The 54,675-nt window shown below is 69.7% G+C and carries 54 protein-coding genes and 4 pseudogenes (2 of these 58 cut by a window edge); 26 read left to right on the top strand and 32 right to left on the bottom strand.

Annotated features, from left to right (window positions below; translation table 11 throughout):
- The 4 genes from IE124_RS11995 to IE124_RS11980 form a co-directional block, all read right to left on the bottom strand.
- Positions 1-561, bottom strand: partial view of a DUF2071 domain-containing protein gene (locus IE124_RS11995; protein WP_189507671.1) — the 5' portion only. It extends 165 nt beyond the left edge of the window; the window shows 561 of its 726 coding nt (coding positions 1-561); the start codon lies at positions 559-561; its stop codon lies beyond the left edge, outside the window.
- Positions 558-890: a metalloregulator ArsR/SmtB family transcription factor gene (locus IE124_RS11990; RefSeq protein ID WP_189507669.1), complete on the bottom strand. Its 333-nt coding sequence runs from the start codon at positions 888-890 to the stop codon at positions 558-560. The genes IE124_RS11995 and IE124_RS11990 overlap by 4 nt, the downstream gene beginning before the upstream one ends.
- Positions 891-1,155: 265 nt before the next feature.
- Complete coding sequence (locus IE124_RS11985; RefSeq protein ID WP_189507667.1) at positions 1,156-1,842, bottom strand: hypothetical protein; 687 nt, start codon at positions 1,840-1,842, stop codon at positions 1,156-1,158.
- On the bottom strand, positions 1,839-2,306 hold the full coding sequence (locus tag IE124_RS11980) for a MerR family transcriptional regulator (protein ID WP_189507665.1): 468 nt from the start codon (positions 2,304-2,306) through the stop codon (positions 1,839-1,841). Before IE124_RS11980 ends, IE124_RS11985 begins: the two co-directional genes overlap by 4 nt.
- A 486-nt stretch (positions 2,307-2,792) precedes the next feature.
- On the opposite strand from IE124_RS11980, the gene IE124_RS11975 reads away from it, so the two are divergent.
- Positions 2,793-4,670 (top strand): AMP-dependent synthetase/ligase, encoded by a 1,878-nt coding sequence (locus IE124_RS11975; RefSeq protein ID WP_189507663.1) that lies wholly within the window; start codon positions 2,793-2,795, stop codon positions 4,668-4,670.
- 165 nt (positions 4,671-4,835) lie between these two features.
- Here the strand turns inward: IE124_RS11975 and IE124_RS11970 are convergent, their stop codons facing one another.
- Positions 4,836-5,510 (bottom strand): LamG domain-containing protein, encoded by a 675-nt coding sequence (locus IE124_RS11970; protein WP_189507661.1) that lies wholly within the window; start codon positions 5,508-5,510, stop codon positions 4,836-4,838.
- A 266-nt stretch (positions 5,511-5,776) separates the two neighbouring features.
- Between IE124_RS11970 and IE124_RS11965 the strand changes: the two genes are divergently transcribed.
- Positions 5,777-6,370 (top strand): DinB family protein, encoded by a 594-nt coding sequence (locus IE124_RS11965; RefSeq protein WP_189507659.1) that lies wholly within the window; start codon positions 5,777-5,779, stop codon positions 6,368-6,370.
- A gap of 190 nt (positions 6,371-6,560) precedes the next feature.
- Here the strand turns inward: IE124_RS11965 and IE124_RS11960 are convergent, their stop codons facing one another.
- Positions 6,561-7,088, bottom strand: coding sequence for a hypothetical protein (locus tag IE124_RS11960; protein ID WP_189507645.1), 528 nt, complete (start codon positions 7,086-7,088; stop codon positions 6,561-6,563).
- 179 nt (positions 7,089-7,267) lie between these two features.
- Between IE124_RS11960 and IE124_RS11955 the strand changes: the two genes are divergently transcribed.
- Complete coding sequence (locus IE124_RS11955; RefSeq protein ID WP_189507643.1) at positions 7,268-7,702, top strand: DUF6892 domain-containing protein; 435 nt, start codon at positions 7,268-7,270, stop codon at positions 7,700-7,702.
- Positions 7,703-7,905: 203 nt separating this feature from the next.
- Here IE124_RS11955 and IE124_RS11950 read toward each other — a convergent pair whose 3' ends face one another.
- On the bottom strand, positions 7,906-9,300 hold the full coding sequence (locus tag IE124_RS11950) for a DUF5685 family protein (RefSeq protein ID WP_189507641.1): 1,395 nt from the start codon (positions 9,298-9,300) through the stop codon (positions 7,906-7,908).
- A 222-nt stretch (positions 9,301-9,522) separates the two neighbouring features.
- Here IE124_RS11950 and IE124_RS11945 point away from each other — a divergent pair, with 222 nt between their 5' ends.
- On the top strand, positions 9,523-10,461 hold the full coding sequence (locus IE124_RS11945; protein ID WP_189507639.1) for a MerR family transcriptional regulator: 939 nt from the start codon (positions 9,523-9,525) through the stop codon (positions 10,459-10,461).
- 71 nt (positions 10,462-10,532) lie between these two features.
- Positions 10,533-11,081 (top strand): GNAT family N-acetyltransferase, encoded by a 549-nt coding sequence (locus IE124_RS11940; RefSeq protein ID WP_268246719.1) that lies wholly within the window; start codon positions 10,533-10,535, stop codon positions 11,079-11,081.
- Here IE124_RS11940 and IE124_RS11935 read toward each other — a convergent pair.
- A pseudogene (locus tag IE124_RS11935) lies at positions 11,051-11,297 on the bottom strand (IS256 family transposase); the annotation flags it as partial. The gene IE124_RS11940 and the pseudogene IE124_RS11935 overlap by 31 nt on opposite strands.
- A 283-nt stretch (positions 11,298-11,580) precedes the next feature.
- Positions 11,581-13,095: a DHA2 family efflux MFS transporter permease subunit gene (locus IE124_RS11930; RefSeq protein ID WP_229832388.1), complete on the bottom strand. Its 1,515-nt coding sequence runs from the start codon at positions 13,093-13,095 to the stop codon at positions 11,581-11,583.
- A gap of 226 nt (positions 13,096-13,321) precedes the next feature.
- On the opposite strand from IE124_RS11930, the gene IE124_RS11925 reads away from it, so the two are divergent.
- Both IE124_RS11925 and IE124_RS11920 read left to right on the top strand, forming a co-directional pair.
- On the top strand, positions 13,322-14,245 hold the full coding sequence (locus tag IE124_RS11925; protein ID WP_189507637.1) for a serine hydrolase: 924 nt from the start codon (positions 13,322-13,324) through the stop codon (positions 14,243-14,245).
- 437 nt (positions 14,246-14,682) lie between these two features.
- Positions 14,683-15,438 (top strand): ricin-type beta-trefoil lectin domain protein, encoded by a 756-nt coding sequence (locus IE124_RS11920; RefSeq protein WP_189507636.1) that lies wholly within the window; start codon positions 14,683-14,685, stop codon positions 15,436-15,438.
- Positions 15,439-15,646: 208 nt separating this feature from the next.
- On the opposite strand, the gene IE124_RS11915 is transcribed toward IE124_RS11920, so the two are convergent.
- Entirely contained in the window at positions 15,647-16,588 is a 942-nt protein-coding gene (locus IE124_RS11915; protein ID WP_229832387.1) for a glutaminyl-peptide cyclotransferase, read from the bottom strand.
- 668 nt (positions 16,589-17,256) lie between these two features.
- Between IE124_RS11915 and IE124_RS11910 the strand changes: the two genes are divergently transcribed.
- The gene (locus IE124_RS11910; RefSeq protein ID WP_189507635.1) at positions 17,257-18,150 is read left to right on the top strand and encodes an alpha/beta fold hydrolase; all 894 of its coding nucleotides are present in this window, start codon (positions 17,257-17,259) and stop codon (positions 18,148-18,150) included.
- Here the strand turns inward: IE124_RS11910 and IE124_RS11905 are convergent.
- Together IE124_RS11905 and IE124_RS11900 are read right to left on the bottom strand one after the other, a co-directional pair.
- Positions 18,132-18,773, bottom strand: coding sequence for a hypothetical protein (locus IE124_RS11905; RefSeq protein ID WP_229832386.1), 642 nt, complete (start codon positions 18,771-18,773; stop codon positions 18,132-18,134). The two genes, IE124_RS11910 and IE124_RS11905, sit on opposite strands and share 19 nt — an antisense overlap.
- 397 nt (positions 18,774-19,170) lie before the next feature.
- Positions 19,171-20,619: an erythromycin esterase family protein gene (locus IE124_RS11900; protein ID WP_189507633.1), complete on the bottom strand. Its 1,449-nt coding sequence runs from the start codon at positions 20,617-20,619 to the stop codon at positions 19,171-19,173.
- Between the two features lie 661 nt (positions 20,620-21,280).
- Here IE124_RS11900 and IE124_RS11895 point away from each other — a divergent pair.
- Both IE124_RS11895 and IE124_RS11890 read left to right on the top strand, forming a co-directional pair.
- Positions 21,281-21,838: a hypothetical protein gene (locus tag IE124_RS11895; RefSeq protein ID WP_189507632.1), complete on the top strand. Its 558-nt coding sequence runs from the start codon at positions 21,281-21,283 to the stop codon at positions 21,836-21,838.
- A gap of 214 nt (positions 21,839-22,052) precedes the next feature.
- Positions 22,053-22,484 carry a hypothetical protein gene (locus IE124_RS11890; RefSeq protein ID WP_229832385.1) on the top strand — a complete coding sequence of 144 codons (432 nt, stop codon included), beginning with the start codon at positions 22,053-22,055 and terminating at the stop codon, positions 22,482-22,484.
- A gap of 124 nt (positions 22,485-22,608) precedes the next feature.
- Here the strand turns inward: IE124_RS11890 and IE124_RS11885 are convergent, their stop codons facing one another.
- Together IE124_RS11885 and IE124_RS11880 are read right to left on the bottom strand one after the other, a co-directional pair.
- A complete protein-coding gene (locus tag IE124_RS11885) occupies positions 22,609-22,929 on the bottom strand; it encodes a hypothetical protein (RefSeq protein WP_189507631.1) in 321 nt (106 codons plus the stop codon).
- Between the two features lie 284 nt (positions 22,930-23,213).
- Entirely contained in the window at positions 23,214-23,804 is a 591-nt protein-coding gene (locus IE124_RS11880; protein WP_229832384.1) for a TetR/AcrR family transcriptional regulator, read from the bottom strand.
- A gap of 186 nt (positions 23,805-23,990) precedes the next feature.
- Between IE124_RS11880 and IE124_RS11875 the strand changes: the two genes are divergently transcribed.
- Complete coding sequence (locus tag IE124_RS11875; protein ID WP_189507629.1) at positions 23,991-24,848, top strand: haloalkane dehalogenase; 858 nt, start codon at positions 23,991-23,993, stop codon at positions 24,846-24,848.
- 222 nt (positions 24,849-25,070) lie between these two features.
- On the opposite strand, the gene IE124_RS11870 is transcribed toward IE124_RS11875, so the two are convergent.
- Both IE124_RS11870 and IE124_RS11865 read right to left on the bottom strand, forming a co-directional pair.
- Positions 25,071-25,853 (bottom strand): DUF4232 domain-containing protein, encoded by a 783-nt coding sequence (locus IE124_RS11870; RefSeq protein ID WP_189507628.1) that lies wholly within the window; start codon positions 25,851-25,853, stop codon positions 25,071-25,073.
- Positions 25,854-26,089: 236 nt separating this feature from the next.
- The gene (locus IE124_RS11865) at positions 26,090-26,839 is read right to left on the bottom strand and encodes an MBL fold metallo-hydrolase (RefSeq protein WP_189507627.1); all 750 of its coding nucleotides are present in this window, start codon (positions 26,837-26,839) and stop codon (positions 26,090-26,092) included.
- An 87-nt stretch (positions 26,840-26,926) separates the two neighbouring features.
- Between IE124_RS11865 and IE124_RS11860 the strand changes: the two genes are divergently transcribed.
- The gene (locus IE124_RS11860) at positions 26,927-27,544 is read left to right on the top strand and encodes a CGNR zinc finger domain-containing protein (protein WP_229832383.1); all 618 of its coding nucleotides are present in this window, start codon (positions 26,927-26,929) and stop codon (positions 27,542-27,544) included.
- A gap of 94 nt (positions 27,545-27,638) precedes the next feature.
- On the opposite strand, the gene IE124_RS11855 is transcribed toward IE124_RS11860, so the two are convergent.
- Both IE124_RS11855 and IE124_RS11850 read right to left on the bottom strand, forming a co-directional pair.
- Positions 27,639-28,451: a cyclase family protein gene (locus IE124_RS11855; RefSeq protein WP_189507625.1), complete on the bottom strand. Its 813-nt coding sequence runs from the start codon at positions 28,449-28,451 to the stop codon at positions 27,639-27,641.
- Between the two features lie 140 nt (positions 28,452-28,591).
- Positions 28,592-29,530 (bottom strand): LysR family transcriptional regulator, encoded by a 939-nt coding sequence (locus IE124_RS11850; RefSeq protein WP_189507624.1) that lies wholly within the window; start codon positions 29,528-29,530, stop codon positions 28,592-28,594.
- Positions 29,531-29,713: 183 nt separating this feature from the next.
- Between IE124_RS11850 and IE124_RS11845 the strand changes: the two genes are divergently transcribed.
- The 4 genes from IE124_RS11845 to IE124_RS11830 all read left to right on the top strand — a co-directional run bounded on the left by IE124_RS11845 (position 29,714) and on the right by IE124_RS11830 (position 32,225).
- Positions 29,714-29,854: a hypothetical protein gene (locus IE124_RS11845; RefSeq protein ID WP_189507623.1), complete on the top strand. Its 141-nt coding sequence runs from the start codon at positions 29,714-29,716 to the stop codon at positions 29,852-29,854.
- On the top strand, positions 29,848-30,717 hold the full coding sequence (locus tag IE124_RS11840; RefSeq protein WP_189507622.1) for an alpha/beta fold hydrolase: 870 nt from the start codon (positions 29,848-29,850) through the stop codon (positions 30,715-30,717). Before IE124_RS11845 ends, IE124_RS11840 begins: the two co-directional genes overlap by 7 nt.
- Positions 30,718-30,719: 2 nt before the next feature.
- Positions 30,720-31,319, top strand: coding sequence for a flavodoxin family protein (locus IE124_RS11835; protein WP_189507621.1), 600 nt, complete (start codon positions 30,720-30,722; stop codon positions 31,317-31,319).
- 420 nt (positions 31,320-31,739) lie between these two features.
- Positions 31,740-32,225, top strand: a complete 486-nt coding sequence (locus IE124_RS11830) for a hypothetical protein (RefSeq protein ID WP_189507619.1) — start codon at positions 31,740-31,742, stop codon at positions 32,223-32,225.
- A gap of 316 nt (positions 32,226-32,541) precedes the next feature.
- Here IE124_RS11830 and IE124_RS11825 read toward each other — a convergent pair.
- From IE124_RS11825 to IE124_RS11815, 3 genes and pseudogenes are all read right to left on the bottom strand, one after another.
- Positions 32,542-33,372 (bottom strand): annotated as a pseudogene (locus IE124_RS11825) (IS5 family transposase); the annotation flags it as partial.
- 109 nt (positions 33,373-33,481) lie between these two features.
- A complete protein-coding gene (locus IE124_RS11820; protein ID WP_229832382.1) occupies positions 33,482-34,417 on the bottom strand; it encodes a transposase family protein in 936 nt (311 codons plus the stop codon).
- A 119-nt stretch (positions 34,418-34,536) separates the two neighbouring features.
- Positions 34,537-35,226 (bottom strand): annotated as a pseudogene (locus tag IE124_RS11815) (transposase family protein); the annotation flags it as partial.
- A 624-nt stretch (positions 35,227-35,850) separates the two neighbouring features.
- Here IE124_RS11815 and IE124_RS11810 point away from each other — a divergent pair.
- Positions 35,851-36,135 carry a hypothetical protein gene (locus IE124_RS11810; RefSeq protein ID WP_189507612.1) on the top strand — a complete coding sequence of 95 codons (285 nt, stop codon included), beginning with the start codon at positions 35,851-35,853 and terminating at the stop codon, positions 36,133-36,135.
- Between the two features lie 58 nt (positions 36,136-36,193).
- Complete coding sequence (locus IE124_RS11805) at positions 36,194-36,409, top strand: hypothetical protein (RefSeq protein ID WP_189507610.1); 216 nt, start codon at positions 36,194-36,196, stop codon at positions 36,407-36,409.
- A gap of 167 nt (positions 36,410-36,576) precedes the next feature.
- Here IE124_RS11805 and IE124_RS11800 read toward each other — a convergent pair whose 3' ends face one another.
- From IE124_RS11800 to IE124_RS11790, 3 genes are all read right to left on the bottom strand, one after another.
- Complete coding sequence (locus IE124_RS11800; protein ID WP_189507608.1) at positions 36,577-37,317, bottom strand: class I SAM-dependent DNA methyltransferase; 741 nt, start codon at positions 37,315-37,317, stop codon at positions 36,577-36,579.
- A 333-nt stretch (positions 37,318-37,650) separates the two neighbouring features.
- A complete protein-coding gene (locus IE124_RS11795; protein WP_189507606.1) occupies positions 37,651-40,137 on the bottom strand; it encodes a DUF6185 family protein in 2,487 nt (828 codons plus the stop codon).
- A 910-nt stretch (positions 40,138-41,047) separates the two neighbouring features.
- The gene (locus IE124_RS11790; protein WP_189507604.1) at positions 41,048-41,212 is read right to left on the bottom strand and encodes a hypothetical protein; all 165 of its coding nucleotides are present in this window, start codon (positions 41,210-41,212) and stop codon (positions 41,048-41,050) included.
- A gap of 127 nt (positions 41,213-41,339) precedes the next feature.
- Between IE124_RS11790 and IE124_RS11785 the strand changes: the two genes are divergently transcribed.
- Positions 41,340-42,635 (top strand): UDP-glucose dehydrogenase family protein, encoded by a 1,296-nt coding sequence (locus IE124_RS11785; protein WP_189507602.1) that lies wholly within the window; start codon positions 41,340-41,342, stop codon positions 42,633-42,635.
- 178 nt (positions 42,636-42,813) lie between these two features.
- On the opposite strand, the gene IE124_RS11780 is transcribed toward IE124_RS11785, so the two are convergent.
- Positions 42,814-43,932 (bottom strand): serine hydrolase domain-containing protein, encoded by a 1,119-nt coding sequence (locus IE124_RS11780; protein WP_229832381.1) that lies wholly within the window; start codon positions 43,930-43,932, stop codon positions 42,814-42,816.
- Between the two features lie 164 nt (positions 43,933-44,096).
- Here IE124_RS11780 and IE124_RS11775 point away from each other — a divergent pair, with 164 nt between their 5' ends.
- The 3 genes and pseudogenes from IE124_RS11775 to IE124_RS11765 all read left to right on the top strand — a co-directional run.
- On the top strand, positions 44,097-44,843 hold the full coding sequence (locus tag IE124_RS11775; RefSeq protein WP_189507597.1) for a TetR/AcrR family transcriptional regulator: 747 nt from the start codon (positions 44,097-44,099) through the stop codon (positions 44,841-44,843).
- 9 nt (positions 44,844-44,852) lie between these two features.
- Positions 44,853-45,641: an alpha/beta fold hydrolase gene (locus tag IE124_RS11770; protein ID WP_189507595.1), complete on the top strand. Its 789-nt coding sequence runs from the start codon at positions 44,853-44,855 to the stop codon at positions 45,639-45,641.
- Between the two features lie 42 nt (positions 45,642-45,683).
- Positions 45,684-45,776, top strand: a pseudogene (locus IE124_RS11765) (IS5/IS1182 family transposase); the annotation flags it as partial.
- Positions 45,777-45,856: 80 nt separating this feature from the next.
- Here IE124_RS11765 and IE124_RS11760 read toward each other — a convergent pair.
- Positions 45,857-46,288 (bottom strand): VOC family protein, encoded by a 432-nt coding sequence (locus IE124_RS11760; RefSeq protein WP_189507593.1) that lies wholly within the window; start codon positions 46,286-46,288, stop codon positions 45,857-45,859.
- Positions 46,289-46,422: 134 nt separating this feature from the next.
- Between IE124_RS11760 and IE124_RS35345 the strand changes: the two genes are divergently transcribed.
- The gene (locus IE124_RS35345; RefSeq protein WP_268246715.1) at positions 46,423-46,557 is read left to right on the top strand and encodes a hypothetical protein; all 135 of its coding nucleotides are present in this window, start codon (positions 46,423-46,425) and stop codon (positions 46,555-46,557) included.
- Between the two features lie 143 nt (positions 46,558-46,700).
- Here the strand turns inward: IE124_RS35345 and IE124_RS11755 are convergent, their stop codons facing one another.
- Positions 46,701-47,915, bottom strand: coding sequence for an alpha/beta hydrolase family protein (locus IE124_RS11755; protein WP_189507591.1), 1,215 nt, complete (start codon positions 47,913-47,915; stop codon positions 46,701-46,703).
- A 352-nt stretch (positions 47,916-48,267) separates the two neighbouring features.
- Here IE124_RS11755 and IE124_RS11750 point away from each other — a divergent pair, with 352 nt between their 5' ends.
- On the top strand, positions 48,268-49,038 hold the full coding sequence (locus tag IE124_RS11750; protein WP_189507589.1) for a hypothetical protein: 771 nt from the start codon (positions 48,268-48,270) through the stop codon (positions 49,036-49,038).
- Between the two features lie 203 nt (positions 49,039-49,241).
- Entirely contained in the window at positions 49,242-50,000 is a 759-nt protein-coding gene (locus tag IE124_RS11745; RefSeq protein ID WP_189507587.1) for a MerR family transcriptional regulator, read from the top strand.
- Positions 50,001-50,165: 165 nt separating this feature from the next.
- Here the strand turns inward: IE124_RS11745 and IE124_RS11740 are convergent, their stop codons facing one another.
- Genes IE124_RS11740 through IE124_RS11725 form a run of 4 tightly spaced genes read right to left on the bottom strand, consistent with a single transcriptional unit; the run spans position 50,166 to position 52,761 of the window.
- Positions 50,166-50,696 carry a dihydrofolate reductase family protein gene (locus IE124_RS11740; RefSeq protein WP_189507585.1) on the bottom strand — a complete coding sequence of 177 codons (531 nt, stop codon included), beginning with the start codon at positions 50,694-50,696 and terminating at the stop codon, positions 50,166-50,168.
- Positions 50,693-51,274, bottom strand: coding sequence for a TetR/AcrR family transcriptional regulator (locus tag IE124_RS11735; protein ID WP_189507583.1), 582 nt, complete (start codon positions 51,272-51,274; stop codon positions 50,693-50,695). The genes IE124_RS11740 and IE124_RS11735 overlap by 4 nt, the downstream gene beginning before the upstream one ends.
- Before the next feature lie 46 nt (positions 51,275-51,320).
- Positions 51,321-51,731, bottom strand: a complete 411-nt coding sequence (locus IE124_RS11730) for a hypothetical protein (protein ID WP_189507581.1) — start codon at positions 51,729-51,731, stop codon at positions 51,321-51,323.
- Positions 51,732-51,774: 43 nt separating this feature from the next.
- Positions 51,775-52,761, bottom strand: a complete 987-nt coding sequence (locus IE124_RS11725) for a helix-turn-helix domain-containing protein (protein ID WP_189507579.1) — start codon at positions 52,759-52,761, stop codon at positions 51,775-51,777.
- 145 nt (positions 52,762-52,906) lie between these two features.
- On the opposite strand from IE124_RS11725, the gene IE124_RS11720 reads away from it, so the two are divergent.
- Complete coding sequence (locus IE124_RS11720) at positions 52,907-54,190, top strand: PP2C family protein-serine/threonine phosphatase (RefSeq protein ID WP_189507576.1); 1,284 nt, start codon at positions 52,907-52,909, stop codon at positions 54,188-54,190.
- 66 nt (positions 54,191-54,256) lie between these two features.
- On the opposite strand, the gene IE124_RS11715 is transcribed toward IE124_RS11720, so the two are convergent.
- Positions 54,257-54,675 carry the 3' portion of a hypothetical protein gene (locus tag IE124_RS11715; RefSeq protein WP_189507574.1) on the bottom strand. It continues 1,792 nt past the right edge of the window, so 419 of the gene's 2,211 nt are visible here — the last part of the coding sequence; the start codon falls outside the window, past its right edge; the stop codon is at positions 54,257-54,259.

The raw sequence follows: 54,675 nt of genomic DNA, 5'->3' as shown, positions 1-54,675 counted from the left end.
GGACAGTTCCATGCCATCCAGGTGGCAGCCGGAATTGGTGGCCGAGAAGCCCTTTGCCCCGCGTCGGAAGAATCGGGAAGCCTCGGCAAGATCGGCGAAGAGCTCGCTGTCCCGCAGCTCGTCGGACACCTCGACGGTGACATCCACTCGGGTGTCGCCATCCCGCGTCGCCAGTGCGACGCGTACCTGATCGGGCGTCTCGTGCACCTCGAAGTCGGCCCGGCCGTGTTCGCCGGGGAAGAGGCGGCCTCCGGCCCAGACGTTGAGCCGCGAGGCGGTGTCGCGTCGTGGAATGTAGACGCCGGTCTCGACGCCGCCGGGTCCGTCCCACTCGACGGCGATGCGATGTGCCGCGTTCTCGCTCCTCAGGCCGAACGCCTTGGGTGCCCAGTCCGGCCGGACACTTCCCAGGCGCAGCAGGCAGATGCCCGCAACCGCGTAGCCGTGCACCAGTTGCGGGCGCAGGGGGCCGGGGAGCAGGCGTGCTGCCGTATCCGGGGCGACTCGATAGTTCACCAGGAGTCGTCGTTCGATGACGCTGGACAGTCTCGGCTGTCTCATGATCCCTCGCTCTGCGCCCCGGGGCGCCATTTGGTGTGGCGGAGCACGATCTGCTCGGGGCAGACGGCACTGAGGAACCGGCCGATGCTGGTGGCCAGGCGGTCCTCGGCCAGCGTGTAGAGGATCCGGTTGCCCTCCCGGCGCTCGGTGACCAGTCCGGCTCCCTTGAGCACGGCGAGATGTCGTGAGATGGAGGGCGCGCTGATCGCGAACCTGGCCGCGATCTCGCCGGCCGCGAGCTCGCCGCCTCTGAGGTCCTCGAGGATCTGGCGTCTCGTCGGATCGGCGAGGGCGCGGAAGGCTCCCGCCTCATCCTGAGCTTCTGTCATACGCCATATTTAGCATCTTAGCTAAGTACCTAACAAGAAAGATTGGACAGCTGAGTTCGAGGGCTTGGCCGACAGTCCCCGGCGGTGCGGTTGCCTGCCCGGAGCTGGTCGGAGAGCTCCATGACGTCCTGGAGGTACAGCGCGCTCCCTGAGCGCTGGTGACATCGGTGAGACCGGCGCCCCCGCCGCTGGCGCGCGGCCACAGCCGTGGGGCCAGTCGTCGTGCCCGTTCAAGGCGCTGCGTGCAGTGCGCGCGGGAGCCTGTTCAGACGGTCTGCGGCGATGGAGCGACGCCTGAACCCGTACCGCGCAGGCGCGCGCGGAAGGTGGCCAAGAGGAGGATGGTCAGGACTGCGATCGGCAGGGGCTCCGCGGGACCCAGGGCGGGGAACGCTGTTCCGGCTGCGTTGATCAGGACGAACGCGGCCGCTGCGAGGGCCATGGCACGGTACCCCCGGGTCGTCGTCGGGAGCGCGAGGGCGAGGAAGCCGGCTGCGGTCATCGCGGCTGCGGTCTTGAGGGCAGCGACGACATACAGGGCTGTCACGGGTATGCCGTTGGCGGGAGCGCCGGTGCTCGACTGGGCCGCGAAGGTCACGAGCAGCGAGTTCTCGAGGGCGTCGAGCGCTCCGGCGGTGAGGATCGCGCCGAGGCTGACGGCCGCGAGCGTTGGAGCGCGGGTGAGGCGGAGGGCGCCCACGAACATGGCGATGTAGCCGAGGACGAAGAGGAAGTCGAAGGCCATCCAGAGCATCATCGCGCGCGGCTCGCGCGTGAGAGGCCGCAGGAAGTCGCCCGTGGACAGGGGCAGGTCCGTTGGCTGGAGGTGGACGTCCGGGTGGGTGAGGGTCAGCACCTGGAAGGCGATGGCGCAGCCCAGCGTCACGGCCGCGCCGATGAGGCCGGCGCGGTCGTAGGCGCGGGCGTGTGTCAATGCGTCAGGCGTGATCATCGGTTCGGATCCTTCGTCGCGGCGCGGCGGGGTGCCTGCGGCGGTCGTGGGGGTTCGTCGAGGAGCGTGGTGATGTCGCCGCTGTGCGTCTCGATCCGGCTGACGGCGAGCATCAGCCGTCCGCGCAGAGATGTCATCTGTCCGATCTGCTCGTCGACCTCGGCGATGCGCTGACGAAGGACGCGCTCGGCGGTGCCCACCGGGCAGTCTGCGGTGTCGTCGCAGGCGTCGAGGAGTTGCTTGATCTCGTCCAGACGCAGGCCGAGCCGCTGACCCACCCGGATGAACGTGAGGCGCTCCAGGGCCTGCGGGGTGTAGCGGCGGTGGTCTCCGCTGGTTCTGACAGGCGGGGGTAGGAGTCCAATGCGCTCATAGTGGCGCAGGGTGTCGACCGTGAGGCCGGCAGATCGGGCGAGATTGCCGCTGCTCAGCAGGGACGGTTCGGTCTGTTGCGTGGTGGGCATGGGCAGAGGCTAGAACCTGGTGTCAGGTCCGGGTTCAAGCCCGTCGCGCATGACCTGTGTCACCTCGCCCCCGCCTTGCCCCCCCGTACACCCCGCACCTCATGCCTTGGCCGGATCCGGAATTGCGGGTTCTTTCGCGGACGTCTCGGTTCGCCGGTGCGCATTCCTTTCGGGCGCATCATTGATCCTCACGGGCAGACCGCCGAAATTCACTGGAGATGGAGGTGGAGACAGAGATGGAGGTGCGGGTGGCTGTGGGGGTGGGGGCGGGGGTGGGGGTGAAGATGGACGTGGATGCGGGTTCGGGTGGCGTCTTCACACCTGGTTTTCAAGTCCTGGTGTGGTCGCAGTACCGAAAGGCCGGGAAGTAAATTCGTGACTCAAGTCCTCTACACAGCCTGGGGTTTGACCTCTAGCCTCAGCACTGCCCGCAAGTTACTTGCCGGTCAACCAATGTGATGAATGCCCTCGGGCTCGGAGGCCGCCATGAGTTCCGCGCAGTACCCGCTCGAAAGCCGCCCGCACTCCGTGGCGCACCTGTTCCTGTCCCGGGTCGAGGCCACGCCTGGCCGGGAGGCGTATCGGTATCCCGCAGCGGTCGACGGCGGCGGTGAGGCATGGCGTTCGCTGACGTGGGCACAGACGGCGCAGCGGGTGAAGGCGATCGCGGCCGGCCTGCTCGCCCTGGGGCTGCAATCCGAGGAGCGGGTGGCGATCTCGTCGTCGACGCGGATCGAGTGGATCCTCGCCGACATGGGTGTGATGTGTGCGGGCGCGGCGGCGACGGCCGTCTACCCCAGCACCAACGGGGAGGAGACGGCGTACATCCTGGCCGACTCCGGCAGCCGTGCGATCTTCGTGGAGAACGGCGAGCAGTTGGCCAAGGTCGCCGCGCACAGGGGCGAGCTGCCGGACCTCCGGTACGTGGTCCTCTTCGACCCCGCGCCGGACGCGGCGGGGGCCGAGGGGCTGGAGGTGCTCACCCTCGCTGAGCTGGAGCAGCGCGGCATCGAGCACCTCACCAAGAACCCCGATGCCGTCGAGTCGACGGTCCAGTGCATCGGACGGGAACAGCTCGCCACGCTGATCTACACCTCCGGAACGACGGGCCGCCCCAAGGGTGTGCGACTGGTGCACGACTGCTGGTCGTATCAGGGGGTCGCCCAGGAGTCTACGGGCCTCGTGCTTGCCGACGACGTGCAGTTCCTGTGGCTTCCGCTGTCCCACGTGTTCGGCAAGGCGCTGATAGCCGGGCAGGTGCTGTCGGGCCACGTCATGGCGGTGGACGGCCGGGTCGACCGCATCATCACCAACCTGCCGGTCGTCCGGCCCACCATCATGGCGTCCGCGCCGCGGGTCTTCGAAAAGGTCTACAACGGCATCGCCGCCCGGGCCCGCGCCGAGGGCGGCGTCAAGTACAAGATCTTCAAGTGGGCGGCGAAGGTCGCCCGTGACTACGCCAGGACCGGCCAGGAACATATGGTCTCCACCGGTCGGCGCACGGTCCCCCTGTCCCTCAGGGTCCAGCACGCCATCGCCGACAAGCTGGTCTACGGCAAGATCCGTGCCGCTTTCGGCGGTTCGCTGCGCGGCAGCGCGTCGGGCAGTGCCGCCCTGGCCCCCGACATCGGCTACTTCTTCGCCGGCGCCGGAGTCAACGTCCTGGAGGGCTACGGCCTTACGGAGACGAGCGCGGCCTGCACCGTCAACCCGGCCGACGACAGCCGGGTGGGCACGGTCGGCAAGCCCCTGCCCGGGACCGAGGTCCGCATCGCCGAGGACGGCGAGATCCTCTTGCGCGGACCGGGGATCATGCGCGGCTATCACAACCTCCCCGACAAGACGGCCGAAGTCCTGGAGAGCGACGGCTGGTTCCGTACGGGGGACATCGGGGAGATCGACAAGGACGGCTACGTCCGGATCACCGACCGCAAGAAGGACCTGTTCAAGACCTCCGGCGGCAAGTACGTGGCCCCCACCGAGATAGAAGGCCGCTTCAAGGCCGTCTGCCCCTTCGCCAGCAACATCCTGGTCATCGGCAACGACCGCAACTACTGCACCGCCCTGGTCACCCTCGACGAGACCGTGATCATGCCCTGGGCCGGCGCGAACGGCCTCGCCGGCCGCACCTACGCCGAGGTCGTCACCTCCCCAGAGGTCCACACCCTCATCAACGGCTTCGTCCAGGATCTCAACAGCGGCCTCCAACGCTGGCAGACGCTCAAGAAGTTCGCCGTCCTGCCCCGCGACCTCGACATCGAGCACGGCGAGCTCACCCCGAGCCTGAAGGTGAAGCGCCCCGTCGTCGAACGCGAGTACGCCGACCTCATCGAGTCCATGTACGAAGGCGCCCGCGAAGCCTGACACCCATCCGCGCCGCCCGCGCCCGGTCCCTGCATCCACGCAACAGGTCACCCATTCCTGTCGGGGCCGGCGCCCGCGGAGCGAACAATGCCCATGCCGAACACGGCAGTTCAAGGCGGGCGATGTCGCACCCTCCAGGGGGCACTCAGATCAGCCCCTCCCGGCTCACCCGGTCGGTCGGAACACTCGCAGGTCGCGGACCTCGTACGACATCTCGTCGGTGTCCGCGTCCGGCGCCGGGTGGTAACGCCCCGCACATACCGAGAGGTTGACGATCAGATAGGCGTGCCAGCTGCGGCCCACGCCGCGCCCGTCGGCGAACACTCTCACGTCATCAAGCCACCACACGACCGAGCGCGCGCCGAACTCTGTCCGCAGCTTCACCCAGCCGCCGGGGCTCACCGAGGGAGAACGGTGGTAGCGATGAGTGCCACGTACGCGGTTGGACAGTTCAAGCAGGTCCGGGTTGTCGGGGTGGTATTCGAAGACGTCGATCTCCTGTCCTCCGTCGCGCCAGGTCCAGATCGCGGGCCAGGCCCCGGTCTCCTCGGGGAGGCGCACCCGCGCCTCCAGCGAGTCCCCGGCGCGCACCTGGAACCCCTGGGGACTCCCCTCGGTGGTCAGCAGACCGGCGTCCCACAGGCCGTCACGCCTACGGGTCGCCCGGAAGACCCCTGATCTGCTGTAGGCGGGATCCTCTACCAGGTGGTCCAGTTTGTTGTCCCCCGGATTGACCGGGCCGCCGTCGGGATACGCCCACGAGCGCCCGGCGACCCACTGCTCCGGTGAACTGAAGTCCGCGGTGAAGATCGGCTCGGAGGCAGGAGACGAGGATGGCATGGAAGGCTCCCCAGGTAGGACGGTCGTGCCACCTGCGTTCTGCCCTCAGCGGCTGCCACTATGCGGAGCGCCTCACTCCATGTCGAGAACTCGTCACAAGGAGGAGTCGACGACACCCGGGCAGGGGAACCGTCCGAGTGTCCGCCGCGTCAGGACTCCCGGAAGGGCCGGTTCGCCTGCCTCGACGGCGCAGGCGTCGCGTGATGCATCCTGGGAGCAGGCAAACTCACGGGACCGCTGTCGGTGGGTGATGCGAGACTCGACCCATGAAGCCCAATGATCCCAAAGACGACCTGCACCGCTACCTCAAGGCAGCCCGCGAAGCCATCGTCTGGAAGATGGACGGATTGTCCGAGTACGACATCCGCCGCCCCCTGACTCCGACCGGCACCAACCTTCTTGGCCTCGTCAAGCACCTCGCCAGCGTCGAACTCGGGTACTTCGGGCCGACCTTCGGCCGCCCCCACAACGAGTCCCTCCCCTGGCACGAGGAGAGCGCCGAGCCCAACTCGGACATGTGGGCACCCGCCGACGAGTCGCGCGAAGCTGTTCTGAGCCTCTACCACCGCGCCTGGGCTCACGCGGATGCGACGATCGAGGCACTGTCGCTCGACGCGATGGGGCACGTCGCGTGGTGGGGCGACAACGGAGACGTGACGCTGCAGCGGATCATGCTGCACATGACGGCCGAGACGAACCGGCACGCCGGCCACGCCGACATCGTCCGCGAGCTGATCGACGGCAAGGTTGGGATGCGGGAGGCAAACAGCAACATGGACGGCGGTGACGAGTCCTGGTACCAGGACTACTGGAACCGACTGGAGGCGTCCGCCCAGGAGGCTCAGGCCAAGCAGAGCTGAAGTCACTCTTGCGCCAAGAGCGGTGTGAGCTTTTGGCGTTGGCGGTACAGCCCGCCGGCACGGCCTACCGGCACGACCTGCCGGCACGGCCTACTGGAACGGCCTGCCAGCACTACCTGCCGGGACCGCCTACCGGAACGGCCTGCCAGCACTACCTGCCGGGACGGACCCCTCAGAACCAGTGACAGACCTACTCGGCTCCGACCTTCTCCAGCTCGGTGAGCCGGGCAAGGATACGTTTGGGGAGTTCGGCAGCCGTCAGCCGGAACGGACTCCAGCGATCCTTGGAGCCCGGCTTCATCGACGCCGAGAACCGGAAGCGCCCCTTGCTGTTGGGCTCGGTCACCATCTCTCCGAACGTCCCGCTCGGTATCAACCAGCCCATCATGATCGCCCCCCGCTCCACATCCACGGCGACGAACAGCATGTCCAGGTCGGTCCGCGGCTGGAACGTCTGCGACCGCACGAAGGCCATCAGCCTGCCCTGCTGAATTTGCGTTCCAGTGGACATCCGGGCTTTCACCTGCACGGCCAGTGTCGCGGAACTCCCGCGCCGGTGGAAGACGAGGTCCACTCCCTCGTCGTCCACGAGCGAGGTGGAGACGTTCAACTCACCACCCGTAGCCAGGATGCACGAGGCTGCGACGAGATACTCGGCTGCCTTCCCCATCCGTGCGGCGGCTGGGCTCTTGTCCAGGTAGTCCTCGTCATCACTCATGGCGGGAATCTATCGACTGCCCACCGACGGTGGGCATCAAATCCGGACAGGGCCGAGCTGGGTACTCATCGCACGATGCGGGTGCCTGCCAGCGGAGAGACATCTCTTCGGTGATCAATCGGTGCTTGCCGGGGCCGGCGGAGAGGGCCCGTGTCGTAGCTCCGTGATACTCATGCCCCATGAGCCAGTTCCGCGACTTCAACCTCAAGCTGCTCGTCATCGAGGAGCTCATGTACGGCCCCGAGCCGCTCCTTCCGGTCTACGATCTGCCCTCGAGGCTGGCCTCGCGGGGGATCGGCGACCCCGCGTCCTATGTCCTGGGGAACGGCCTCCACGCGGAAGTGCTGCCGGAGTCCCAGGCCCATTTCGAGGCCCTGGAGATCCCGACCGAACTGCTCGCCCGCGTCGAGGAGCTGTGCTTCGATGCCGGGGCGGACGTCTTCCGGCACTGCGCCCCCGCCTGGGACGGCGACGACGACCTGTTCGACGTCCGCTCGCTCGACGACCTCGCTCTGCTGCCCAACCTGCGGGAGGTCACCTTCGTGGAGGACGGAGTCCTGGCCGTGCCGAACGCGGCGGAGGTCTTCGCCGCGCGCGGCATCGACACGGACTGAGCCCCTGCACCCGTTCGTCGGTCCGGCGCCCCGGCGGGGTCCTCAGAGGCCCCGCCTGGCGTTGTCGACGCACGAAGCTGCCCCACGGAAACCTTGGTGAACCACCAACGTGTCACCGTCCGCCCCGCGGCCGTCGTCGCGCGCAGTGGCGAGAGGGTCCCTTGCCCGGTTCCTCCCTCGGGGCCCTTAGGTTCGTCTGCCGTTCAGTCGCAGCAGTCGCAGCAGCACTTGCAGGGGTTGCAGCAGCCCCCGCCACAGCCGTCACCCGAGCCCCCGCCGGAGCCACCAGAGCCACCGGAGCCGCCAGGGCCCCCCGGCCCGTGGCCTCCGCCTGAACCGCCGGAGGAGCCTCCCGAGTTACCGCCGCCGTGTCCGCCGAACCAGCCGTCGCCTCCGGCACCGTCCCTGCCGGAAGCGTCCCGGCCGCCCGAGCCACCCCCGCGGTTGCCGTCGCCGAACTGCCAGGACTCCCCCTCACCCGAATCCGCGTCGTCGTCGCAGCGGCAGCAGTCGTAGCAGAGCCTGCAGTCGCCACACAGCCGGCCCTGCCGGTGACACCGCCGGCACTCCCCCTCCGGCGGTCGGCCCGATGCCGTAGGCGCACCCCCTGGACCCACGAGTGCTCCGACGCCGCATGCCTCGCCCGTGCCCGACTGCAAGGGCTCCTCCGTCGCCGTACGGCGCCCCAGCCAAGGCAGTATGCGCAGGCCACGCGCCTGGCTGCTGTGCCGGTGCCGGCGATGCCGGGGGTCGAAGGCCCGATCCACGGCACGCTCCAACTCGCCGCCCAGAAGCACCTGTACCAGCCGCCCGTCGACGAACCTGGCATCGGACAGGGAGAGCCGGATTCCGTGGACGGCGTCGTCGCAGAGCCTGCGCACCTCGGCGCGGTCCGCGCCGGTCACGGCGATCGGGTTCCAGGCTCCCGACGCCTCGTCCGCGTCCAGGTCCTCCACTGCGTCCAGCAGATGAGCCAGTCGTCCGAAGAGACGGCCGGCTTCCGCCAGCGGTTCGGCATTGTCCGGGCGGTTCGTGAGTACGGCGGTGTACGCGAATGCGGCGGCGGTCGCCGTTTCCGTCGGCTCCGTGACCGTCAGGAGCGAGCCGCCCCGGCCGGTCGACCGCTCGATCTCCGGCTGGCGCTCGACGGCCTCGAGCAGCACCGAGGTGTCGAAGCCGAGCCGGTCGCCGCCCGCCGCACCCGCGCGATCCCACCCATGGGCGATCCGGCGTGCCGCCATCGCCATCGGGCGGCGCCCCAACAGACCGTCGCCGTCGGCCACATGGTCACGTATCTTGGCGGCGGCGAGCACCAGCGACACCGTCGCCGCCAACCGGGCACCCTCGCCCTGTGCCACGTCCGCCGATCGCATCCCGCGCAGCGGGCAGGGCCCGGCCCCTCGTCGCCAGTCGCCCGACCGCTCCGACTGCGCTTCGGTCAGGACCGAGACGATCAGGCCGTCGTAGTTGGTGGCCACCCTCGCGAACTGTCCGTACTCGCCGCGCAACGTCAGGCACAGCCCACACAGGTGCGCCATCCACTCCGTACGCAAGCCCTCGCCGAGCCGATGGCGGCATGGCCTGATGATTCCGAACATCGAAGATCTCCCCCGTAGGACATCTCGTACGCGCAACTGGTGCGACCGCACGTGACGTCAACCGCATGCGCCATCAACGCGCGGTCGTCATCCTAAAGGGGTCCTTTCCGAGAGTGGCCGCCGGGCGACGAGGAATGGTCAAGACCTGTTGTACGAGGGGGCCGGCCGTCGGCTGGCGAGGGGGCTTGAGTCTCCCGTAGGGGGAGACACCAAGCTATGGGCATGAACGGCGACACGCTTTACTCGATCGGCGAGCTGGCTCGTCGGACCGGTCTCACGGTCAAGACCATTCGGTTCTACTCCGATCGCGGAATCGTGACGCCGACGGACCGCAGCCCGGCCGGCTACCGCTTGTACAACATCGACGCCGTCGCGCGCTTGGACCTCGTGCGGACCCTGCGGACACTGGGGCTGGACCTTCCCACGATCCGCAAGATCGTCGATCGGGAGCTCTCGCTCCCTGAGGTCGCCGCGGCGCATGCCGAGGCAGTCGCGGTGCAGATTCGCATCCTGCGTCTGCGTCACGCGGTGCTGACAGTCGTGGCCGAACGTGGGCTCACTCCCGAGGAGACCGATCTCGTGCACCAGCTTGCCCAGCTTTCCGAGGAGGAACGCCGAGATCTCATCGGTGATTTCCTCAACACTGTCTTCGACGGTCTCGGCGCCGACCCCGCATTCGCAGGGGTCATGCGCTCGATGACCCCCGAACTGCCGGATACTCCCGAGGCGGAGCAGGCCCGAGCATGGGTGGAGTGGGCCGAACTGGCTCTGGACCCGGACTTCCGTGCCGGCGTGCGACGAATGGCCGAGGATCTGGCGGCCGAACGGGCACAGGGCGACACCACGGGCCCGCGCCGCGACTTCGCCGCAACTGTCCGTGACCTGGTCGCCCCGGCCCTGACGGCGGGCATCGACCCGGCCTCCCATCGGGCCGATCCGATCGTCGCGGCGCTTGCGGATCACTACGCGCACATCTGCGGCCGCCCTGACGACGCCGAGCTTCGCCGTCGGCTGCTGCTCCGGCTGGAGAGTGCGAACGATCCGCGCAGGGACCGGCACTTCCAGCTACTTGCAGTGATCAACGGCTGGCCTGCTCCGGAGAGCCTGGCGCGAGTGCTCGACTGGTCCGTCGAGGCCCTGCGCGTTCGGGCGCAGCGGTAGTGGGCCCGGAACGGTCTGTGCCGGGGCCGGACGCCGACGCGTACGATCGGCCGGCGACTGACACCGCCGTACTGCGTGCGGATGCCACGCCGTCCGCTCCCGCCCTCGTTATTCGTCCCTGGTGCATGCAGGACGTTCCCGCGCTGGTCGAGGCATGCCGGGATCGATCCTTGCGCCACTGGACCAGCTCTTCCGTGGAGAACCACGCCGACGCAGTGCGGTGGGTGCGGGCCCAGCAGCGAGGGTGGGCGGTGGGCGACCGGTTCGGCTTCGCGGTCCTTGAAGCGCAACCCGATTCACCCCATGGGCAGTTGGTCGGCAATGTGGTCCTCAAGGAAGCCGCCTTCGGCAAACCCTCGGCTGAGGTGGGCTATTGGACCGCGGCGCATGCTCGCGGACGGGGTGTGGCGCCTCGCGCTCTGGAGGCCCTCACTGGCTGGGCCTTCGACACGTTCGGGGCCGGCTGGCTGAAGCGTCTGGAACTCCTGCATCAGGTGGACAACACCGCTTCGTGCCGGGTTGCGCAGAAGAGCCGGTACGAGTTCGACAGCCTTCTGCCCGCGGCGCCGCCCTCCTTCCCTCTCGACGGTCATCTGCACATACGGTGCAGGGATGCCTGAGATCCACTCGCGTTCCGCGGATCGGCCGAGGTGGCTCGTGCCGCGCAGGTCCCTGGGCGCTCGACGAGTTGGCCGCGTTCGAAGCGGGCTCCGGCCCGGACAAGTGGGACGAGGTGAGCGCCGTTGACGGCCCCGCCAGCGGGCCTGTGCGAACTCGACCAGCTTGAACACCATGGCGAGTCCGGCAGCACGGGATCCGGCGCCCTTGGTGACCTTCCGGGGCTGGTGGTAGCCGTCGCGGACTACCAAGCACCGCCCCACTCTCGTCCTTCTCGTGGGCCGTCTCGACGATGTGGGAGTTGACCTCGGCCTCCAGCGCCGCGGCCGGTGAGCGCAAGCGTGCCTTCCCGACCCGCGCTGCGAACGGGGGCCTACCCGATGACCATCACGGGATCATCGGGAAGGTACGCCCTCTGCGTTCCTCCCGGAACTGATCCACTCCAGAGAGCTCTAGGGCCCCTATGGCTCCATGGCCCTGGCCCTATGACCTCTAGGCCCTCTAGATGGGCCTGGGGGCGGTCTTGTCCGTCGTGGTGCCGTCCTCGTCCTGGACCTCCGGCGCAACGGGCTGTTCCGGAACGGGCGGCGTGCGGACCAGCAGCGCGACCAGCACCGTCAGTCCCCCGAGCGCGGCGCCGACCCCGAACCCCCACTGGATGCCCGTGGCCAGGGCGTCCGTGGCGTCGGCGCCGTCGGCCGCCGCCGTGGCGGTGCGTCCCGACATCACGCTGATGACCAGGGCGGTTCCCGCGGCGGCCGCGACCTGCTGCAGCGAGCCCAGAATCGCCGAGCCGTGCGGGTAGAGGGGCGGCGGGAGTACGGACAGGCCGGAGGTGAAGACGGGGGTGAAGACGAACGCCATGCCCGCGCTCAGTGCCACGTGCACGGCGAGCACCAGCCACGGCGAGGTCTCTTCGCCCATGAGGGCGAAGAGTGCGAGGCAGAGCGCTGTGAGTGCGGCTCCGGGCACGACCAGCCGTGGTGCGCCGAGCCGGTCGTAGAGCTTTCCGACCTGGGGTCCGAGCAGGCCCATGGTCAGGCCGCCGGGGATGAGGAGCAGCCCGGTCTGCAGTGAGGTCAGGCCGCACACCTCCTGCAGGTAGATCGGCAGCAGGATGAACGCGCCCATGAGTGCCATGAAGGACACGCACATCAGGCCGAGCGCCACGGAGAAGTGCCGAAAGGTCAGGGCCCGCAGGTCCAACAGCGGTGTGGACGAGCGCTGCAGCGCCAGCTGCCTCCATGTGAACAGGCCTACCAGCACCGCACCCACGAGAGTCGTGACCTCCGGGGGCACGACCGGAGCGGATTCGTCCCCGGCGCCGAGGCCGCTGAGGCCGTAGACCAGGGCTCCGAAGCCCGCCGCGGCCAGGGGGACGGACAGCCAGTCGATCGGGCCGGCCTGCGGCTCACCGACGTTGACCAGTTTCCGCTGACCGAACACCGCCATGGCTCCGGCGATGGGCAGGACCGCCAGGAACAGCAGGCGCCACGTGCCCAGTTGGAGCAGCACACCGGACACGGCGGGGCCGAGGGCGGGTGCGACGGAGATGACGAGGGTGATGTTGCCCATCACCCGGCCTCGGTCATGCGGGGGCACGAGCGTCATCAGCGTCGTCATGAGCAGCGGCATCATGACGGCGGTGCCGGCGGCCTGGACGACGCGGGCGACCAGGAGTACGGCGAAGGTGGGCGCCGCCGCGGCCAGGGCCGTGCCGGCGAGGAACAGCGCCATGGCCAGGCCGAAAGCGGTCCGGGTCGTCACGCGCTGGAGGAACCATCCGGTCACCGGGATGACGACGGCCATGGTGAGCATGAAGGCCGTGGAGAGCCAGCCCGCGGCTGCCGCGGTGACCTCGAACTCGCGCATGAGTCGCGGGATCGCGTTTACCATGATCGTCTCGTTGAGGAGGACGACGAACGTGGACAGCACGAGGATCCTCAGCACGGCGGTGACACGGCCGGGCGAGAGGATGGGTGTGGCGTGTGGTGCGAGCATGGCGCCTTCCGTCATGTGAGTGTCCTCGGCACGTAGGGGGTCATACGGGCAGACCGAAGCGCCTGGAGGAACTCATCGGTGTCGCCCGATCCTGTCTGCGCCGCCGCCCGTACTCAAGTCGTTTTTTCCGGGACGCCCGCCGTCTCGGTTCCGCCGATTCGTGCAACCATCCGCTCGCTCAAACAGTCCCATAGGGCGAGCGCGCCGTACGCGTGTTCGTTTCGTTTCCGGGGGGACCCTCATGACTCACCACATATTCCTGCGTGCCCGCGTGCTTCCGGCCGTGATCGCGGCCGGGGTGCTCGTGCCCGTCGTCGCGGGCGCGGCGCCCGCTTCGGCCGCCACCGCGCCGCGGGTCAGCTGTACGTCGGGCAAGGCCGGGCTCGCCGCCAAGCTGCAGAGGGACATCACCGCCGCCCTCGCCACGCGCAGCGGTACCGTCGCCGTCGGCCTGCGCGACCGCACCACGAACACCACCTGCACGCTGCGCGCCACGACCTCGTACGACTCGGCCAGCATCGTGAAGGTGACCGTCCTCGCCACGCTCCTGTGGGACGCCAAGAAGACCAACCGGTACCTGACCACCCGCGAGTCCAACCTCGCCACCGCCATGATCACCAAGTCCGACAACGCTGCCACCACCTCCCTGTGGAACCAGCTCGGCGTCACCAAGGTGAAGGGCTTCCTCGCGGCCGCCGGCATGACGCGGACGGTTCCGGGGTCCGGCGGCTACTGGGGGCTCACCCGGATCAACGTCACCGACGAGCAGCGGCTGCTCTCGCTGATCACGGCCAGGAACAACGTCCTGAGCGACAACGCCCGCGCGTACATCCTCAAACTCATGGGGCGCGTCATCACCTCGCAGAGGTGGGGGACCCCGGCCGGAGCGCCCTCCTCCGTGTCCAAGCAGGTCAAGAACGGCTGGCTGCAGCGCTCCACGCGCGGCTGGCGCGTGCACAGCATCGGCACGTTCAAGGGCGGCGGCCACGACTACACCATCTCCGTGCTCACCGACGGCAACAGCACGATGAACTACGGCGTGAACACCATCCAGGCCGTGGCCAAGGTGATCCACCGGGATCTGTTCCCGACCACACCCGCCGCGTCCCGCTACACGCCGACCGCCACGCCCAAGGAGGCGTACATAGCGGTGCCCCAGGGCTGAGCCGCCGGGGGCTGAAGCAGCGTTCCACCGCGCTACAGGCCTCGCAAAGCTCACGGACGGGTCGGCGGGTCTGCCGCCGGCCCGTCCGCGCCCGTGTGGGGAGTACGGCCCCAGGGCGCCGGTCCAGGCATCGTGGCCGGTCGGCCCTCCAGTTCTTGAAGACCCGACGACCCCGCCCCCTCCCCGCGCCGGGGAGCCGGCCAGGCTGTGCGCATTCCGGCCGGATCGTCGGACGGCCCGCCGGCCGCGTTGCGGCCGGTCACCCCCTCTCCCCACCACTTTCCGTGGCCGGACCGCTGGCGTGATCTCCACCCCGCGCTGTTGACCATGCTCACATCACGCCCGAAGCTTTCACGCGACCCGCACAACTGTCACGTCGTCACCACGATTTCCCGGCAGGCGGGTTGACCGGTCCCCGTCTCCGGAAGGATCTTCCGATGCGCCGTATCGCCGCGCTGTTCGCCACTGCCCTGCTCGCGGGAGCCGCCGCGCTCACCGCGCCCGCCGCCAACGCCGCCGAGAGCCCTGCCCCCGCCGCCAAGCAGTCCGCGAGAACCGTCCCGGGCCCCGGCGGCGTCGGGAGTTGCACCAAAGCCGGGATGTCCGCCACCTGTACCGGCCTCGACCCGATGCAGACCTGGAGCGTCGGGGGCACCTGCGCGACCTGGGACTACAACACCATGTCCTACACCTACTCGCAGGCGTGGAGCGGCTGGGTCACCGGCGACACCACCACCTCCGCGAGCTGCTTCGGTACGGGCATGTGGTGGGGCGGCGGCGTCTCGTTCGGACCCGCCGTCCCGGCCGGCCCGGTCGGGCAGGTCACCGGCTTGGCGGGCAAGTGCCTGGACGTCCGCGGCGGCAGCATGGCCAATAAGACGCCCACCCAGATCTGGGACTGCCTCGGCAACGTCAATCAGCGGTGGAAGATCGGCGCCGACGGCACCATCCGCGCCGTCGGCGTGTGCCTGGACATCTGGAACGGCCGCACCGGCAACGGCACGCAGGTGCACACCGGCCCCTGCAACGGCAACATCGCCCAGCAGTGGTCGGTCCGGAGCGACGGCGCGATCGTCAACACGAAGTCCGGCCGCTGCCTGGACGTCCGGGCCTACGACAGCACCAACGGCAACATCGTGCAGATCTGGGACTGCAACGGCACCTCGAACCAGATCTGGCACCTGCCCGCCTGACACGGCACGGCCGCCCGGCGGGTGCTTGCCGACCTGGAGGGGAACGAAGCCTGCGTCACCACTTGGCAAGGCCGGGACAGCTGACACGACGCACCCGGCAACGGACACCCGTGGCGACGAAGATCACCGCGGTCGTCGCGGGAGGCGTACGCGAGGGGTGTGGGCGGGCGGGAGGCATACGCGGGAGGCGTACGCCCCTGTCCGCGACTCATCTGGGGACGAAGGTGACCTCGAACATGCGGGGCCAGAGTTTGCCGGTGAGCAAGAACCTGTCGGTTCCGGGGACGGCGGCGATGCCGTTGAGTTGTTTGGCTCCGCGGCGTTCCGATGCGGTCAGGAGTCCGGCGGCGTCGATGTTCGCGGTGACGGTGCCGGTGTGCGAGTCGATGCGCAGGATCGTGTCCGTCGGGTACACGTTGGCGTAGACGAAGCCGTCGGGCGTGCATTCCAGTTCGTTGAGCCGCGTCGCGGGCGAGCCGTCCTGGCGGACGTCGACGCCGCCCGTCGCCTCGAACGTGTCGGGGTCGCGGAAGGTGAGGCGGTCGGTGCCGTCGCTCATCACCAGTCGTTCCTGGCCGCCGTCGTGCTGGTGGCACAGGCCCCAGCCTTCGCCCTCGTAGCCGACTCGGCGGCGCTCCGCGAGGGTGGTGGGGTCGCGCTCGATGGCGATGCCGTTGCGCCAGGTGATCTGCCACAGCCTGGAGCCGGTCAGGGTGATGCCCTCGCCGAACAAGGGCGCCGGCAGTCCGACGTACCGGGTGGGGGGCTTGCCTGGCGGTCCGGCGCGTAGGGAGGAGTGGCCGACCCGGCCGGTGCTCTCGTAGAGGGTGGCGCCGCGGAATTCCAGGCCCTGGGTGAAGGCTCGGGGGTCGTGAGGGAAGGTGTTCCGGGTTTCTGCCCGGAGTAGCTCGACCCGGAGGGTGGAGGTGGGGGCGGGCGTGGTTGTCTGCGCCCGTCCGCCGGCCGGCATGCGGGCGTGGTCGGGCGGGGTGAAGGTCGTCTGCACGGCACCGTCCCGACGGGTGGCGCCCTCCGGTTCGGCTGGGACGGCGAGCAGCGCCCCGGCCGCTGCCACCACGGCCACCACGGCCAGTACGTGGGTGCCCGGTCCGGTCCGCCTCCTGCGGGTGGCGGGGGGCTCGGCGGTCATCCGGCCGGCCTTCGACGGCTGCGGGAGTGCCGTCGGCTTCCCGAGCGCGGCCCCGGGTGCTGCACGGATCGCGGCAGGTGTTCCCTCTGGGGTACCTGGGGCACCTGGGGCACCGTGGTCTTCCGTCCGGGTGGTCTCGCACGATCGCGCCGTGCGGGTGGGGACGAGGCTCGGCCTTCGTTCGGGGGCGTCTGCCGCTTGAGCTGCCCTTGAGTGCGCATGGTGTCGTTGTCTCCGGTCTGCGGAACGCCGCCCGTTTCGCTGCTCGTAGCGTGAAGGAAACCACAGCCAGGAGGCGGTTCGGCGCATGCCGAACGGTCAGTCACGCGAGGGGATACGGCGGGATGCGCGGTCAGCATCAGCACGTACCCCACCTGATCGCACAGCGACGGCCCCGGCCGGGGTCGCCTCTACGGCGAGCTGGATTGCGGCTTCTGCGCCCGCCGCGCCGGCGCTCTCCCGCCGGGGACTCCCCCGGCCTAGGGGGTGTCGTCAAGTTCCCGTCGTCGCCCGAAGGGCGGCCCCGCGGCGTCTGGTGCGTGCTCTCGGCGTGCCGGGTGGAAGCCCACGTACTGGACGTACGTGGGCTTTCGCCCGGTGCGGCGAGAGTGCGTGCCTGGCGTTGTGGGGCAGACGGGAATTTGACGACACCCCCTAGGCTCCTTCTCATGGGACACCTTGTGCGTACCGATGACGGTCGGATCCTGGTGGCTGAGGAGTGGGGCAGTCCTTCGGGGATTCCGGTGCTTGTCTTCCATGGGACGCCCGGCAGTCGTCTCGGCACCCTGCTGCCCGGGATCGCGGCGCAGTACCCGGGCTTCCGGTTTCTCGCCTATGACCGTCCCGGGTACGGGGAGTCGGGGCGCGCTGCGGGGCGCCGGGTCGGCGATGCGGCCCGGGATGCGGCGGCTGTCGCCAATGCCTTCGGTGTCGGGCGGTTCGCGGTGGTCGGCCGGTCCGGTGGGGGGCCGCACGCGCTCGCCTGCGCGGCGCTGCTGTCGGAGAGGGTCCGGGCGGCGGCCGTCCTGGTCGGGCTCGCCCCGCCGGACGCGGCCGGTCTGGACTGGTCTGCGGGCATGACGCCGTTCAACGTGCGCGAGTACGGCCTGGCCCGCGCCCACCTGGACGGGCGGGACCCTGGCGGACTCGAACGGGATCTGGCCGATCGGGCCGTCGTCCTCCGCCGCGACCCGGTGCGTCTCCTCGACGACCTGCGCGCGGGTCTCTCCCCGCATGACCTGCCGGTCGTCGAGGACCCCCGGGTGCGGACGGTGCTGCTGAGCACCTACCGGGAGGCCCTGCGGGTCTCGCACCACGGCTGGCTCGACGACTGTCTGGCCTTCGCCCGCCCCTGGGGCTTCGACGTCAGCTCCATCCCTTCGCCCGTGCTGCTGTGGCACGGCCTCGACGACGCCTTCTCGCCGGTGGCGCACACCCGTTGGCTGGCCGGCCGGATCCCGGGCTCCGAGCCCGTCCTCGTACCGGACGCCGGTCATTTCGCCGCCCAGCTGGCGCTGCCTGACGTGCTGAGCTGGCTGGAGCGTCAGGGCGCCGGGCGCTGATACGAGGTCGAGCGCGCGCCCTTCAAGGCGTCGAGGATCCGCTCGTGGCTGTCCCCGACGACATCGCCGACGCGGACTCGGATGTCGAGGGCCTCGACCTCGTCGACGAAGCGCTGGGAGAAGGCGCCGAGCATCGTCGTCTCGTAGGAGCCGGTTCCCACCAGGGGAAAGTTCCCCATGGTGACCAGCTGGAAGTCCTCTCCGGCGGTGAACCCGGCCCTGGTCAGCATCTCCGCCACGCCCTCGACGTCGGTCCACGGGGCGGCGTGCAGCGGGTCGTCGCCGCGCAGGACGGCCCGGCACTCGTAGGCCTCGATCACCACGGTGTGCGAGCCTCCGTTGAGCAGCCCGACCTGCCATTCGGGTGCGCCGCCCCGCAGGTGCCCGGTGGTCCAGTCGGCGCGCCAACCGAGCGCCGGCCGTACCGTGCGGGCGTACTGGGCCCTGGCGAGGACCGCGCCGACCGCGACCGCGAGGAGGCTGCCGAGGGGCTCCATGTCGAGCAGCTCCAGCCGCCACGGCCACTCGGTCCGGGCGGCCGCCGTCTGGTTGGCCCGGGCGACTTCCCACCCGAGCACCGCCGTCAGCAGGACGAGCAGCACGATGGGCACCGTGAAGAGCAACGGGCTTCTCCGTACCCGCCGTTGGGCGTCATCGACGTGTATCGACCCAGCCCGCCTGAACCTGCCCATGACCACTCCCCCGGTTGTCGAACAGCGGCCCCACGGCCGCGCCTACGGCCCGGTCGATCGCGCCCGGCTCATCGTGCCCGAACGGGGGCGGGGCGACTAGGTCCTGTCGTCAAACTCCCGCCTGCCCTGCGGGCGGACGACGGGAGTTTGACGACAGGACCTAGGGCAAGGCCGGGCGCGGTCCCGAGGGACGGCTCGGGCGGGTGATCGCGGGCGCGTCACCCTGCGGGCCGCGTTGCGCGTACGTACATCGGCGGGATGCCTCCGGGTCGGGACCGAAGGTGACGTGTCTTCCGGTGAGCAGCCGGCCGCAGGCTGCGGGTCCTGGTCAGTCGGCCGGCTCGTACGACGGCGAGAGGAGCTTGTCGGCCGCCCGGACTCGGTGCAGGTGGATCAGGACGTCGTAGGCCCGACCGAGCGCGAGGGTCGGCAGGGGGCCCGGGGTGAAGGTCGAGCCGGCGTCGTAGACCGGGCGCGCCTGGTCGAGCCAGGCGCGGGCCGCGATGGGGGCGGTCCGCAGGTCGACGTAGAAGTCCCGGTGGCGGACCCGGTCGAGGGTGTACTCGTTCGTTCCGCGGACCGCGGCGGGGACGGTGACCGGCTCCCACTCCCCGTCGAGCGACGTGTCCTTGGTCAGAAAGGAGCCGCCGGCGAAGGTGAATCCGATCGCGGCGTAGTCGCTGCCCAGGTGGTCACGCAGTACCGCCCCTTGGGTCCGCGGGTAGGTGTCCGGATGGGTGGAGAGGTATCCGACGTGGCCGTTGTGGGCGGACAGCAGCATCTTGTGGCCGGTGCGGCGCTGCCACCACAGCACGTTGTCGGCCATGGCCTGGTCACGGAGACGCTCGGCGACGGTGACCGAGGCCGGGTCGGTGAGGTCGACGGTGGCGAAGGCGAAGGTCTGCGCGATGTTCCGGGCGTGCTGCACCGTCCACGCGTAGTCCTCGCCGTCGCCCTTCCTGGGCTCGGCGAGCATGTCGAGCGCCTCCTGGGCCCTTGCGGCGTTCGCCTCGCGTTCGGCGATCGGCTTGCGCAGGTAGGCGAACACGTCGTCGAAGGGACGGAGCCCGCCGTACAGCTCGGTGAGCCGGGGCAGGGCGTCCGGCCGCGTCTCGCGGGCGGACGCCAGCACGCGTTCGAAGATGTCGTCGCCCAGCTTCGGTGCTCCGAGGTCGTCCCCCATGAAGTGGACCGGGTGGTCGGGGTGGCGGCGGTTGTGCTCGCGCATCCAGCCGATCAGGCTGACGAACTCCTCGCGTTCCCAGGGGGATCCGGTCAGCGTCTCGCGCGCGATCTGCCGCGGGTCGCCGGGACCGCCCTGGAGGTACTCGTCGATCCTGAGCCCTGCCGACCAGCTCATCTCCAGGGCGAAGGTGGTGAAGCCGCGCTCTTCGACGAGGTGCCGGAAGACGCGTTCCTTCATGGTGAAGAACTCGTGCGAACCGTGCGTGGCCTCGCCGAGCCCCACCACCTTCGCGTCCCCGACCGCACCGCTCAGCGCCCGGAGGTCTCCGGTCGGGCCGGCGGGAGCGGTGGAGCGGAGGGGGTGCGCTACGCGTTCCAGGGCCCGCACAAGGGCCGCCTCCCGGCCGCCTGGCGTGACGAGGCCGACCAAGGCCGGTGACGCAGCGGGAGCGGTCGAGGCCACCGGCGCGGGCGGTACCGCTGAGGCCACCGTGGTGGCCAGCGCCGTGGCGGTGACCACTCCCGTGAGAGCGAGCAGCCCTCGCCGGCCGACCCTCTTCCCGTACCCGCGCTCGTACCCGTACCCGTACATGCTGATCACTCCTTGCGTGCGGCGGCTTCCCCCGCCAATGAAATGATCTTCGTGCGGCCATGGGGTGAAGCGCCCTGGGGCAGTCCACCGGCTTCCCGCAGGAGCCAGCCCTGACACGGAACGGGGGACAACCCCCGTACGGGTACCTGTCGTCGCCCTTCCCAGGGCCTGGGTGGTTCCGTCAGGTCAGTACCGGTGGCCGGGCCAGTGCCGGTCATCCCAACGGTCGGTTCCGGTGACGCCGAGGAGCCGTATCCGGTGGAGGACGGTCAGGCCGTCCAGCGCACAGTCGAGTCGAGCTCGTGCGGAGGGCTGATCGGGGTTCGTCGCAGGGGTTCGTCACAGGGGTTCGCCTCAGCGGACTCCGGCAGCTTCCGCCGGCCGAAGATCACTGGATCATTGAGTCGGTACGTCTTCAGGTCAGGGCGGTTCCTTGGCTTGAGGCGCTGGAGGCGACCGCGAAGCCCCGGGAAACGCGGAATGCCTGCCGTGTGAGGCGTCTGCCGTAACCGTGCCCGTGTCTGGTCGGCCGGCCCGGCATCCTGCGAGGGCATACCTTGCCGGAATCCGGCATGCCGAGAGCCGATGACAGCGGTATAGCGTCACGGACAACCCGCTGCCGACATTGTCCGGGGCGAAACAGAGCGAGGGGAGGGACACGATGTTCTCAGTGGTTTGGGGGGTGTTCGCGACTGCGCTGGGCTGGATCGTCGCGACTGATTTCCGGGGGGCCGCCCACCGGTTCCACACGTTGTCCCAGGCCCTCATGCCGTTCGGCGGTGTGGGCGTGTCAGCCGTGGGCGTCGGCTTCTTCCGCTTGCTGGCAGGAGTGTTCGCCCTGGTCGGTCCCGTCGTCTTGGTCAGCGGGCTCATCGACGTGTGGCGCGGCAAGGCGGGATCAGCCAGCGTACCCCCGGTTCCCGGCTGGTTCGTCGTGGTGGAAGCGGCAATCGTCGGTGTCGTCCTTTGGAGAATCTGGCGGCGCTCTGGCGTGCTGCGCCGTGAGTGGAACGCCGGCAACGGCGCGCGCCGTGTCGCGGTGGCCGGGCTCACGACATCGGTCGTCACCTTCGTCGTGACGCTCGGCTTCGGCTGGGAGATGTGGATGATGCTCAGTTGGTTGGCCGGCGCCATGTGTGGACTCGCCCTGTTGCTGGGAAACGGACCCAGCAAGCCGTCTGACACCGGACCGGCCCCCGCAGACTCGTCGGGCACCTGAGTCGTTCGGTCGGAAACGGCGGCTGCTTGGCCGGTGCTTGCCGTTGGCTGACGCTCAGTGGGCGTGAATCGAGCCTCTACTCCCCGTCTCAGTCGACTCGACCACCCTGCGCGCTCACCGGTATGCGGCCGGAACCCATAAATCATGGCAGCCTCGACTGCTGAAGGTCCCAAATCGGTTGTCCTCGACACCTGGCGCGGTGTGACATGTGGGCATGAGCAGAATGGCCCAGGTCATCGTGTTGGCGCGGTACGAGGACGAGGTGATGGAGCCGTTGACGCGGCCGGACGAGGGCCGCACCTGGCGCGGCTGCTTCGTACAGATCCCCTGGTTCGTAGGGGGCTGGCACATCGAGTTCGTGCGGCGGAACGGGCGCCGCGGTGTGCTCAAGGACCTGGAGTCCCTGCCGTGGAACGAGCCGGCCTGCGTGCAGGTCATGCTGCACGACGAGGACGACGACCTGTTCAGTTTGTGGATGTTCCGCGACGGGGTCCTCGTCGAGGTGGGCATCCCCGGCACCCAGCGCGTGCACATCGCCGGCCCGCCCGGGGACGCTGACCCCGGCTTCCTGGTCCGGACCGGCCTGGGCAGAGGAGAGGAGCGGCACTCGCCGGAGCACGTACAAGAGCCGCGGTCGTGCTGGTGACCCGGTCCTGCCGGGGCCGGACAGGTGCTGAAGTCGCCGTCACCGGTCCTTCCCGGAGCCATTCGGTGAAACGACCTTGTGAGCTACGGAGGCGGGCGCCAAGGCAGGTCCACCGTCCGGGGGTTCAGAGTCCGGTGGCGTCCCTGGCCTTCTTGAGTACGGAGTCGAGTGCGTCCAGCCGTCCGTCGCGGCGCCTCGCGCGCGCTGCCCGGTCCTGCGGAACCAACCGTTGGGCGACCTGCACGGCGTAGGCATCCGGGTCACCGAAGGCAGTCCGCGGGCGCTCGTCCGTTTCCGCGCAGTGCGCCGTGACCTCCTCGACCGCCTGGAGCACGACCGACCGGTCCACGCCTGGCTGCATGGCCAGTCGTACCTGGAATCGCGCCATCCACCTCTCGCGGTCCTTCTCCTGCCCCGCGTCCGTCGTCCGGTTCCTCGTCGCCACGTGCCCTCCTCGGGTGATCGGCAAGCGTCCGTCTTGAGTTTTGACGCCGATGTGCTGGCGTGGGTTGCGTGAACGAGATGTCCGTGCGCTGTCGTGCTTCGGATCACCGCACATCCGCACGCACCACGAGCCGTCCGGTGAGGATGGTCTGATCCGATCGATCGGTCATCCCGCTCGCAGAGGCCGCACCGCACTCCCTCATCGAGGCCGCAGCAGGTTGACGACAGGCGCCCTGCCGAAAGGAGTTGAGCGTCCGGTCGATTTGCCCTCCTCCGCAGCCGGCTTCAGGTCGAGGCCGTGCCGCGGAGGTATGCGGCGAGAATGGCCCGGGGGGAAGCGGTCGCGTCGATCGCCGTGCGGTGGAACACCAGCGAGTCGGTGAGGGCGATCAGTTCCTCGACGTGCGTGTCCGAGCTGGGGAGTCCTGCTCCGGTGAGGGCCGACGCCGTCATCTTCCGGGTGATGGCGTGCACTTCGGAATCCGCCGTGAGCTTGGCTCGGGCACGCGGATCGTCGTGGAGTTCCAGGAGGAGGGCGTAGCGGGCTCGCATGTCTTCGCGGCGCGATGCGAGAGCCTCGACCAGTCCGGCGAGCAGTGCGGCGAGCTCTTCGACATCGAGGCCGTTTCCGGGCTCGAACCTCGCGTTCAATACCGCGGCAAGTTCTTCTGCGTCGGCTTTCGAACGGGCGGCGAGGGCGTCGACGATGAGTTCCACGAGCGCGAGCCGGGTCTTGGCGTGGTAGGAGGTCGATCCCTGTGGGATCCCCGCCTCACGGTCGACGGCTCGGTGCGTCAGGGCGCGCACACCGTCTCGGGCGATGATCCGGATCCCGCTGTCGGCGATCGCCTCCCGCCGTTCACTGCCACTCGTCACATTCGTAGACACCCCTCGATGCTACAGGTGTAGAGTCTCGACCCGCTGCGACTCTACACCTGTAGAGGGTGGTGAGCTCCGAGCCGACTGGCGACGGCGACGGCGACGGCGACTGGCAACGGCGAATGGCGACTGGCGACTGACGACTGGCGACTGGCGACAGTTGCAGAACAGGAGGAGAGCGCGATGATCGACTTCGTTCCCGACCCGGCCCTGTACCCCTTCGCGTCACGATGGTTCGACTCGCCCGCCGGCCGGGTCCACTACATCGACGAGGGGACCGGGCCGCCGATCGTGTTCTGCCACGGCTCCCCCACCTGGAGCTTCCTCTATCGCCACATCGTGAAAGCCCTCCGCGGCCACTACCGCTGCATCGCGGTCGACTACCTCGGCTTCGGCCTGTCCGAGCGCCCGGCCGGTTTCGGCTACACGATCGCGGAGCACACGGTGGTCCTGGGTGAGCTGATCGACCATCTGCAGCTCGATGACTTCGTCGTGATGGGACAGGACTGGGGCGGCCCCATCGGGCTCGGCGCGGCGACCACGCGAGCAGAGCGCGTCAGGGGAATCGTGCTGGGCAACACCGCGCTCTGGCCCATCGAGCGACTGGCGAACCGGGCATTCAGCGCGATCATGAGCAGCCGCCCCATGCAGCGACGCATCCTCGAACAGAACCTTCTCGTAGAGCAGTTCCTGCTGGGCAGTTCCGGCCCCACCCTGACGGCGGCCGAGGCCGACCACTACCGCATGGCGCAACCGACGAAGGAAGCCCGGTACGGACTCACCGTCATGCCCAAAGAGATACGCGCCGCTCGCCCCTTGCTGGAAGACCTCACCCGTGATGTGCCTGCTCGCCTCGGCGACAAGCCCACCCTCGCGATCTGGGGCATGCGGGACCCGGTGTTCCCGCCCGGAGCGTGTATCCCACGGATCCGCTCCACATTCACCCGACTCCGGATCGTGGAACTCCCCCGGGCGAGGCACTTCGTCCAGGAAGACGAGCCCGATCGGATCGCGGAGGCCATCGTCGAGCGATTCCCGTGAGCCGCCGGCGTCAGCCGCTGACGGGGCCAACGACCGTGCACCGTAACCCCGTTCACGAGGGAAGCGTCCGGTACTCCGGGTGTGTCGGTGTTACGGCACACCTGGCCACGTACCCCAGCAGGCGCCCGACTCCCCCTGGCCCGGTCCGGTCTCCCGCGGGGCCATCGCCGCCGTCCCGCCTCCCAGTCGGAGGGAGGACGGCGACGGGCCCCGCGCCGCTTCTCAGAGCTGGGTGATCGGGCGCATCGCGAGCCCCTCGGTCCCGGCCCAGCCGTTCACCCGCGCCGCCTCGTCGACGGAGACCGTGTCGAGACCGTCGGGCAGATCGAAGACGAGCGTGCCGCTCAACTCGGTGCCCTCGCCGGCGACCAGGGTCGCGGTGAAGCGGTCGGACTGGTCGTACTCCGCCTCGCCTCCCTCGTCGTTCCCGAAGACGTACAGGCCCGCGTAGGCCTTGCCACCCCCCTCGACGACGACGGGCTCGGTGTCCGGCTCTCCCAGCGTCTCGACGATCGGGGCGTCGTTGCCGGCCCTGAGCCGCACCAGCGGCGCCTCGTTGAGGACGCACGGCGTCTTCGCCTTGTTCGTGACGGTCAGCAGGAAGTGGCGGGGGGTCTCCCCGCGCTCGTCCTGGAGCTCCACCGCGGTGGTGAGACCGGACGCCTCGCAGTCCGCGTACTGCGTACCGTTCCCGCCACCCGTCTCTCCGCTGTCCCCGGATCCCGTCGCCGTCGGCGTCGGAGTGCTGCTGCCGGTCCCGGAGTCACCGGTCGGCGCGGTGGTCGACGGCGTGCTTCCGCCGGCCGACGCGGAGTCGGAGGGCGCGGCCGACGACGTGCCCCCACCGGCCGACGCGGAGCCCGACGGGGTGGCGGTCGGCGGCGCGGCCTGGTCGTCACCCTGACAAGCGGTGGTCGTCAGCAGAGCCGCGACCACGGCCGCCCCCAGAACAACGCTGCGCAGGCCCCGACGCGGTGAACCTGCCCTGACCGTCTTCGAGTTCATGCCGTTCTCTCTTCCCCCCGTGACCGGCCCGGGGCCGGTCCGTATGCAAGCGACACCGTCAGTGTGTCCACGGGGGAAAACATGTTCACCGGCATCTCGTGACTGTTACAGCCCTCGTACCAACCAGCAGCCACGACGTGACCAAACCGGCACGGGGCCGTCTTCGGGCTCGGGCAGAGGGGCGGCGGAGCCCCGGCGACAGCCGTACCGGGCCGGCCACCCGAAGGCCGGAGCGGTCAGTTCAGGTCGAGGCGGTCGGCGAGGCCGGCGTCGGAGAAGGCGGCTATCAGGGCCTCGCGACCTTCGGTGAAGTGGGCCCAGCCCTCGTAGTGGACGGGGACCACCCGGCGGGCGCCGAGGACCCCGGCAGCCTCGGCTGCCTGCGCGCTGTCCAGCACGATCACCTGTCCGTCGAACAGCACGTCGAAGCGCGGCGCCCCGGCGAACAGGATCGCCGTGCCCACCGGGCCGAAGTGCTCGGCGATCTGCTTGACCGCGTCAAGCGAGGCGTTGTCGCCACTGACGTAGACCGTGGGCAGGCCCTCCCCGGTCAGGACAAAGCCGACGACCTGGCCGGTGATCGGTTCGACGTCCTCGCGGGCACCGGGCCCGTGGACGGCGGGGACGCCCGTCACGGTGACCGTGCCCCCGCCGGGCCGCTGCAGCTCGATCGCCTCCCAGTCGGCCAGCCCCTTCGCGCCGCCCCCCAGCCGCCGAGCGCCCCCGGGTGTGGTGAGCGTGAGGGGGACTTCCGCGAGCAAGGCGCGGCCGGAGATGTCGAGGTTGTCGGGGTGCTCGTCATGAGAGAGCAGGACCACATCGATCGGGCCGGGAGCACCGGCGGGGCGCGCGGTCTTGGTCAGCTGCCCGCGGGGGACCGCGTAGTCGCCGGGCTCGTCGAAGGTCGGGTCGGTCAGGAAGCGCAGGCCGCCGTACTCGAAAAGAGCCGTCGGACCACCGAAGACACGCACCGGGAAAGCTGTCATCACGAGACCTCACGTTTAGAGAGCGAGTTATCCGTGAGGAACAGTAGCGATCTCTCACGGATGAAGGCAACCGGTACCATGAGATCTATGGATGAGCCGCAGACAGACGGCGCAGTACCGCCGCCCGCGCCTGGAGCCGAGGACTACCTCGCCCTCGACTTCGTCAACAGCTCCGTCGCCTTGCCCGGCGGGCAGTACGTCGATCTGCTCGGCACCCCCGCGACGACCAACCAGTGGCTCACCGCGCACGGACTGGCTCCCGCCGACGCCGGCGTCCAGGAGACGTGCGCGACGCAACTGCGGTCCCTGCGCGAACACCTCCGGGCACTGTTCGCCGCACGAGTGGCCGGCCGGCCCGGCCCGCTCGGGGCGCTGTCGGCCGTCAATCACGCACTGAGCAAGGCCCCCACGGCCGCACTGCTGCACTGGGACGTGAAGAGCGGCCCCTACCGGGCGAGCCCATGCCCCACCCACGAGATCCTCGACCGGGCCCTGGCGGCGCTGGCCGCCAACGCGGCCGACCTGCTGACCAGCCCCGACGCCGAACGCCTCACCGCCTGCGGTTCACCCCCGTGCACCCGCTACCTACTGCGCCACGGCCGCCGCCAATGGTGCTCCGTCCGCTGCGGCGACCGCGCCCGCGCCGCCCGCTCCTACGCCCGCCGCACCCACACCCACACCCACACCCACACCCCGCCAGCCTGATCACATGTCAGCACCTGCGGTCTGCGCGAGTGCCGGCGTCCAGGGTCTGAGGTACGGCACGTGCCCTGCGTGATCGCAGGAGGGCGGGTTCGGTCTAGCGCTCCTCGCCGATGAGTGCATAGGCCCGTACCGGCAGGGCCCCCGCACCTTCGTCGGCCAGGGGCGCTGCGTGGAGGCGGAATCCGTGGGGCGGCAACCGGTCCAGGCCGCGCAGATTTGCTAGGACGGGGATTCCCGCCTTCAGCAGAGCGGTGCGTGCAGGGCGGGTGTCGTCGTTGTCGGATCCGTCGTCGGTGTCGTTGCCCGTGCCCGTTCCCGTGCCCGTTCCCGTGCCCGTTCCCGTTCCCGTGTCCGTGTCCGTGTCGTCGATGCTTGGTGCGTCGATGCCGACGAGCGCGGGCCGCCGCTCAGCGAGCCATTCGGCGGCATCCGCGGTGAGGAAGGGATGACCGTCGCCGTGGCGCCCGGTGCTCCCGATCCGGTCCCAGCCCGTGTGGATCAAGACGGCCTTTCCGGTGACGTCGTACGGCAGGAACAAGCCCCGCTCGATGGGCCGTTCCGCGGAGCCGAGAACTCGGACGAGCACGCCTTCCACGTCCGCGAGGCGGGGACCGGCCTGGCTGAGGTCGACGATCCGTGCTCCGGGTCGGTGTTCCGCTCCCGCCGTGCCCCGAGATCCCTTGTGGGCTTCCCTCAGCATCTGCTTGTTACGGATGCTCACCTTGCCGACCATCAGCAGTCCCAGATGGCGGACGAACAGCTCGCCGAGTTCGGTGTCGCTGATGTCGGGTCCGGAGGCGTCCAGCCTGAATTCCTGTGCCTGCAGGGCTCCGCCGTTGGCGAAGGTCACCTCGGCGTCGAACTGCACGCGCCACTGCTCGGTGTCGTCGTTCGTGAATGCAGCCATCGTGTATGTCCGTCCTATGTCGTCGTGTCGTGTCGTGTCGTGTTGTGTTGCGTCGGAAGGGTGCTGAGCTCGCCGGTCCGAGGGGCTTGCGTACCAGCTCGGCGAGATCGGGCACCGAGCTCGGTGAAGTGGACAGGTCGTCAGTGGTGCGTGCTTGGTGGGGTGTTGTCGGTGATGGGCGCCGCGTGTGATTCGGCTTCGACGGTCGCGTTCACGAAGGCTCGGATGCGAGCGTCGGAGTCGTCGCGGGTACGCCAGAGCAGGGCGAACTCCAGTGGCGGCAGGTCGCTGACCGGGATGTAGGCGAGATCGGGGCGGTTGTAGTACTGCTTGAACTGCGCGTCGCCCAGGACGATATTGCGGCCGCCGACGGCGACCAGGGTGAGGGCTTCGGCATGGGTTGAGCACACTTCCGCCGAGCGCTTGATTCGGCGACCGCTCGGCGTGGCGCGCGGCGAATGGTAATCGGCGGCGTACTCCGGGAACGCCGAGGCGGCGGTGGGGAACACCTCGTCGGCGAGGTCCTCGAACGTCACCGACGTGCGGTCTGCGAAGTGGTGTCCGGTCGGGACGACCACGTAACGGTCCTGACGGCGGAGGACGGGCCCTACGGTGATGTCGGGTTCGTCGACCGGGAGTGGCATCAGCAGGACGTCGGCGGTGCCGTCGCGGAGCTGCGACACGAACTGGTGCACTTGCGTCTCGACCACGCGGACCCTGCACCAGGGATTGTCGGCCATGAACCGCTCGCCGCCTTGGGTGACGAGGCGTCCGGCCAGGGCGCTCATGAACGCGGCCGTGATGGTGCTGGTGATCCCGTGGCGCGCCTGTCGTGCCCGGTCCATCGCATCCTGGATGCCCTGGTGGTGCGGGCTCAGGTCGTCGCGGAGCCTGGCGCCGACGTCGGTGAGCTCGACGCGGCGACTGGTCCGCTCGAACAGCTCGACGCCCAGGTGCCGTTCGATCTTCTTGAGGGTCTTGCTGACTCGCGCGGTGGAGATATGCAGCCGTTCCGCGGTCCGGCCGAAGTGGAGTTCCTGGGCGAGAACAAGGAAGATCTCGATCTCTTGACGCTCCATGGTCGGACTCCCCCGCGGCACCGCACGTGCCTGATCTTGATGGTGACGTATCGCTGACACGACGAGACAGGGGTCGTCAAATCTGACACGGCGGGCACGTGATCCCCGTCACGCATCGTTGACGCGCAGGCAACTGGCCTTGCCCGATGGACTGTTGATCACCGCGGGCGGGGCCCGTGACTCTTGAGGCGCACGAATCCGCTCGATCCGCTCGATCCGCTCGATCCGCTCGATCCGCTCGATCCGCTCGATCCGCTCGATCCGCTCGATCCGCTCGATCCGCTCGATCCGCTCGATCCGATCCTCAGGGAATCCCCATGGTGATTTCTCCCGGCGTGGCACACCGCTTCGCCGACGTCGACGGCGCCCGCGTCTTCTATCGAGAAGCCGGTCCCGCGGACGCTCCCGTACTGCTCCTGCTGCACGGGTTCCCGTCCGCCTCCCACCAGTTCCGCCGGCTCATCGACGTGCTCGGCGACCGGTTCCGGCTGGTCGCTCCCGGCTATCCCGGGTTCGGGCACAGCGACGATCCCGACCGGTCCGCGTCCCCTTACTCGTTCGAGCGGATGACGGACGCGATCGAAGGGTTCTGTCTCGCCCTGGGGCTCGACAGGTTCACGGCCTACCTCTTCGACTTCGGCGGACCGGTGGGACTGCGGCTCGCCGCTCGACGCCCGGAGTGGTTCGCGGGCCTGGTGATCCAGAACGCCAACGCCTACGACGAGGGGCTGAGCGACCTCGCCCGCGGCATGGCAGCCGACCGGCCGGGCATCGAGGGTGCGGCGGAGCGCGTCCGGGACATCCTGGTCCTTCCGGTGACGCGCAGCCAGTACGAGGGCGGCGCCGGCGACCCGGCGCGGATCAGCCCTGATGGCTGGACGCTCGACCAGTACTTCCTCGACCTGCCCGGGCGCAAGGAGATCCAGGTGGATCTGGCCCTCGATTACCACACCAACGTGGAGCTGTATCCGCGGTGGCAGCGGTGGCTGCGTGAGCACCGGCCGCCGACGCTGATCGTCTGGGGCCGGGGTGACGCCTTCTTCCTCGCAGCCGGCGCCCATGCCTACCTCCGGGACCTGCCGGACGCGGAGCTCCACCTCTTCGACACCGGCCATTTCGCCCTCGAGGAGAAGCTCCCCGAGATCGCCCCGCTCATCGCCGACTTCCTCGACCGAAACGGAAAATAGTCATGGCCAGTGTCGTCATCGCCTACTTCAGCGGCTTCGGCCACACCGCACGCTTCGCCGCGGCCGTGCGGGACGGCGCCGCATCGGTCGCCGACACCGAGGTCCATCTCGTCGCCGTCGACACCGTCACCGTCACCGTCACCGAGGAGCAGTGGCTGCTGCTCGACTCCGCCGACGCCGTCATCTTCGGGTCTCCTACCTATCTGGGTGATGTCGCGGCCAAGTTCAAAGGGTTCATGGAACAGTCCAGCCGCCGCTGGAAGTCGCAGACTTGGGCGGACAAGCTCGCCGCGGGCTTCGTCAACTCGGGAGCGAAGTCCGGCGACAAGCTGCATGCGCTCCAGACGTTGTCACTGTTCGCCGCCCAGCACAGCATGCTCTGGGTCAGCCTGGGCCTCCTGCCCGGCTGGAACGCGAGCACGGCCTCCGAGTTCGACCTGAACCGCCTGGGTGTGTGGCTGGGAGCCGCGGCACAGTCCAACAGCGACGAAGGGCCGGAGGCAGCGCACCCCGCCGATCTGGCCACGTGCGAGCACCTCGGGCGCCGGGTCGCGCAGCAGGCGACGCGCAGGGCGGCTGTTCCGGTTCCTGTCCGAGGCTGAGACATCCGCCGCGCCCTTGCTCGGGGGATGGCCGGGTTCGGAGGCGCGCTGCCGACCTCCCGGCGGTGGTCGCCGACCGTCTGTCGGCCCTGGCACCACGCCGCCCAATTCCCACAAGCACGGTGCTCGAAGCGTCCGCGCTCCAGGTCGGCATTCCCACCGCGACGTCCTGGCTGCCGCGGCGTCTCGTGGGACGGCCCGCCGGCGCCTGGGTGGACCACATGCCGCGGCGCCCCCGATGATCGGCCGACCTGATCATGGACCAGGGAGTCTTCCGCACCACGGCTCCTCCGCCGCCCACGTGTTTCGGTGACCGTACGGGTGGCCCCGGTCTCCGGTTCCTCCGCTCTCCCGCCACCAACAGGTGGAATTGTGGGCTCCGTCATAGCCCGGCGAGTCGGCTGATGATGAGGTCGGCTGATGGTGATCCTCACCCTCCTCGTGATCTCGACGCTCTTGTGCTTCGGGCTCGCCGGATACGGCTTCGGCACACTCGGACGGATCGGAGTGCGCCAAGCCGACCGGCGGACCCGCCTGGCATGCGCGGCCGCGCTGGCGGGCGCAGCCGCCGTGGCCGTCTACGCGTGGGGTCTGCTGAACCTCGGACTGGCCGTGCTCGTCACCGAGGACAGCGGCACCGACGCCTTCCCCGCCCAACCCTGCCGGGTGACGGGGGCTCCCGAGGCGGCGGCGGACGTCGTGGGCCACCGAGTCGAGTACGTGCCGCCCCGGTACGTCTGCCTACGGCAGAGCGGCGCAAGCTACACGACCGACGACGTGCCCGCCTTCGTGGGCCCCGCGGCACTGGGCCTCGCCGCAACCGCCGTCCTCTCCGCTCTCCTCACTCGAACGACACCGCCGACCTCACCCCCTCGCGTCGTCCACGATGAGAGCCGGTCTCTTTGACTTCACGGTGATCGGGCCACGTGCGAGGGTGGTGGCCATGCCGCAGCTTGGTCACCGTCTCCGATCTCTCAGATTCACGTTCGGGCTTGCCCCCACGGGCTTCACTGCATGCCGGGACACAGGTGACCCTGCACTGGAGCACGCCCTGGCGGATAGGGCGACGCTCTGTGGCATCCCTCAGTGCCAGGTGACGGCGTATCGACACCTGTTCGTCGCGAAGAGGTCCGGAAGGTGCTCGGCCTGCAGGGTGAGAGCAACTGACGCCACGTCGATGCCCTGAGTCAGGCATTCCTTGGCAAGCGGTCGTCCTCGGCGTTCGCGTCCAGATCAGAATGGCTGCGAAGTGGAGTGCAGCCTGATACGCGACGGCGAACTTGTCCGTTCGCATGGCCAGGCCGCGCCACTGCTTGAGCCGGTTGATGCACCGTTCGACCGCGTTGCGCTGTTTGTATGCCTCGGCGTCGAAAGTGGGCGGGCGCCCGCTGGCATGCCCTCGCCGGAGACGGTGGCCGACCTGGTCGGACGACTGTGGAATGACAGCGCGGATCCCGCGGCGGCGGAGATGCCCGCGGATCGCCCCGGAGGAGTACGCGCGGTCCGCCCGGACTGCCTCCGGCCGAGTCCTCGGTCTCCCAGGACCGCCACGCGGAACACGGATGCCTGCCATGACGGTCTCGAAGGCTGGCGCGTCACCCGCCTGGCCTCCGGTCACGCGGAGGACCAGAGGCCGTGCACGGCTGTCGCTAGCGAGGTGAACTTTCGTGCTCAGGCCGCCGCGGGACCGTCCGAGCGCATGGTCATCAGGTTCAGCCCGGCCCGGCGCCCCTATTTCCTGGCGCCGGCGGCGTGCTGGTGGGCGCGGCAGACGGTGGAGTCAACCGACACGGTCCAGCCGATGTCATCAGCGCCGTCGGCTGCTGCCAGGAGCGAAGCCAGGATCCGTTCCCAGGTCCCGTCCACAGCCCACCTAACCAATCGTTTGTGAGCAGCCTGAAGGGACCCAGCTCGTCCGGCAGGTCCCGCCAAGGAGAGCAGGTGCGGTACTTCCACGCGATGGCCTCAAGGCTGCGCCGGTGGTCGGCCCACCGCGGACCGGATCGGCTGGCATCAGCGGCTCGATCCGGTCCCACATCGCATCGGTGATCATTAAGCGGACAGGCACATCCGATCAACTGACCAATTGATCAATGGGACACCTCTAACGAGCTCGTGCACGGTATGCGGTGAGACATCGAAGGCTGCGGCGGGGCCGGGGCTCACCTCTGTCGTCGCGGGCTCAGGTCGACGGTCTGCTGGTGTGACAGCAGACTGGCAACGGCCTGAACCATGTCGCTCATGTGCTCACGGCGGCCGAGGTGGCGGGTCAGTGCCCGCCAGTTCTTCAGATGGGCGATCCCATGCTCGACACGGATCCGCCTGGAGGAATGCGCTTTGCGCTGCCGTTCGTGCATTTCCTCGTACCAGTCCGGGGCGTTCTTCTTGAACTTGCGGTGCGGTGGCGTCACCACGCGTCCGCCGGTCTGTGCTCCGAGTCCCTGGTAGCCGGCGTCCGCGAGGATCTCCACCTCTGGGCCGTCCGCCAGGAGCCTGACCAGGCCTAAATCGCGGGCATGGGTGATGTCCGCGCAGCTTCCAGGTTTGGCCGGGCTGCAGAACAGCAGCCGCCCCTCCCCGTCGGTGAAGACCATGGCCTTCACAGCGTTCTGCTTGTTCTTGCCGGAGATGAAGCGATCCCGGTCCTTGCGCCCGGCGGCCGGGCGGCGGACACGGAGCTCGGTGCCGTCGATGATGCCAGTCTGCCCACTGGCACCGAGGTGATCGATGACTTCCGCCAGTGTCCGCAGCCGGACGCCGGGGCTGATCATGCACCCCCGCTCGGCGAGCAGCGGCCGCACCTCGCCGATGGCCCGAGTGATGGTGGAACGGTCCACGTCGAACCAGCAGGCCAGCACGTCATGGGTGACGCCGTGGCGGAGATGGACGAGCGTGGCCAGGAGCCGGTCGACGAACACCAGCCGGTGCTTCGCGCCGGCGCCCACAGCCCACTTCCGCGGCCGAGAGGCCAACTTTGCCTGGTGACGCTCATGCCATAACGGACCCAGGTCCGCGACGAGTTCAGCACTCACGTCGGGCGACAGACCCGTGATCCGACGGCTGCTGACGATCGCTGCACGAGTCACGGTCACCACCACCCGACCATGATCGACCATCCGTGGTTCGACGTCTCACCGCTTACCGTGCACGAGCTCGTAAAGGGTGTTGCAGAAGGCTGCGTGCAGGCAGGTCGGGGCAGGCTTCGGCGTCGGTCTGGTCATGCGGCCAGGGCGAGATTGTGCATGTGGGCGACGGCCTGGACCGCTTGGTGAAGACCGTTGCCGCGCTGTCGGCAGTCGCGGAGGATCTTGTAGTGCTTCATGCGGGCGAAGGCGTGCTCGACGCGGGCCCTGGCCTTTCGGTGCTCGGCGTTGTCCTCTTCCTGACCGGGCAGCAGGGCCCGGCCGGGGCGTTTGCGGTGCGGGATGACGAGCCCGGTGTTGCTGTAGGCGCCGTCGGCGAGCACCGTCACGCCCTCGCAGACGGCGGCCAGATCGGAGTCCCGCCAGGACCTCGCGTCCGCGGTGTTGCCGGGCACCGGCCGGGCCGCGGCGATCACCAGCTTGCTGTCGGCGTCGATGATGACCTGTACGTTCGCCGAGAACCGGTAGTTGCGCGAGGACGCGCCGACCTTCCGGTCACGGACCGGGAGCAAGGTTCCGTCCACGATCCACATCCGCTCGACCGCGTCCGCCGGGCGCGAGGCCGGTTCGATCGCGAGCAGCGGCCGTAGCCGTTGGATCACCCGGCAGACCGTCGCCGACGGGACGCCGAACAGAGGGGCGAGCTGCCGCATGGTGAGGTTCGTGCGGTAGTAGACGGCCACCAGCAGCACCCGGTCTGCCAACGGCAGGCACCACGGCCGACCGCCATTGGGACCATCCCCGCCCCGTTCCCGGACCATTTTGTTTGCGTACGACTACGGCGCCGGGCGGGAGTTCGAGACGGCTCCGGGTTTGCTCGAGCGGGAACCGAACTGATCCTTCCTTGGTCAGGGTGAGTGAAGGACCTCGGTTGTTGCGGGGGATGTCGGCCGGTCCGCCTGCTCGGTCACTCTGCGGCGCGTTGTCGTGGGGAGGCGCGGAGATGGACGTGTCGAGGGCGGAAGGCGAGGCGCCCGCGTCGCCGTCAAGCTGCGGCTGGTACTTGCTGACTCCTGCCCTCGCCGCCCTCGGCGCGTACGGCGGCACAGTGTGGACCGTTCGCTCATGGGCGAGTTGTCCCCTCGGGAACAACGCCGGCAACAACGTAGGGCTGCTGATGACGCTGCCTGTCGTGTGGCTCTGCATGACGCTGTTGCTGCATCTGCTCCAACTCGCACTTCGGCGGTGGCCCCTTCGGGGTGGGCGGGCAGCCATGTGGCTCGCACCGCTTGCGGGCGTCATTGCACTGACGTTGCTGTACCGGATCGGGATGGATTGGCCGTACCACCCGCCAGGAGGTCGGTGCATGGACGGCTATCCGCTCTTCCCGTTCACCGGAAAGACGGGCCCACACTCCGCCGAGTAGCTCAGCCCCTACCGGGTCGATCATGTGTGGAGCCGGATCGCGACGGCCGCGGCTGAAGGCGTACAGCACGGCGGGGCTGCCGCCTGACGCGCGGATCGTTCCGCTCCAGGTGTGTCCGGAGAAGCTCGATCTGGTCAAATCCCGGATCGAGGCGACCAGCGCCCAGCTCGAAGGGTGGCGCGACCGCTTCGAAGGACTTCACATCCTGATGTTCTCCTCGCCGGACGTCGACGGCACGGCAAACCGGCTCACCGCCGCCGGGGTCGGACACGGAGGGGTGAACACCGTCGGCCGGCCGACGGGGTGAACACCGTCGGCCGGCCCGTCGAGACCCCGACGGCGTACGCACGGAGCTCGTCCGCTACGTGGAGATCGACGGTGCACCGGGAGGCCGAGTCGGCGTCGTCGCCGACCTCGACCCGGAGTTCCAGCACACCCGGCACCTCGGCCACCCCGACGGCGCCCGGGAACTCGCCGAGGTAGTGCTGTGCGTACCCGACGGGCAACTCGGCCTGGCCCGCGCACGGTACGAGCGGTATCTGGGCCGGCCCTCTCCCCGGAAGGACCGGTCACACTCCTGACCGAGACCGACCTTCCGAAACTGCTGCCGGGTACGGAACCGCCCGCACTCCCGGCACTTGCAGCCTGCACCATCGCCGTTCCCGACATCGCCCACGTACGAGCACTGCTCACAGTCTCCCTGCCCCCGGCCTGCGCGGGGGGACTGTGGGGGGACTGCGGGGGGATCTCAGGCCGGCTTGCGCCATACGGAGATGTGCTTCCCCGAGTCCTGGGTGAACGGCGCCCCGTCCCAGTCCGCGACGCGACGTTCCAGCTCGAGGCCGGCGATCCGTGCCATCAGGTCGAGCTCCGCCGGCCAGGCGTACCGGTGCCGGGAGTTGTCACGACGGTAGTGGCCGTCGTCTCCGTCACGGGTGAAGTGGTGCGAGACGAGAACCTGCTCGACGAGGTCGAAGGTGTCGAAGCCGAGATGCCGCTCGGAGACGTCGAACGGCACCGCGACCTGGCCGGGCGGCAGGAACCTCAGCGGCGGCACGCCGAGCTCGATGACGAACCGGCCACCGGGCTCCAGATGGCGTGCGGCGTTGCGGAAACACTCGACCTGCTCGTCCTGCGTGAGCAGGTTCGTGATGGTGTTGTAGACGAGGTAGACCAGGGTGAACTCGCCGGGAACGGCGGTGGTGGCCATGTCCCCGATCACCACCGGGAGCGTGTCCTCGTCGATCTTGCGGCGCAGCACCGCCGCCATGTGCTCGGACAGTTCGATGCCCACCACCGGCACGCCGCGTTCGCGGAGGGGAACACCCACTCGTCCGGTCCCGATGGCGAACTCCAGTGCCCGGCCGTCTCCGGCCAGCTCGGCGAGGAATTCGAGGGTCGGTCCGAGAACGGCGGGCGAGGACGTCTCGGTCTCCTCCGCGTCGTAGCGTTCGGCGGTCGCACGGGTCCACAGTTCACTGCTCGTCACGGGCGGCTACTTTGCCCGGTGCCGGGAGGCGCTGTCGACGCATTTACCTTCCACCGGCTTCGATCAGACGATTCGGGGTGCGGGCCGGTACGGACTGCTCAGGGCACGGCTCGGCTCGGGGTACGCGTGTACGGCAGTGATGTCGCCGAACGGAAGGCACTCAAGGGCGCTGACAACCGCGTGTCGTCGATGGCGACTCGGGGCCATCGGGCAGGGCTCTCCGCTGCGACGAACACCTCGGCCGCTGCCTCGCCGCCGTCACCCTCGCCGGCACACTCATCCGGCTCGACCAATGGTCGACAAGACGCCCCCAGGTCGTTGGTCGGGGGCCGGCTACCGGCCGGGCGCCGAGGTGCTGACGTCGGCGAAGGTCTTCCAGAGGGTGACGAGCGCGAGCAGCTGCGCCATGAAGAACGCGAACGTGGCGAAGCGCATCTGGTAGACGTAGGCGACGAGACTGGCGTTGGTCGGCCAGTAGCGGCGCTCGTCTTGGAAAGTCTGCAGGTCCATCATCAGGCCCGTACACGTCATCACCGAGCCGAACGCGGCGATCTCACCGATCACCTCGGGCACGCTCCCGTGGAGGGCTTGGGTGATGAGGAAGTCGGCTACTTCCGGGACGGCGAACGCGATCGCGACGAAGAGTGCCTTTGTCGGCCCGTGACGGCCCGGCAGATCACGCCACAGCGCCCCGAGGAAGATTCCCCCGACGATCCAGTAGACCTGCCAGTAGAGGATCTGGACCGTGATCCAGAGGAAGCCCGTCGTGTCCTCGGCGCTCACCACCCAGGAGTCGCCCTTTACCGCGCCCACCCAATAGAGCAGGCCGGTCGCGGGCAAGCCGATGAGACACGCATTGACGGCACCCCTGCGGGCATTTCCCCACCATGTGGGCATCGGGCCGCAGGCAAACGGAAGATCGGCGGGCCGGACTCCCGCCGGCAGTGCCTGGTCCAGTCTGTCGATCTCCACCTCGATCGACTCCCGCTCGGCGGAATGCTCCGCCGGACCGAGTTGGCCCCGGCGGGTCTGGAGCTCCCGGAACCGACGTGCCAAGCGCAGCACGTCGGCCCTGTCGGTCAGTGAGATCGTCCTTCCCAGCGGCGCATCATCGGCGAAAGGCTGCTCCAGTACGGAGACGGATGAGCCCAGGGCAAGTACCCCCCAGGCCGTGACGAGGCTCAGCAGCAGGGTGAGAGCGTAAGCCGAGAAGCCGAAGTAGTACGTGTCGGGTGCGAGGGTTACGGCAAAGAGGACCACCAGGAGATACCGCTCCGCTGGTGTCGGCGTGAACGCCCCCTGCTCGTGCTGTTCGACCCGGCAGACCCGCAAGACGCCCAGTACGGCCAGTGGCGCCAAGATGCCGACGATGACCAGCAGCGGTTCCAGTGCAGTCGTCGGAAAATACAACCACCATTCGTCGAGTTTTTGAGCCCAGACCGACCGGAAACCAGGCCAAGACGGGTGCGCGAGCCAGGTGATCCGCTCCCAGAAACGTTCAAAGGCGAGATAGGACCAGAGGACGGTCGCCGTCGCTGCCGCAAGTGCGGCGGCGACCATCACACGTGTCGGAATCCGTGTCTCGCTGATCAGCAGGAGCCGCTGCCCGGCTGCGATCACACCGATCCAGAACACCGCCAGCAGCGCAGCGTAGGCCACGGCCGCCACGGTCAAGCCTGGAGTGGACAAGGGCCAGTCGACGGTGGGGAGCAAGGTGAAGTCGAAAGCCTCTGTCACCACGTACCAGCCGAGTACGCCGAGGACGACTCCGCCCACACTGAAGAGGAGGCGTTTCGACCGACTGCCGAAGAGACACAGCGCGGGCCCGAGGAGCGCCAGGACGAACAGCGCGACCGTCGGCTGGTAATCGTGATACCAGCCCACCAGCTGCTGGAGCCACACGTAGAGGTTGTCGTGGAGATAGACGAGCACGCCCAGGAGCATCAGGAGGAGCGCCCACCACCGCAGGTAGTGCAGCGCGCTCGACTCCTCCGCCGAAATCGGACCGGCCAGACTGTGCTTCAGCCGCCGACCCGCGACGAGCAACAACGCACCTGAGGCGACGTACCAGAATGTTGCCGAGGCGCCATAAGACCCCCACGTCTCCCAAACCTGCCAGGGTTCCTCCAACGAGGTCGTGACGAAGTACCAGTGCTGCACGGTGGGTGGGCGGAAAGTCACCTGGGGATTGCGGTCCAGCTCTGTGTGCCGCCAGCTCAGATTCGTTCCACCTTCGCCGAAAGCCGGCGGCGGGGTGGCCGTCAGGGCGCCCCGGCCACCCAAGTCGACCTGCACCCTGTCCCAGTCGGCGCCCTTCAGAGCAGGGGAAGGCCGCAACTCGATGCTCCAGTTCTCCTTCGACAACGCCAGGTCCCAGGGCCCGACAGATTCGAACGACGAGAACTGGATCCAGTTGACAGCCTGATAGTGCACCTTGACCCACTGGCCATCGGCCTTCACGGCCACCGGCTTGAAGCGCCACTCGTCGTCAGGAAAGTACTTCTCGTCCGACGGCTTGCCCACCAGGCACCCCAGCGCAGACCGATAGGCCAGAGAATGGGAGTCCAGGAGCAGGTCGGAGGCGAGAGTCCAGGTGGTGGGCACGCTGATGTCCATGGTGCTGGTGACCATGCTGAAGTTGTTGCCTCGGTGCTTGAACTCGGCCAGCGCCGTGACCTTGGCCTTCTTGAGCTGGTCGGCTCGGCAGGCTGTCGCGGTGTCCTGAGCAGCCGCAGCCTCCCCCACCGCGGGCAGAACGAGACAGAGAAGCAGCAGAAGTACTTGCAGACAGCGCGGAGCGGACCAGCCGGGACGGATCACCGCCCCACGATCCCCCGGCCGGCCGCGCGCGATGCCGTGCGATGCGCCGACGCGCAGGCGGTTCCACCCAAGCGGCCGAGGAGCGGCGGCGCGGCGCCCCGGTCCGGCCGGTGTCCTCCGGGTCAACGCCGGTGGGACGCCGGGCGGACGCCGGTGGGATGCCGGGTGTCGCTCCGGACAGTGGCGGCCGGTTCCAGGGCGGGCGCGGTGAGGCGGAGGTCCGCAGGCGACTCAGTCCGCGCCAGTGCCCACTGCCTCGACGCACGCTGAGTTCACCGACAGGATTCGCTCGGCTCCACATGTGCGTTGTCGACATACAGATGCAGTCCGCCGTGCTCCGAGCACCTGAGGCCGACGGAGACACGCCGCACCACATCGTCCTTGCCGAGCACCAAGGCGAGAGCCACCTGGAACACCATGCTTCCTGCGGAGCATCTGAAGTAGTCGCCTGATGACTGCGAGGGGAGCGGGGTCGCGGACGGTACGAGTCTCCACGGGAAGGCACGTGCCTCTGACGGAAACGTCTCGGGGTCGCCCCCATCCCACACCCCGACGGCGAGGAGGCAGCCCACGCAGAAGCAGTCGCCCGCCCACACCTCGAACTCGTCCACGCCGTCCGAGCCGCACAGCCGACAGGCCACCGGTAGGGTCAGCACCTTCTCCCCCACCTCGGCCCGCACAGAACGCTCCACCAGTGACAGCAAGCCGTCGTGCGCCGTCCCCACTCGGGTCGAACTCGCGTCGCACCCGTGCCCGTGATCCATTCTTTGATCTTCGCACGCGCCTGATCACCCGGGGCGACCGCCGACCCGGCGGAGCCGGTCCAGTGGGACGCCGAGGTGATCACCACAGTTCGTCTGCAGGGACGTAGCCTGCTGCCGTACGGGACATCGTCGAGGCAGGCGAGCGGTCAGTCCGTTCGTCCTGGGCTCGGCGCGACCGCCGTCATCACGCCCACCGGTGCTCGCTTCGGGGCCTCTCCGGACGACCACGTCGAGTGCCCGAGGCCGTCCGGCTCGTCACCGAACTGCTGGGCGCCCGACCATCCCTGACGCTCGCCGGCGGGGATCACCATGCGCGCCGTCCGCGTTCCCGGGGGCGGCGCGCCGACACCCCCTAGGGTGGAGGCTTTCCTTCGCGACACCAGCGGGCACTCACCCGGCAGCGACCCGATTCGTTCTGCCGAGATTGGACGGGGCACCATGACGGACCGACAGAACCGGCAGGTCGCCGTCTTCGGCGCGGGCTACATCGGACTGGTGACGGGCGCGTGCCTGGCGGAGCTCGGTCATCGTGTCGTTCTGCGCGACATCGACCCGGAGAAGGTCCGGATCCTCCGGGCAGGTGACGTGCCGATCTACGAGCCCGGTCTGGGCGACATGATCGCCAGGAACAAGGAGCGGCTGCGGTTCACGCTCGATCTCGGCGAGGCGCTGGAGGGGGCCGAGGTCGCGTACGTATGCGTCGACACTCCGCCTTCGGTGTCCGGTGACGCCGATCTGTCGCGGGTGTGGTCGGTCGTCAGGTCCCTGGCCGGCGCCGCGCACCTGCGCGCGGTCGTGGTGAAGTCGACGGTGCCGGTCGGCACGGGCGCCCGGGCCCGCGCCGCGCTCGACGAGGCCGGGCTGACGGGCACGGGTTACGTGTCGAACCCGGAGTTCACCGCCGAGGGCCGTGCCGTGAGCGACTTCATGAACCCGGACCGGATCGTCATCGGTTCCGACGACCCGGCCGCCGCGGCGCTCGTCGCGGGGCTGCACGAGGGCATCGACGCGCCCGTCGTGACGATGGACGTCCGGTCGGCCGAGATGGTGAAGCTCGCGTCGAACGCGCTGCTCGCCACGCGGATCAGCTTCGCGAACGAGATCGCGACCCTGTGCGAGAACACCGGGGCGGACGCGATGGAGGTCCTGGGCGCGGTCGGGCTCGATCACCGCCTCGGCCCGCACTTCCTGCGGCCCGGGATCGGGTGGGGCGGCTCGTGCTTCCCCAAGGACTCCGAGGCACTGCGGCAGTCGGCGAGCAACACCGGGTTCCATCCGATGCTGCTGTCGGCGGTGATCGATGTGAACAACATCCAGAAGCGCCGGGCCGTCCAGAAGCTGAAGGACGTCCTCGGTGACCTGGCGGGCCTGGAGATCGCCTTGCTGGGGATGGCGTTCAAGCCGGGTACGGACGACATGCGCGAGGCCCCGTCGACGGTCCTGGCGTCGCGGCTCGCGGCCGAGGGCGCGCACGTGCGGTGCTGGGACCCGCTGGCCCGGCAGGGCGAGGCGGAGCCGTGGCTGTCCGCCGCCCGGTACGCGAGCCCGGACGAGGCCCTGGACGGTGCGGACGCGGCAGTCGTCGTCACGGAGTGGCCACAGCTGAAGGACGTCGACTGGGCGCGGGCGGCAGCAGCGATGCGACGGCCCGTGCTCTTCGACGGCCGGAACCTGCTGGACCCGGTCAGGATGCGCGAGCTCGGCTTCACCTACATGTCGGTCGGTCGGCCGTAAGGCGCCAGTGCGGCCCCGTTGCCCCGGCCGGTGGCTCCGGCCGTGGCAGCGGATCCCAGCAGACCGGCCGGTGGCTTGCGGTCGGGGCGGCAAGGCCCAGCGACGCGCGAAGGCGAGCGCCGGCGCGGGCCCGCCCGAAGCCGGGGGCCACAGGCCCACGTCACCTGCGAGGAGCCGGTCAGCCGTACATCGCCAGGCGGTACAGCGCCGCGAGCGCGCCGTCGATGGGATGGGGCTGCGGATTGCCGGAGGAGTCGAGCTTGTTCCACCTCTGCATGTTCACCGCGACCGCCATCTGCCGCTTGCCGTCGGCACGGATCATCGCCAGCGCTCCTCCTCCCCAGACCGTGCCGCCGTGCCCCCAGAAGACGCCCTCCCCGGGACCTTCCATCGGGTGCAGGCCGAGGCCGTAGTCGATCACCCTTCCTTCCTGGGAGACGACCGGGACCGTGCGCTGCATCTGCGCCAGCGACGACAGGCTGACGATCTTCCCGGCCAGCAAGGCGCGGTAGAAGCGGTTGAGGTCCGAGACCGTCGATATGAGGGAGGCGGACGGCCCCACCCATGACATGTCGTAGACGCTGTAGTCGCGCGGCGGGTCGATCATGCCGAACCACGACTCGTAGAGCAGCGAGTGCGGCCCCCTGATGTGCGGTTCCGCGGGGAGTTCGGTGTCCCGGAGGCCGGCGCGCTCGATGACGTTCCGGCTGATGTACTGCTCGGCCGTGGTGCCGGTCGCCTGTTCCAGGAGTTGGACGAGGAGCAGGTAGTTGGTGTTGGAGTACACCCCTGGCGTACCGCCCGGAAGGCCGACGGCAGGTGCGGCGACCCCCATCGCGATCAGCTCGAAGGGGTCGAATTTCGTGAATCGGTGGTCGTCCAGACTCTCGGGTCCGGTGTTCGCGAGGTCGGGGAACGCCTTGAGGGAGGGATAGGCGTACGGGAGGTACTCGGCGAGGCCGCTGGTGTGGTCGAGCAGCATCCGGACCGTGATCGCGGCACCGCGTTCTCCGGGGACCAGCTCGGGAAGGTACCGGCCGATCGGTGCGTCGAGCCCGATCCGCCCCTTCTCCACCTGCTGGAGCACCGCTGCGGCGGTGAAGGTCTTGGTGATGCTGCCGACACGGTGCCGCATGTCGACCGTGACGGGGCGGCCCGTGTCCAGGTCGGCGGCTCCGGCGGCGCCGTGCCAGATCTGGTCGCCATGTCGCACCTCGGCGAACAGGCCCGGCATCCCGGCGCGGTGGACGGCCTCGACGGCCGCGTCCAGCGCCGCTGCATCCAGTGGGTTCTTCACGTCATGCGTCCCTTCGTATCCCCCGGGGCTCCGCATCGGTCGGTCATCGCCCCAGCCCACGTCCTGCCGGACACACCGTCCGGCAGGCTCATGTCCTCATTATGCACGCGGTGCGTGCAACACCAAGTGCATAGGTTAGGCTGAAATCCGTCGAGAGGAGCAAGATGGCAGGCAGACGGCGTTGGTCGACCGAAGAGATCCTGGATGCGGCAGCGGAGCTGCTGCGCACGGGCGACGCCGAGTCGTTCAGCGTGCGAAAGCTGGCAGCGGTCCTCGGGACCGACTCCTCCAGCCTCTACCGGCACTTCCGCAGCAAGACCGAACTGCTGCGCGCGGTCGCCGACCGGATCCTCGTCGCCGCGATGGATGGCCACCGCGCCGAGGGCGACTGGAAGCAGCGCATCACGGCTCTGGCCCTGCGGGTGCGCGAGGCCTTCGGCCAGCAGCCCCAGCTCGCCGCGGTCTGGGGGCGTTACGCGTCGGGCGGCAACGGATCCCGGCTGGTCATGGAAGAGGCCCTCCAGGCACTGCGCGCTTCGGGACTGCCCGACGAGGAGATCCCGGTGCGCTACCACCGGATCGCGGTCCTCATCGCCTCACTGATCGCCTCGGAGGCCGGGGCCGCCACGGTCACCCCGGAAGAGCGCGAACAGGGCCTGGAGCTGTTCCGCGTAGCGGTACTGGGTGCCGACCCCGAGCACTTCCCTGCCCTGGCCCACTTCGCCCGGGACGTCCGCCCCCTCGGAGCGGACCGCCGCGCCGCCTTCGAGGAGATCCTCGCAGCGCAGCTCGCCGACATCGAAGCCTCGATCCACCCGAGCCGGCCGATCCACCCGAGTCGGCCGACCGGATCTCCGGCACATCCCCCGGCATCCCCCGACGACATCCCCCGATCCGCCGACTCGCACTAGCCTGGAGTCATGGCACTGGTGCGGGTCGGCGGCGTCGACGTCGCCTATACGCGGAAGGGGCGCGGGCCACTCGTGGTCCTCGCCCACGGGGCCGGGGCCGACGGACGGATGTGGCAGCCGCAGGTCGAGGCGCTGGCGGACGAGTTCACGGTGGTGTCCTGGGACGAGCCGGGGTCCGGACGGTCCGGCGAACTGCCGCCGGGCTTCGGGCTCGCGGACTTCGCGCGCGCCCTCGCCGCGGTGATCGAGGACGTGGGGCTCGGGCCGGCCCAGGTCGCGGGCCTGTCCTGGGGCGGGACGGTGGTCCTGGAGCTGTACCGGTGGCGGCCGGACCTGGTGAAGTCGCTGCTGATGGTGGACACGTACGCCGGGTGGAAGGGTTCGCTGCCGCCGGAGGAGGTCGCGGCGCGGGTCGAGGGGGCGCGGCGGATGCTCGCCGCGCCTCGCGAGGAGTTCGACCCGACACTGCCGGGGCTCTACGCCGCCGGCCCGCCGGAGCGCTTCGCGCCGGTACTGGACGCCATGAGCCGGGACGTGCGGCCGGAGACCATGGCCGCGCAGCTCTCCCTGATGGCCGAGGCCGACGAGACGGACCTGCTGCCCCGGATCACGGTGCCGACCCTCCTCCTGTGGGGCGAGCGCGACGCCCGCTCTCCCCTGGACGTCGCCCACGCCTTCCAGGCGGCGATCCCACACGCCGAGCTGGTGGTGATCCCCGCAGTGGGCCACGTGAGCAACCTGGAGGCACCGGAGGCCTTCACGGCAGCAGTCCGCACCTTCTGCCGCGCGCACACCTGAGGGTTGTCCCGTAAGTGATCTCGCCTTGCGATGACCTTGATCGTGTCAGGTGTGATCACGGCGTCGGAACCGTCCTGGGCAGCCCCGTCTACCGGGCTGAGCCGGCGCGTCTTCGGCAGGGTGGTGACCGCGCTCCCACACGGGGTAACTTCCGCCGCACACGGGAGCTGAGAGCTCCCCGTGAGACGGCTCCCCCTCGCGGTCTCGGAGGAGATTCAGGCGAGGCAGAACTCGCTGCCCTCGATGTCCTGCATCGTGATGCACGACTCGTTGACGCCATCGGCGCGCTGCGTCAGCACGTGCTTCGCGCCGAGCGCCGTCAGCCGTGCGCATTCGGCCTCGAGTGTGGCCAGGCGCTCGTCACCCACGAGCCCTGTGCCGACGCGCACATCGAGATGCACCCGGTTCTTGACGACCTTGCCTTCGGGAACTCGCTGGAAGAGCACGCGCGGGCCCACGCCCGAGGGATCAGTGCACGCGAAGTAGACCTCGTCCTCCGGCGGCAGCGAGTGGTGGTACTCCTCCCACGTGGCAAAGCCCTCCGGGACTGCCGGTACGACGTACCCCAGCACCTCGCACCAGAAGGCGGCGAGGCGCGCAGGTTCCGCGCAGTCGAAGGTCACTTGGAACTGCTTGATCGTTGACATCGGCGAACGATAACAGGGGGTCCTGCTCATCTCCCCGGGCGGGTTGAAGGAACCACTGACGTGCCGCCGGGGAGCGGTCGACCGCTTGCATCGGCTTCCACCAGGGCAGCAGACTCCGCCGCCCGGGCTGCCGCGTGCACCCGGTGATCGCCGGCGGCGGAAGCCTCGCCGCCGACGGATTCCGGCACCGCCTCACCCACGCGCACACCGAGGTCCTCGACACCGGTGTCGTCGTCCTCACCTACATCCCGACGCCCACGCCCCGGTAGGCGGCACACATGTGCACCTGAATCGTGTCCTTCCCAAGGCAGTTCTGTAGCGGCCCGACGCATGGCTCCGGCTCCCCGTAGACCCGAGGTCCGGCCCCGAATCGGCCCCGAGCCGGTTCGGGGCCGGCCCGCGGTTCCGGGGCTCACGGAAGGAACGTCACTGCCGGGAAGGCCGGGGACGGTCCGTCGAGCAGGTGACCCCGCCGGTGGCGCAGGTACTCGTCGAAGAACGCGAGCGGGTACGCCTGTTGGATCCTCACCGCCTGGCCGGGGTCGAGGCTGCCGATCGCCGCCGCCGGCTGCTCCCCGCTCCATCCGAGCAGCTTCGCCACCTGAGGGAACAGCGCCTCGCTGTCTCCGTACGAGACGTGGGATGCCCCCTGCGCCTCGATGTTCAGCCGCCGGCCCCGCAGGCACGACCAGAACGCGGCGACCTCGGGGCTCGTCGCTCGTGTGAACGCGGCGGACATCATCATGAACGGCCGGTCCAGTTCCCCGGCCAGCGGCGGGTTCATCTCCATGGGGCCGTCGAGGCTCAGCCCGGCCCGGATGCGCCCGTCGGCGAGCGTGGCGCAGGCGGTGGCCGTGCCGCCCTTCGACCAGCCGAACGCGCCCATGCGCCGCGGGTCGAGGGAGCCGAGCAGCCCGCTCGGCAGCTCCCGCCGGTCGGCGTCCGGATTGCACCCGGCGGCGAGCCGCTCGACGCAGTCGAGAACGAAGCGGAGATCCGCGGCGAAATCCCCGGGCAGGGTCGGTGCCGACCGGTCGCGGAGCGGTACGGCGACCCGACCGTCGGGGAGAACGGTGTACGTGTCGTACTGGTGGGCCATCGTCACCACGGCGTATCCGTGACTGGCGAGCTCCTGGACCACGATGGTGTGGTCTCCTTGGTGGCTGTGCGCACCGTGCGAGAACACGACGACGGGCAGTCGCCGCCCCGACCGCCGCACCGGAGCGCCCACGTGGCCGGAGGTGAGCGGAAGCAGGGGCGCGAGGTCGCCGAACCCGGCGTCGGCGAGAAACGTATCGAAGGCCCCCGCCGGCATCCAGGGCGCCACCGGGTACCGCTCGACGTTCCGGGCGGGATACCAGACGGTGGCCATCAGCTCGCGGAAGTGCCCGGGGCCCGCGATGTGGTCCGGGCGCGACCGGTCGACGAGGCGCAGCGGGACCGTGCCCACCGGGTGCGGTCCGGTGGGCACGGGCAGTGTGAGCCGCGCCGGGGCGGGGGTGCCCTGGTTGGCCCACGCCGGGCCGGCGCTCGCGGCAAGCGGGACGGCGGTCCCGGCGGCCAGCGCGGCTCCCAGGATGCGACGGCGCGTCATGCCCTTGCGGCTGATGAACGGTGTGTTCGTCATGACCCTCCTTAGGTGACGGATCGTCAATCGCGCCGAGACGGCCAGTCCGTGGGCACACGTGAACGCTGTCACGCGCCCCTCCCGTGCGGCATCGGCCCACGGGTTTACACCCTGGGTCTACGTGGTCGACGGCGGCTGCCTCCAGGTGCCTGGTCGGCGACCGGCGCACCGGCGCACGAGTCCGTCTCCTGGCCCGGCGGCGAGGGGCACGACGGGAACGGTTCCGGATCACTGCCTCGGGCCCGAGCAGGAACCTTTCACCCTCTCCGCCCGTCATGTCCACGGGGGTTACCGGAGACGCAGGCGCCTCCTTCTTGTCTTCGCTCTTCACCACCGAGGTCTGAGGAGATCCATGGCCGACACCGTCCACTCACTGGCCGACCGCGTGCACGAACTGCTCGTGGAGATCGGGACCAGTGGTCCCTCCGCGGTGGCTGCCGCGGGCCTCCATGACGTCGTCGCGCGCGCCGCGGCGCTCGGCCCCGACGGCGCGTGGCTCGCCGCCGCGGGCCGGACGACCCTCGGCGTCCTGGCACTCGCGCACGGGCAGGGGGATCAGGCCGTCGCCCACCTCGACGCCGCGGTGACGGCCGGTTTGAACGACTGCGTGATGTTCCACGCCGCCCCGCTGCGGCCGCTGCACGGCGATCCCCGCTTCCGGGCCCTGTACCAGCGGATGCGCATCACCGAGGCCGACCTCGACGAGCTGTTCTGGCTGCACCGGGAAATGCAGCTCGTGGCGCAGGACGCCCAGTCGGCGATGGTCGACGACCTCGGCCGCCTCGACACCGGGGTGTCGCTGCTCCCGCTGGCCCCCATGCCGACCCGCGTACCGAACACCCGCGGCATCCTGATCGCCCGCATCGATCTCGCCGCGACGCAGACCGTACTCCGGCAGGCCGCCCTGAAGATGGACTTCCAGCGCAGCTCCGGCAACACCAGCCTGAGCCTCATCGACGGCTCGTGGGACTACCCCCAAGCCACCCGCGACGCCCGGTACGCCGACGACCTGGAGTCCCGGCGCCAGCGGGCCGCCGAGGCCCGCGCCTTCGTCGAACGCCCCGGAGCCGGCACCACGCTCGCCTTCTGCCCGCCCCTGGGCTCGATCACCTACCCGGCCTGAGGCAGGCCGCACCGGCACGGTGTGGCCGGTGAGCCGTGGCGTGCGGAACCCGGGCGGAGGCTTTTCCGCCCGGGTGCGGACGTTTGCTGCCCGACTGCGAGGAATTCGGATTGCGGGGGTTGAAGCTGCCGCAGCGGCAGCTTCTACGGTCATGGTCAGGGCCGGAACGACCGGCCCGGCGACACACACGTGCGGGAGTGGCGATGGACTGGCCGATCGCGGAGGTCGCCCGGATGTCGGGCGTGACCGCCCGGACACTGCGCCACTACGACGAGACCGGTCTGCTGCCGCCGGCCCGGATCGGCTCCAACGGCCATCGCTACTACGGCGAGCACCAGCTCCTGCGGTTGCAGCAGATCCTCGTGCTGCGGGCGCTCGGTGTCGGGCTGCCGGAGATCGGCCGGATCCTCGCGGAGCAGGTGGAGGAGCTGGACGCCCTCCGGGGCCATCACCGGCGCCTGCTCGCGGAGCGGGACCGGCTCGACGCCCTGGCCCACACCGTCTCCCGCACGATCGCCGAACTGGAGCAGTCCAGGAAGGACGGCAAGCCCATGACCATCAACCGACCGGAGAACCTCTTCGAGGGCGTGACCCCCTCCCAGTACGAGGAGAACATGCGCGACTTCCCCGACCTCGCCGAAGGGGTCCGGCAGCGCGCCGCCACGATGAGTCAGACCGATGCCGACGCAGCGCACCGTGAGCGCACCGCCCAGATGATCCGGCTGGCCGAGCTCATGACCGCGGGTCACCCGGCGGACGCCGACCCGGTCCAGACCGAGATCGACGCCCAGTACCGGGCACTGACGGCACTGCGTGCTGTCTCCGCCGCGGACTTCCGGGCCATCGGACGCTCCTGCGTGGACAACGACACCTGGCGCACCGCCTACGAGGCGATCGCCCCGGGTCTGGCCGTGTACCAGCGTGACGCCATCGAGGCCTACGCAACCGCCCGACTGGGCTGAGGCACGGAGCACCTGTCACGCGAGGAGCGAACGGTTCGGCTGAGGTGCGGGGGCTGCCCGACTGGCGGGTGCTCGTCGTCGGGGGCGCGTCGGGGATGGGCAAGACCGGTGTCGGCCGGGCGCGGCGTGACGACGTCCCCGTCGTCGAGGTCGAGGATCGAGTCGTTACCTCTCCACCGTGTAGGTGAGCTGCGCGAAGCCGTGGCCGAGGTCGGCGACTCCGTCCAGGCGGAGGGGGACGTCGTCGTGCAGCTCGCCGAAGAGCCGGTGGCCGCTCCCGATCAGGACCGGGGCGACGCTGATGATGAACCGGTCGACGCGGCCGGCGCGGATGAAGCTCTGGACGAGGCGACCGCCGTCGGGGTAGACGTGCTTGATCCCGCGCTGGTCCAGGTCGGCGACGAGGGTGTCGAGGTCGCGGTAGACGGTGACACGCGGGTCGGCGTCCTCGGGAAGGGTCGTGCTCAGGACTCCCACGTGACGGTCGCCGTAGTGCCAGTTCTCCTCGCCGAAGCCGATGACCTTGTCGTAGGTGTTCCGTCCCATGATCACGGCGTCCACCGAGTCGAGGAACGCGAAGAAACCCAGGTCTCCGGCCTTCTCTCCGCGCGAGGTCAGCCACTCGATGTCGTCGTTCGAGCGGGCGATGTAGCCGTCGAGGCTGGTGCCGATGAAGACGGTGGCGGCGAACGTCATGAGGTCCTCCTGAACAAGTGGTCAAGGTCGTCGCGGAGCAGAGCGGCGGGATCGCCGTCACCGGTCATGGCCCACCGCAGCAAGGAGCCGTCCATCGTGATCTTCACGGCGCGTGCGAGGCGCGACACGTCCGTGCCCGCAGGGAGCTCGCCCCGAGCGACAGCGTCGGTGAGCAGCTCTCGCAGCGCCGCGTCGACCGCGTGGGTGTGCGCGGCGGCATGGATGCGGAACTCTGGGTCGGATAGGTCGAGTTGGAGCATCCCGAGGTGGTTGGCCATTTCCTCGGGGGTGGTCATGTGGCGGGCGAACTCGGCGGCGACGGCATGCAGCGCCGCCAGGGGTGAGTCGTACGCGGCCTGTGCGCCGCGGTACGGCGCGGCGGCGCCGGCGGCGGCGTCCGCGGCGAACGCCAGCAGCAGGCCCCGCTTGGACCCGAAGCGCTGCGACAGGGTCGCCGGGGAGACCCCCGCTTCGGCGCCGACGTGCGCCAGGGTGAGCCTGCCGGGGCCGTGCGCGCCGATGGCGCGCCCGGTGGCGGCGAGGATGTCGGTGTCGCTGGTAACGCGTGGCCGTGGCATGGACCCCTCCTTCGGGATCGACATTAGCACGTTAGTAAATGGCCGTTCATTTATTAACAGGACCGGCTGCTTGGCGCGGCAGGCGGGCCCGTGCGCGGGTTGCGGAACCGATCCTGCCCAGGGGCAGGCCGGTGAGGGTGGCGATGCGGTCCGGGTCGTAGCCGAGGGCGGTGAGCGTGCCCAGTTCTTCGCGCAGGGCTCCGGTGGAGCAGCAGGGCGCGACGTCGTTCGCGTGGACGTGCACGCCGAGGAGCGTCCAGGCGGTGTGCGTCGGGCTGGACGAACCGAGTACGGCCCTCCAGTCGCCGGACAGGGAGAGGAAGGTCTGCTCCACGGCTTGGTCGGCCCGCTGCGCGGGCAGGCAGGCCCGCGCGTAGGCGAGGTAGTCGGCGTGGTGCAGGGTCCGGAACGCCTCGAAGGAGAGCGGCATGGCCGCGTGGCGCCTGTTGATGGTCATGATCGACGCTGAGATCACTCGTGGCCCCGTGGGTGTGTGGTGTTCAGCCGAAGGCCGCTGCGGGCAGGGCCGAGGTGGGCGGGGGTACTTTCGCGGCCTGCCAGAGCGGGCGGAGATCGGCCGGGCTGCCCCTCAGCGAGAGAATGATCTTGGCGATGGTCTCCCAGTCGGGTATGCGCGAGCCGTTGAGGGCGAGGACGATCTCGGGGAAGGTCGGCTTCGTGTCGGCGTTGATGGCGCGCCGGATGTCCCACGGGGTCGGCCGGCCGGCGGCCAGGTAGAGGGCGCGCAGGCTGGTGTGGAACTTGACCCTGGCGGCTTCCGGATCTTCCGGGGCAGGCCCCTGGTCGTGGTCGGCGGTGCGCTGGGCGGCTTCCCACAGGGCGCGCAGTTCTAAGGGGCTGCCTTCGCAGGTCTCCACGAAGCGCTCGACCACCGGCCATGCCGGTCGCCTCGTGCCGGCGAGGATCCGCGAGACATAGGACGGGGAGACGCCGACCTTGAACGCGGTGTCCTTGATGGTGAGACCGGTGGCGCGCTGGAGCGATGCCATCGCGGCGGCGAACTGCTCACCGGGGGTCTGGGCGGGAGGAAGGGGTGCACCGGAGCCGCGGGCCGCGCTGTCGGGGCGGCCGGTCGCCGCGGGCCGGCTCTGCCGTGCGTCTCGGGCGAGGGCGAGGCGACGGCTGACCTTGTCCTGGGTCCACTTCTTGCGGAAGCTCTCGGCTCCGCACCCGGCGGCCTCCGCGATCACCATCCACGAGTCCCCCCGGGCGCGGCCGCGCGCGACGATGGCGGCCTCGACGTCCATCAGGAACCGGTAGTGCTCGGTGACCTGCCGCATGAGGACCTCGGTGTCCTCGTTGCCCTGCACTGCGGCGAGCAGGGTGGTGGCGGAGAGCTGAAGATCCTCGGTGGTCGCCGCCAGGTCCTCTTCGTACCGGGTGAGGTCCGGCGGCTCGGCGCAGGAGCTGCGCGCCGCGGCGCGGCACGCGCGGGAGCAGAAGGTGTCCGTGCCCCGCGCCAGCACGCGCCACTCCCCGCCACAGCGCGCACGACGGAAAACGCGCCCCCTCGACTCGGCGGGCATCCGTCACCGGTCCGGGGCCATACGGCCCACGGCCCTGCACCACAACGAGCCCCCGGCCCGCCCGCGTGCCACCGTGGGAGTACCTATGACCGCCAAGAGCGGCCGACGCGCGGCAGGTGAGGACGTGAACGGACCCCGCATCGACTACCAGGCGGTCTTCCAGGCCCTGCCCGGCTCGGTCGCGCTGCTGACCCTCGACCTGGTGTACGCGGACGCCAACGAGGCGTTCCTGTCCATGGCCGGCCGCACCCGCGACCAGCTCATCGGCCGCCATCTCTTCGACGTCTTTCCCGACAACCCCCACGACCCCGCCGCGACCGGGATGCGCAACCTGTCGGCGTCCCTGGAGCGCGTCGCGGCCACCGGCGAGCGCGACACCATGGCCCTGCAGCGCTACGACGTGGAGGACCTCAACCGTCCCGGCGTGTGGCAGGAGCGGTACTGGAGCCCCGTCAACGTCCCCGTACTCGCCCCGGACGGCTCCGTGGTCCTGCTGGTGCACCGCGTCGAGGAGGTCACCGAACTCATCAAGGCCCGCGGCAGCCGGCAGGGCGGGGACCAGGCCCAGGTCCTGGAGGCCGAGCTGTACACCCGCGCCCGGGAGCTCCAGCAGGTCAACGAACGCCTGCGCAAGGCCCACGCCCGCGAACGCGAGGTCGCCCTCCACCTCCAGGAGGCGATGCTGCCCGTCCCCCGCCCCCTCGACCGGCACAAGGCCGCCGTCCGCTACCGCCCCGCCGTGGGCGCCCTGAACGTCTGCGGGGACTGGTACGACCTCGTCGACATGCCCAAGAGAGGCTGCACGGCCGTGTCCGTCGGCGACGTCGTCGGCCACGGCCTCCGCGCGGCCGGCGTCATGGGCCTGCTCCGCAGCGCCCTGTCCGCCGCCTCACACGTGGCCGAAGGCCCGGCCCAAGCCCTCGAAGTCCTCGGCCTGTACGCGCGCACCGTCGAAGGAGCCGAGTCCACCACCGCCGTCTCCGTCTACATCGACTGGAACGACCACACCCTCACCTACAGCAGCGCGGGCCACCCCCCACCCGCCCTCTGCCACCCCGACGGCACCGTCACCTTCCTCGACCAGGCCACGGATCCCCCGCTCGGCGCACGCCCGGAGCACGTTCCGCGGCCACAGGCCCACACCGCCTTCACGGACGGGTCCGTCCTCGTCCTCTACACCGACGGTCTCATCGAGCGCCGCGGCGAGGACATCGACGTCGGCCTCACGCGCCTCGCCGACTCCCTCGCCCGGCATCACACCACCCACCCGGAGGCCCACCCCGACACCCTCGCCGACGCCCTCCTGGCCGACCTGATCCCGCCGACCGGCCTCACCGACGACACCGCCCTCATCGCCGTACGGCTCTGAGACCGGCACGGGACTGCGGCCTCTCGCCCGGGGCTCGCGGGCGCGGACCGCGCACCCCGCCTGGCGTCACGATCCTTCGGCGCCGCCTTCCTCCGTCTCTCCCCAGCCCCGGAGGTCAGCGGTGCCGGGCAGCCTGCCGGTCAGCCGGACCGGGCCCGCCGCGTTCGTGCGGACGGCCAGGACCCGCCCTCGTACGGTGGCGGAGACGGGACCACGGGCGGTGACCGTGGTCAGGGCGCGGCTGCCTGCGGCGAGGTAGTAGCGCGCCCCGGACGGGGCCGTCCAGTACGTCCCCGCCAGCACGTGCTGGCCGAAGCGACTGCACGCCGCCGTGTGCGCGGCCTGCGTGCCCGGCGGCCGTACCGGCGTCGGCCCGGTGCGTGTGTCCGGCCCCTCCCACGCCACCGTCACACGGGCGCGGCCGTCCCAGTTCTCGGCCCGGGTGCACGTCCACGTGGCGCGTCCGGCGCGCTCCGGCAGGGTCT

The sequence above is a fragment of the Streptomyces narbonensis genome, assembly GCF_014649015.1.
Lineage (GTDB): Bacteria > Actinomycetota > Actinomycetes > Streptomycetales > Streptomycetaceae > Streptomyces > Streptomyces narbonensis.
Note: the sequence above shows the minus strand (reverse complement) of the source record. Positions and strands in the feature narration are given on the sequence as shown.

What these genes read in the sequence shown, in the direction of transcription:
- IE124_RS11990 (WP_189507669.1), bottom strand. Translation starts at nt 890, where the DNA reads ATGACAGAAGCTCAGGATGAGGCGGGAGCCTTCCGCGCCCTCGCCGAT.
- IE124_RS11985 (WP_189507667.1), bottom strand. Translation starts at nt 1,842, where the DNA reads ATGATCACGCCTGACGCATTGACACACGCCCGCGCCTACGACCGCGCC.
- IE124_RS11980 (WP_189507665.1), bottom strand. Translation starts at nt 2,306, where the DNA reads ATGCCCACCACGCAACAGACCGAACCGTCCCTGCTGAGCAGCGGCAAT.
- IE124_RS11975 (WP_189507663.1), top strand. Translation starts at nt 2,793, where the DNA reads ATGAGTTCCGCGCAGTACCCGCTCGAAAGCCGCCCGCACTCCGTGGCG.
- IE124_RS11970 (WP_189507661.1), bottom strand. Translation starts at nt 5,510, where the DNA reads ATGCCATCCTCGTCTCCTGCCTCCGAGCCGATCTTCACCGCGGACTTC.
- IE124_RS11965 (WP_189507659.1), top strand. Translation starts at nt 5,777, where the DNA reads ATGAAGCCCAATGATCCCAAAGACGACCTGCACCGCTACCTCAAGGCA.
- IE124_RS11960 (WP_189507645.1), bottom strand. Translation starts at nt 7,088, where the DNA reads ATGAGTGATGACGAGGACTACCTGGACAAGAGCCCAGCCGCCGCACGG.
- IE124_RS11955 (WP_189507643.1), top strand. Translation starts at nt 7,268, where the DNA reads ATGAGCCAGTTCCGCGACTTCAACCTCAAGCTGCTCGTCATCGAGGAG.
- IE124_RS11950 (WP_189507641.1), bottom strand. Translation starts at nt 9,300, where the DNA reads ATGTTCGGAATCATCAGGCCATGCCGCCATCGGCTCGGCGAGGGCTTG.
- IE124_RS11945 (WP_189507639.1), top strand. Translation starts at nt 9,523, where the DNA reads ATGAACGGCGACACGCTTTACTCGATCGGCGAGCTGGCTCGTCGGACC.
- IE124_RS11930 (WP_229832388.1), bottom strand. Translation starts at nt 13,095, where the DNA reads ATGACGGAAGGCGCCATGCTCGCACCACACGCCACACCCATCCTCTCG.
- IE124_RS11925 (WP_189507637.1), top strand. Translation starts at nt 13,322, where the DNA reads ATGACTCACCACATATTCCTGCGTGCCCGCGTGCTTCCGGCCGTGATC.
- IE124_RS11920 (WP_189507636.1), top strand. Translation starts at nt 14,683, where the DNA reads ATGCGCCGTATCGCCGCGCTGTTCGCCACTGCCCTGCTCGCGGGAGCC.
- IE124_RS11915 (WP_229832387.1), bottom strand. Translation starts at nt 16,588, where the DNA reads ATGACCGCCGAGCCCCCCGCCACCCGCAGGAGGCGGACCGGACCGGGC.
- IE124_RS11910 (WP_189507635.1), top strand. Translation starts at nt 17,257, where the DNA reads ATGGGACACCTTGTGCGTACCGATGACGGTCGGATCCTGGTGGCTGAG.
- IE124_RS11900 (WP_189507633.1), bottom strand. Translation starts at nt 20,619, where the DNA reads ATGTACGGGTACGGGTACGAGCGCGGGTACGGGAAGAGGGTCGGCCGG.
- IE124_RS11895 (WP_189507632.1), top strand. Translation starts at nt 21,281, where the DNA reads ATGTTCTCAGTGGTTTGGGGGGTGTTCGCGACTGCGCTGGGCTGGATC.
- IE124_RS11890 (WP_229832385.1), top strand. Translation starts at nt 22,053, where the DNA reads ATGAGCAGAATGGCCCAGGTCATCGTGTTGGCGCGGTACGAGGACGAG.
- IE124_RS11875 (WP_189507629.1), top strand. Translation starts at nt 23,991, where the DNA reads ATGATCGACTTCGTTCCCGACCCGGCCCTGTACCCCTTCGCGTCACGA.
- IE124_RS11870 (WP_189507628.1), bottom strand. Translation starts at nt 25,853, where the DNA reads ATGAACTCGAAGACGGTCAGGGCAGGTTCACCGCGTCGGGGCCTGCGC.
- IE124_RS11865 (WP_189507627.1), bottom strand. Translation starts at nt 26,839, where the DNA reads ATGACAGCTTTCCCGGTGCGTGTCTTCGGTGGTCCGACGGCTCTTTTC.
- IE124_RS11860 (WP_229832383.1), top strand. Translation starts at nt 26,927, where the DNA reads ATGGATGAGCCGCAGACAGACGGCGCAGTACCGCCGCCCGCGCCTGGA.
- IE124_RS11855 (WP_189507625.1), bottom strand. Translation starts at nt 28,451, where the DNA reads ATGGCTGCATTCACGAACGACGACACCGAGCAGTGGCGCGTGCAGTTC.
- IE124_RS11850 (WP_189507624.1), bottom strand. Translation starts at nt 29,530, where the DNA reads ATGGAGCGTCAAGAGATCGAGATCTTCCTTGTTCTCGCCCAGGAACTC.
- IE124_RS11840 (WP_189507622.1), top strand. Translation starts at nt 29,848, where the DNA reads ATGGTGATTTCTCCCGGCGTGGCACACCGCTTCGCCGACGTCGACGGC.
- IE124_RS11835 (WP_189507621.1), top strand. Translation starts at nt 30,720, where the DNA reads ATGGCCAGTGTCGTCATCGCCTACTTCAGCGGCTTCGGCCACACCGCA.
- IE124_RS11830 (WP_189507619.1), top strand. Translation starts at nt 31,740, where the DNA reads ATGGTGATCCTCACCCTCCTCGTGATCTCGACGCTCTTGTGCTTCGGG.
- IE124_RS11810 (WP_189507612.1), top strand. Translation starts at nt 35,851, where the DNA reads ATGTGTGGAGCCGGATCGCGACGGCCGCGGCTGAAGGCGTACAGCACG.
- IE124_RS11790 (WP_189507604.1), bottom strand. Translation starts at nt 41,212, where the DNA reads ATGGTGATCCCCGCCGGCGAGCGTCAGGGATGGTCGGGCGCCCAGCAG.
- IE124_RS11785 (WP_189507602.1), top strand. Translation starts at nt 41,340, where the DNA reads ATGACGGACCGACAGAACCGGCAGGTCGCCGTCTTCGGCGCGGGCTAC.
- IE124_RS11775 (WP_189507597.1), top strand. Translation starts at nt 44,097, where the DNA reads ATGGCAGGCAGACGGCGTTGGTCGACCGAAGAGATCCTGGATGCGGCA.
- IE124_RS11770 (WP_189507595.1), top strand. Translation starts at nt 44,853, where the DNA reads ATGGCACTGGTGCGGGTCGGCGGCGTCGACGTCGCCTATACGCGGAAG.
- IE124_RS11760 (WP_189507593.1), bottom strand. Translation starts at nt 46,288, where the DNA reads ATGTCAACGATCAAGCAGTTCCAAGTGACCTTCGACTGCGCGGAACCT.
- IE124_RS11755 (WP_189507591.1), bottom strand. Translation starts at nt 47,915, where the DNA reads ATGACGAACACACCGTTCATCAGCCGCAAGGGCATGACGCGCCGTCGC.
- IE124_RS11750 (WP_189507589.1), top strand. Translation starts at nt 48,268, where the DNA reads ATGGCCGACACCGTCCACTCACTGGCCGACCGCGTGCACGAACTGCTC.
- IE124_RS11745 (WP_189507587.1), top strand. Translation starts at nt 49,242, where the DNA reads ATGGACTGGCCGATCGCGGAGGTCGCCCGGATGTCGGGCGTGACCGCC.
- IE124_RS11740 (WP_189507585.1), bottom strand. Translation starts at nt 50,696, where the DNA reads ATGACGTTCGCCGCCACCGTCTTCATCGGCACCAGCCTCGACGGCTAC.
- IE124_RS11735 (WP_189507583.1), bottom strand. Translation starts at nt 51,274, where the DNA reads ATGCCACGGCCACGCGTTACCAGCGACACCGACATCCTCGCCGCCACC.
- IE124_RS11730 (WP_189507581.1), bottom strand. Translation starts at nt 51,731, where the DNA reads ATGACCATCAACAGGCGCCACGCGGCCATGCCGCTCTCCTTCGAGGCG.
- IE124_RS11720 (WP_189507576.1), top strand. Translation starts at nt 52,907, where the DNA reads ATGACCGCCAAGAGCGGCCGACGCGCGGCAGGTGAGGACGTGAACGGA.